Here is a 55,203-nt window from a genome sequence, read left to right as displayed (position 1 = left end):
CTGAAGCCGGTCGGCTCCGGCCCGTACAAGGTTCTGGAAGTCGAGCCGGGCAAGAAGGTCGTCTGGGAAAAATTCGACGGTTACATGAAGGACGGCCCGAAGGGTACGCCGACGATCGGCAAGATCATCCAGCGCACCATTCCGGAACGTAACACCCAGATCGCCGAGCTGCTTGCCGGCCGTGCCGACTGGATGTGGCGTGTTCCCGCCGACCAGGCCGACCGTCTGCAGTCTTCCGGCAAGGTCCAGGTCGTCAACGAGCAGACCTTCCGCATCGGCTATCTGACCATGGACGCGACCGGTGCCGTCGCCGACACGCCGCTGAAAGATGTTCGGGTCCGCCAGGCGATCTCCCACGCGATCGACCGCAAGGCCATCGTCGAGGCTCTCGTGCGCGGGAAGTCCTCCGTCGTCGACTCGGCCTGCTTCCCGTCCCAGGTCGGCTGCACGACGGACGTTCCGAAGTACGAATACGACCCGAAGAAGGCGAAGGCCCTGCTTGCCGAAGCCGGCTATCCGGACGGATTCACGATCGACTTCTACGCCTATCGCAACCGCGATTACGCAGAAGCGATGATCGGCTTCCTGAACCAGGTCGGCATCAAGGCCAACTTCAGCTTCCTGAAATACGCGGCCCTGCGTGACAAGATCCGGGCCAAGGAAGTGCCGTTCGCCTTCATGACCTGGGGCTCCAACTCGGTAAACGACGTTTCCGCGATCACCAGCCACTTCTTCGGCGGCACCAACGACGACCTCGCGAAGGACCCGAAGGTTCAGGAACTGCTGAACAAGGGCGACACGACCGTCGACCTGAAAGCGCGCGAAGCGGCGTACAAGGAAGCCCTGACCATCATCGCGGAAAAGGCCTACTGGCTGCCGCTCTGGTCCTACAACACCAACTACGCGTTCTCTAACGACCTGAATTTCACTCCGACCTCGGATGAAATCCCGCGGTTCTTTAACGCGAGCTGGAAATAAGATCTAATCGCACCGGCCCCTGCAAAAGCGGGGGCCGGATGCCACCCCTCAAAGAACAAACGCGCCGCCGGCAAAACGCGGCGGGCGCGCGGGACGCACGATAATGCTGGTCTACACGCTGAAGCGCCTCTTCATAGCGTTTCTGGTCGCGCTTACAGTTTCTCTGATCACCTTCTCACTGACCTATGTGGCGGGAGATCCCGCGACGGCGATCGCCGGCGAAGCGGCGACGGAAGCCGACATTGAATATATCCGGGAACTCTACGGTTTTGACCGTCCGATCCTGATCCAGTATGCGGAATGGTTCCTGAACGCGATGCAGGGCGATTTCGGTCAGAGCTTCTATTTCAAGCTCCCGGTCGCCGACATCCTGTTCGATCGCCTTCCGATTTCCATGACCCTCGGGGTCTGCGCCATTACCTTCGCCATCGTCCTCTCCATTCCGCTCGGGGTGCTGGCGGCGATGCGGCCGAACAGTATCCTCGACCGGCTCGCGCTGGGTATTTCCGTCGTCGGACAGGCCATGCCGAGTTTCTGGTTCGCGCTGGTGCTGATCGTCGTCTTCGCCGTCGAGTACCAGATCCTGCCGACCACCGGGTCGGACACATGGCAGCATTTCATCCTGCCGACCATCGTGCTCGGCTATTACGCAACGCCGGCCATCATGCGGCTGACGCGGACCGGCATGCTCGAAGTGCTGGGCTCTGACTATATCCGCACCGCACGGGCCAAAGGCCTGCCGCAACATGTCGTGCTGTTCAAGCACGCGCTGCGCAATGCCGTGATCCCCGTCGTCTCGCTGGCGGCGGTCCAGTTCGGCTTCATGCTCGGCGGGTCGATCGTGATCGAAAGCATTTTCGCGCTGCACGGAGCGGGCTATCTCGCCTGGGAATCGATCGGGCGGAACGACCTGCCGGTTGTGCAGGCGGTGGTCCTGATCTTCTCTCTCTTCTACATCGTTTTGACTTTTCTCTCGGATCTGCTGAATGCCTGGCTCGATCCGCGGATCCGGGTGGGCTGAAGCCATGACAACGACCATCGCAAATCGCGGCCTGCCCGCCGCCGAGGACATCGTCGGCCCGACGCCGGGCCAGCAGCTTCGCCGCCGCATCTTCGGGCACCTTGGCCTGATGATCGGCGGAGGCATCCTCCTCGTGATGTTCCTGATGGCGCTCACCGCGCCGTTCCTCGCACCGCACGATCCCTATGCCCAGGAACTGCTCGCCCGTGTGAAGCCCCCGGTCTGGGTCACGGGAAACTGGGACCACATTCTCGGAACCGACCAGCTCGGCCGCGACTACCTGTCCCGCCTCATGTATGGCGCCCAGATCTCCCTGCTGATCGGCTTCGCCGCCGCCTTCATTTCCGGTGTGATCGGCACAGCCATGGGTGTGGCGGCGGGCTATTTCGGCGGCCGGGTCGACATGGTCGTGACCTTCCTCATCACCGTGCGCCTCTCCATGCCGGTTGTGCTCGTCGCCCTTGCCGTCGTGGCTCTGATCGGCGGCTCTCTGACCGTGGTGATCAGCGTGCTCGGCCTGCTTCTCTGGGACCGCTACGCGGTTGTCATGCGCTCCGCCACGCTGCAGATCCGGCAGATGGACTATGTCGCCGCCGCGAAGGCGGTCGGCTGCTCCACCCCGCGCATCCTCCTGACCGAGATCATGCCGAACATCGTCAATAACCTGATCGTGGTCGCGACCCTGGAGATGGCCCATGCGATCCTGCTGGAAGCGGCCCTTTCCTTCCTCGGCATGGGCGTGCAGCCCCCGACCCCGTCCTGGGGCCTGATGGTTTCGGAAGGCAAGGACTACATCCTCTTCGAGTCGTGGATGATCATGATCCCCGGCGTCGCTCTCTTTCTGCTCGTTCTCGCGATCAATCTGGTCGGCGACGGCATCCGCGACGTGACCGCACCGGAGGCAAGAAATTGATGCATCACCCGACGAATTCCGGAACTGGAGCCTAACGTGTCAGCCGTTCTCGAAGTCAAAGGCCTCACAGTCGATATTCCGGTCGCGGCCGGTGACCTGCATGCCGTCCGCGGCATCGATTTCTCCGTCGACAAGGGCGAGACACTCTGCATCGTCGGCGAGTCAGGTTGCGGCAAGTCCCTGACCTCGCTCTCCATCATGGGGCTGCTGCCCAAGCGGGCGAAGATTGCCGCCGACAAGATGGAATTCGCCGGCACGGATCTGCTCCGTATGAAGGAAAAGGAACTGGCGTCGATCCGCGGCAACCGGATGGCGATGATCTTCCAGGAGCCGATGACCTCGCTCAACCCGGCCTACACCATCGGCAATCAGCTGATGGAACCCTATGTCCGGCACAAGAGAGCGAGCGACAAGGAAGCCCGCGAGCGGGCGATCTATCTCCTGGAACGGGTCGGCATCACCGCCGCCGCCAGCCGTCTCTCGCAGTATCCGCACCAGCTTTCGGGCGGTCTGCGCCAGCGCGTCATGATCGCGATGGCGCTGATGTGCGATCCGGAACTGATCATCGCGGACGAGCCGACGACGGCGCTCGACGTCACCATCCAGGCGCAGATTCTCCATCTGCTGGCGGAGCTCCGGAAGGAGTTCAACTCGGCCCTGATCCTGATCACCCACGATCTCGGCGTCGTTGCCCGGGTCGCGGACAAGGTCGCGGTCATGTATGCCGGCAAGATCGTCGAGGCCGGAACCGTCACCGAGATCTTCAACAAGCCGCTGCATCCCTATACCCAGGGCCTGATCAACTGCATCCCGGTACCGGGCAAGACCGCCCGCGGCTCGCGTCTCGGTTCCATTCCGGGGATCGTTCCCACCCTGATCGGCGACATCAAGGGCTGCAGCTTCCGCAACCGCTGTGCCTTTGCGCATGACGCCTGCGACACAACCGATCCGTACCACACCCTCGCGCCGGGGCGCGGCTACCGCTGCACCCTCGACGTCGCGACCTGTGAAGCCAATGCCAAGGAGCTTGTATCCGCATGACCGGAGCGACCGTCCCTCCCGTCCTCGAAATGCGGGACGTCACCAAGACCTTCATGATCCGCCGGGGCATCTTCAGCCCGAAACAGCCGCTGCACGCGGTCAACGGCATTTCGATCAAGATCGAGAAGGGCGACGTGCTCGGCCTCGTCGGCGAATCCGGTTGCGGCAAGTCCACGCTGGCGAAAATGCTGCTCGGTCTCGAGCCGCCGACCTCGGGCGAGATCTTCATCGACGGCGAGCCCGCCTATCAGGGCGGCAGCCGGACCGCGATCGCGCGCCGGATCCAGCCGATCTTCCAGGATCCCTATTCCTCGCTGAACCCGCGCAAGACCATCGGCTCCATCGTCTCCCTGCCGCTGCGCGTGCACAAGGTCGGTGCCCCGTCGAGCTGGCGCAAGTCGGTCGAGGATATCCTCGATATCGTCGGTCTGCCGCGCCGCGTCTATGACAGCTATCCGAATCAGCTTTCCGGCGGCCAGCGCCAGCGCGTCGCCATTGCCCGGGCGCTGATCATGAAGCCGGAAATCGTCATTTGCGACGAGCCGACCTCCGCGCTCGACGTTTCGGTCCAGTCGCAGATCCTGAACCTTCTGATGGATCTCCGCGAGGAACTGGGCCTGACCTACGTGTTGATCAGTCACAACCTGGCAGTGGTCGAGCATATCGCGACCAAGGTGGCGGTGATGTATCTCGGCCGCATCGTCGAGGAAACGGACACCGCGGCCCTGTTCGAAAAGGCGCGGCATCCCTATACCGAGGCCCTGCTCGGCTCCGTGCTGACGCCGGAGCCCGGTCTCGGCGTTCCGGACAGCGGCCTCGGCATCGCCTTCCCGAACCCGATCAACCCGCCGAGCGGCTGCACCTTCCATCCGCGCTGCGTGAAGGCCTTCGGACCGTGCTCCCAGACCAAACCGCCGGTGATCCAGGATGCCGACGGCAAGGTCGAGTGCCACCTATACGCCTGAGCCCGGGACGATGAGCGGAACCGGCACCACAGGCGTCTTATACCGGGCGCTGGTGCCGGAGGACTTCGACGACGCGGTCGCGCTCTATCGCGCGATGTCGAGCAAACGGACGGTCGCCGAAGGCGATTTCGGGAGGGAGCGCTTTTCCCAGATCCTCGGTCTGCCGGGCACGGCGATCTACGGCGCTGAGCTGGATGGCCGGATCGTCTCCATGGCCACGTCCCATTTACTGCCGAACATGACCTATGGTGGGCGCCCCTATGTGCTCGTCGAGAATGTCGTGACACTGGGCGACTACAGAAACCGTGGTCTCGCGCGCGGCGTGCTGGAAGCGATCATTGCCGCGGCCTGGGGAGCCGACGCCTACAAGGTGATGCTGCTCACCGGCCGCTCCGCCGAGGCACGCGGTTTCTACGAGAAGGTCGGCTTCGACGGGGAAGAGAAGCACGGCATGATTGTCCGGAACCGAACCGCAAGTCAGGCACATAACCGGTAGCCTGCAACGTCACCGTTCTGTCACCGGAATCGGATAGCGTGCGCTTCCCTCCATCGCCCAGCTTCCGGGACAGCCATGACACTCACCTTCGCCACCTACAACATCCAGTTCGGCCTCGGTCAGGACGGGAAGTTCGACACATTGCGCATCGCCGACGCGGTCGCCGAAGCCGATATCATCTGTTTCCAGGAGGTCGTGCAGGGCTGGCCGCGCGACGAATTCGAGGACCAGGCGGCGACCCTCGCCGGACGGCTGAACTATTTTTACGTCTTCGGCTCGACCTTCGATGTCGACGGCAGCACGCGGGACGACAGCGGCAAGGTGGTGAACCGCCGCCGCACCTTCGGCAACATGGTGGCGAGCCGGTGGCCGATCTCCGCTTCCCGCACCCTGCATCTGAGGAAGAAGCCGTCTCCCGGCGTGTTCGACCTGCAGCGCTGCGCGGTAGAGGCCATCGTGGAGCTGCCCGGCGGCCCGATCCGGGTCTACAGCACCCATCTCGGCCATCAGGCGCCGTCCCACCGCATGCCGCAGGTCGAGGCGCTGCGCGAGTACATCTTCCGCGCGCCCTACGAAGGCGCCCCGATCGACGCGCCGCACCCGCTGCCGCCGGAATCCGCCTTCGACTGGACCGAAGGCCTCGCCTTCGCGCCCGCTCCGCGGAGCGCGATCCTCGCCGGCGATTTCAACTGCCGCCCGACCTCGGAGGAATACGCCTATCTCTGCGGCGAACCGCACCACAAGCGCGGCCGGACCCGGCACTACGACCAGCTGGTCGATACATGGGTCGCCTCGGGGCACGAAGAGGAAGGTGTCTCGACGCTCTACAACAGGGACGGCGACTTCAAGATCGACCATGTTCTGGTGACAGACGACCTCGCGCCGAAGGTGAAGGGCAGCCGTGTCGGGACCGACATCGACGTCTCGGACCATTACCCCGTCTTCGTCGAATTCGATCTCTGACCTGCGAGGCGGCCTGCGGCGGGGTCCGCCTGCCTGGCCGCCTCCCATTTCCGGCGGAGCGGCGCCCCCTCGCCCGCAAAGCTTTCGCCGGCAGGACGGCATTCGTGTATCCGGTCGGGCCGGAAGTGCCGGAAGTCTCCGCGCAGCCGGCACCAGGCGGCGAGCACGGTGACCTCCGCGTAGTAGATCAGCGCGATCGGCAGGATCGTGCGGCGTGTGAGGCTGCCGTCCATCCCCTCATAGAGGGTCGCCAGTGCCTGCTCGTCCCGGATCGCAGCGCGGATATCCGAAAGCAACGCCTGGTCCGGAACGCCCCAGCTGGTGGTCATCAGCGCGTCGGTGAGCGGTGTCGCCTCGGAAAGCTTGCGGGCGGCACGCACAGCGGCGCTTTGCAGGCCGGCATCCCCGGTCCGCGCAAGCATCGCGAGCCCGACCGAGATCGCCTCCGCCTCCTCAATATCGAAATTAACCGGCGGCAGGTCATAGCCCCGGCGCAATACGTAGCCGATGCCCGCTTCCCCAAGGATCGGAACCCGCATCGCCTGCAAGGCTGCAATGTCCCGATAGATCGTCCTGACGGAGACCTCGAGCGACTCCGCAAGATCTGCCGCCCGATGCGGGCCCGGCCCGCCGCGGAGGATCTGGATGATTTCGAACAATCTGTCAGTAGGCCGCATTGAGTCTTCTCTTCTTATTGAAAATTAACAGCTCGCTGCTGACAGCACGATGTCAGGAGGGTGGGTGTATCTGCAACCGGACATGTTCCCACAGTACCGGCCGCCGCGATGCAATCCGACGCAATTCCATCAACCCCGCATTTGCGCGGCACGATCCTGGTGATCCTTTCCGCTCTCCTGTTCAGTACCGCCGGTCTGTTCGCGAAAGGCATCGCGGAAGAGGCCTGGACCATCGTCTTCTGGCGCGGTCTGACGGCGGCGGCCTTCATCTTCGGCTTCCTCGTCGCGACCGGACGTATCCGCGCCGAGATCGCCGCTTTCACCCGGCCAGCCCTCGCCGTGACCCTTGTCCGCGTCACCGGCTCGGCCTGCTTCATCGCCTCTTTCAAACTGACGAGCGTCGCCAATGTCGCCCTGATCTACGCTGCCGTGCCGTTTCTCGCGGCGGCGATCGCATGGGCGACATTAAGAGAGCGCCCCAGCGGTGCGACACTTGCGGGAAGCTGCGCCAGCCTTGCCGGCGTCGCTCTGATCGTCGGTGGTTCGGTCGGCGGCGGCACGCTCGGCGGCGACCTCCTCGCTTTGTGGATGACCTTCACGCTCGCCATCGAAATGGTGATCTACAGGCGCTGGCCGGACACCGTCGTCGCGACCCCGACGGCGCTTTCCTCGCTGCTGCTGGTTCCGATCGCCCTCGCCTTCGGTGACCCGCTCTCGGCCGATCCTGGCAATATCCTGGCAATGGCGGCGTTCGGGCTGCTCTTCATCCTGGCGGCGATCGCGCTTTCCGCAGGATCGAGGCTCCTGCCGTCGGCCGAAGCGGGATTGCTCAGCGCTCTGGAAACACCGCTCGGACCGATCTGGGCCTACCTCTTCCTTGCAGAGGTTCCGCCCCGGGAAACGGTGATCGGAGGCGCCATCATTCTGTCGGCCATCGTCCTGGCGCAGCAAAGGAACACGCGGACAAGGCTCCGCCGCACCTAGCCAGACGAAATCTCCTGACGCCGCCGCCTCCTGGCCACGGCTTCGCGGTGCGCGATGTAGGACACGCTACCGACGATGATCGCCGCGCCGATCCAGGTGAAAATCTCCGGAATCTCGCCGAAGATCGCGAAGCCGATGATCGCGGACCAGACCAGTTGGACGAACTTGATCGGCTGGATCGCCGACATCTCCGCGACCTTGAAGCCCTGGGTCATCAGCAGGTGCCCGAGGGTCGCGAGGCCGGCCGTCGCGGCCACCAGCAGCAGTTCCTCGAAGGTCGGCGAACGCCAGACATAGATCGCGGGGACCAGCGTAAACAACGTGACGAAGACCGAGAGATAGGCGACCACCGCCGGCCCGCTTTCGGTCAGGGTCAGTTTCTTCGCGACAATGTCGGCGCAGGCGAAGACTGGTGCCGCGATCAGCATCGCGATCGCCCCCGGATCGACCACGGCGTACCCCGGGCGAATGATGATCAACGCGCCCAGCAGGCCGGTCACGATGGCGATGATGCGGCGGATCCGGATCGCCTCGCCGAGAAAGAGGGCGGCGAGAAGCGTCGTGTAGACCGGCGCCGTAAAGCCCATGGCGGTTACTTCCGCGAGCGGCATGCGCGACATGGCGTAGAACCAGAGCAGGACGCCGCCACCGTGCAGGAACCCGCGCAGGGCATGCAACGGAAGCCTCGCGTTGCGCACGTCCGACGGCCTCAGCTTCAGAAAGAACGGCGCCATGAAGAAAAGCGCGAAGGCGTAACGCAGAAAGCCGGTCTGCACCGGATCGAGCGTCGCGCCGACATAGCGCACGATCGCCATGAAACAGGAAAAGACCAGCCCGGAGAGGGCGATCCAGATCATGCCCTGAACGTTGGGCGATATGGCGAGGAAGCGGGACTGAACTTCTCGGAACAGGGCGCGGATCATCTTTGCCTGTTGGAAAGAATAAGGATTTCTTACCCGCCACTATTTCATAATCGGGAAATAAAAACAGCCTTTCGCGCAACCGGAAGTCACTAATACGACCGGCCGACCGGACGGTTCTAATCCACCTCGCTGCTGGCGAGCAGATGCAGACGCGCTTTCTGGGCGCCACGGATATGCTGCCGCATGAGCCGTTCGGCCAACTCCGCATCCTTGGCCGCGATGGCCTCGACGATGGCAGCGTGCTCCTTCTTGGCCTCCTCCGCCCGGCCTTCGACCTCCATGGTCGTTGGCCCGAGAAGCGCCATCGCGTCCTGCAGCACATTCAGGGTCTTCAGCAGGTACCTGTTATGAGCGGCGTGATAGAGAGCGCTGTGGTAGCGGCGATTGTGTCCGGCCACCGAGGATGGCTTGCCCTTGCTCCCGGGATCGAGCGAGACGAGTTCCTGCAGAATCGCGACTTCCGCCTCCGACGCACGGCGCGCGGCAAGCCCCGCCGCCGTGCCTTCCAGCACCTCACGCATGAAATAGAGTTCCATGATCGCCTGGTGATCGAGCTCCGAGATCACCATGCCCCGGTAAGGCGCAAAGCTGAGCAACCCGTCCGCCTCAAGACGCCGGAACGCCTCGCGCACCGGCGTGCGGCTGACGTCCAGCTTTTCCGCCATCTCATTCTCGCGCACCCGCTGACCGGGCTTCAGTTCGCCGGTGCGAATGGCCTCCTTGAGCTTCAGATACGCCGTTTCGCCACGCGGCTCCCCCGCCGGGGAACTGTGACCGTCCTTCGCTAGACGTTTGCGGGTCATGACCATTCCACTCACTGTCCGGCCGCCATGAGGCGCCGGTTTCAAGAACCGGGAAGTCACCATAATGTAACCGCGAGCCAGCTCCCACCACGAAGTCTCTCGCGAAGCATCCATATGGATCTGGCCCGGTTCCGGACTGTCGGTTAGGGTGGCCTCCGCATTTAATCCGAGAGAGCGATCCTGCGATGCCTTACGTCTATCCGATCCCCCACCTGCTGCCGCCGGAGCTTGTCCGGGAAATCAACAACCGCATTGCGGGCTCCCCCGAAACGTGGGTCGACGGCGGCAAGACCGCAGGCCGTGACAAGAAGAAGAAGCGGAACCTGGAGCTGGAGGGCGATAGCGAGCTGCGGGTGCTTATCTCGGATGCGATCACCACGGTCCTGCGCGACTACCAGCGCCGCGAATCTCTGCTCTTCACCTTTCTCGCGGCACCATCGAAGATCGGCAAGTTCCTGGTCTCGAAGACCGAGAATGGTGGTGGCTACGGCGACCACATGGATAACAACATCATGAGCAAGGGGACGACGGAGGAACTGCGCTCCGACCTCTCCATGACGATCTTCCTGTCCGACCCGGAAAGCTACGAGGGGGGAGAACTGGTGATCGACAGCGACATGACTTTCGCGCCGAGTTTCAAGATGCCGGCGGGCGGCGCGATACTCTACGCCACCAACTCGATCCATCGGGTCAACCCGGTCACTTCAGGCTCCCGTGTCGTGGCACTCACCTGGATCGAGAGCGAGATCTCCGATCCATTCATGCGGCAGATGAATGCCGACCTGCTGCAATGCCTCAACGCGGTCTCGCAGAATGCGGATCAGAACCCGCAGCTCTCGACCTTCCTGACGCTGAAGCTGGAGAAGATCCGGGGCAATCTGCAGAAACGGACGCGCTGAGCGCGGCCCTTCAGGCGTTTCGGTCCTTGTTCTTCTGGCCGTAGGTCCCGTCCGGATTCTGAACCAAGTCGACCACGCCGTCCTCGTTCCGAGCTGTACCGGACGAGCCGCCGTTCCGTGCCGTTTCCTTCAGCTTCTGCTTGCGCGCCTGATCGAGCCGGGTCACCAACTTGAAGCCGTACCAGATGGCCGCGAGAACGGCGAAGAGAACGAGAATTTTCTGCAGACTGAACATTTGACCGTTTTAGCTGATCGCGCCGGGAGTTCAAGAGCCTGAAGAGGGCTTGAGCAGATACCTGACAACACCGTGACCGTGCGCCGGCACCTCGCGGCGCTCGACGAGCACCATGCCGAGCTTCTCCAGCACCTTGTGAGAGACCGTGTTGTCGCCGCGCGAAAAGGCGACGAGGTCGGGAAGGCCGAGCACTTTCATGGCCACATCGCGCGCCGCCGTCGCCGCCTCCGTCGCGTAACCCTTGCCGCGGAAGAGCAGAAACAGCCCGTAGGAGATTTCGATCTCCATGCCGCCGTCCACGTAGCGCAGACCACATTCCCCGCAGAAGGCGCCGCTGCCGCGCTCCAGGACGGCATAGAGCCCGAAACCGTGGGTCTCCCAGTGCCGCATCAGAACATCGAAGGCCGCGCTCGCCGCCTCCGGGTCTCTCACTCCGTATTTCCGGATCGCCATGACCTCGGGATCACCGTAGAAGCGGATCATTTCCGCGCGATCCGCCTCCTCGAAGCGGCGCAGGATGAGACGATCCGTTTCCAGCCGCTCAGGCGCACGCCCGGCCACCGTCTTTTCCGTGAGCTTGTCCATGCGGCGAGATTATCAGCCTCCGCTCGCCGAACACAGCATTGCTGAAAGAAACTGTTGAATTGCCGTTGCGTTGGATCATTTCTGAAAGAGCGCGCCGGGAAACCCGCGACGGTGCGCACGCTTGGAGCGAGGGAGAGCCAGAATGAAAGCCGCTGAACTGACACGTGTCGGACCCGCCGAACAGGTCGTCGTCTGCAAGGACGTTCCGGATGCCCCGGCGCCCGGCAAGGGCGAGGCGACGATCGAACTGATCGCCTGCTCCATCAACCCCGCGGACATTCTCGGCATCGAGGGCAATTACGCCAGCATCCCGGAGACGCCCTCTCCCCTCGGGATCGAAGGCGCCGGACGGGTGACCGCGGTCGGCGACGGCGTGAAGGATCTCGCGCCCGGCGATCTGGTGATGAGCCTCTACCGCGCCAACTGGAGCCAGCAACTGACCCTCCCGACGGCGCAACTGGTCAAGCTGCCGGCGAATATCGACCCCGAACAGGCGGCGATGATGAAGGTCAACGCGGCAACCTCCCTGCTCATGCTGCAGGAATACGTGAAGCTGAAGCCCGGCGACTGGGTGATGCAGAACGCCGCCAATTCCGGCGTCGGCACCGATGTCATCAAGCTCGCCCGCAAGCTCGACCTGCACACCGTCAACGTCGTCCGCCGCAAGGACCTGATCAAGCCGCTGCACGACATGGGCGCCAATGTCGTCGTGCTGGAAGGCCCGGACCTCGCCAGACGCGTCGCCTCCGCCACCAACGGCGCCGAGATCAAGCTCGGGCTCGACGCCATTGCCGGCTCTGCCGTTCAGGACATGGCCGAATGTCTCGCACCCGGCGGAACCATCGTAAATTACGGACTCCTGAGCGGTAAGCCCTGCACGCTCGACCCGCACCAGGTCGTCTTCCGCGACATCACCCTGACCGGCTTCTGGCTGGCGAAATTGATGCGCGGAATGTCGGGGAAAAAGATCCGGGACCTCTACACGGAACTTTCCGGCTATTTCCTCGACGGCACACTCAAGGTCGCGGTCGAGGCGCGCTACGGGCTGGAAGACATCCAGAAGGCGATGGCCCATGCCAAGCGCGAGGGCCGGGGCGGCAAGGTCCTGCTGCGCCCGAACGGCTGAGACTCAAAGCCCGAACCTGTTCCAGAGCAGCCGTTCCTCGATCGCCGCGATCAGACCGTGCGCTAGGGACGGCATCTCGCCAACAGCGCTCGAAGACCGGCTCCCGCGCCGCAGCCGCTGCCAGAAGGACAGGCGCGGACCGTAGGTTCGGAAGCGGACGTCCTCGCCAAAGCGCTCCCGCATGACCGTGCGAAGATCGCCGAGCCTGTCGACGATCCCCAGTTCGAGCGCCTTCTCTCCGGTCCAGACCGCGCCGCTGAAGAGCTCCGCGTCCTCGCCCTTGAGTTTTCCGCCGCGACGGCGGCGCACCACCTTCTTGAAACCCTCGTAGAGATCCCGCTGCAGGGCTTCCAGCCGCTCCACATCCTCCGCCTTCTCCGGCTGGAACGGGTCAAGCATGCCTTTCGCCGTCCCCTTGGTGTGTACCCGGCGCTCGATGCCGAGCTTCGCGATCGCCTCCTGCAGGCCGAACCCGGCCGTGATCACGCCGATGGAGCCGACCACGGAGGACGGATGCGCGACGATCTCCTCCGCCGCCTGGGCGATCCAGTAACCGCCCGAGGCGCAGAGGTCCTCGGTGAAGGCGACGACCGGCTTCTCATATTCGCGGGCCAGCGCCTCGATTCGGCTCTTGATCAGGTCCGACTGCACGGGCGAGCCGCCAGGGGAGTTGATCAGCAGGGCCACCGCGCTCGTGCGGCGGGAGGCGAAGGCGGCCTCGAGAATGCCGTCGAAGCGCTCGATATTGAGCCCCTGACGAAAAGACCCGAGATCGCCGATGGGACCTTTCAGACGGATCACCGCGACCTCGGGGTCGCGTGGATGGAAGGGGTTGAGCCACGACCAGCGGCGACGGGGCATCTGCTGCTCCTCTATTCGGACAGGGCCGGCGCCAGCGCGTACCCGGTGTCCAGGGCGGCGGCGACGGCCGGGGAATAACTCCCATCCATATTGTGCAGGACGATCCCGCTTGAAAGGGCAAGCGGCGTGCGTACGCCCTTGCGGGCGATCAGCACCACCCGTTTCGCCGGTCGCCCCGGCTTCGGATAAAGCGGATGCACCTCGATCCCGCCGAAGCGACGGTCGAGCGGCGCCAGAAGGTCGGCCAGCCGGTCCGCCCGCTGGACCATCGCGAACCGCCCCTTGTGGCGGAGTGCCCGATAGGCGGCCTCGATCCAGTCCGCCGCCACGGTATCCGCCTCGACATGCGCCGCCGCCTTCAGCCGGTTCGCCGACGGGTCGGCGGTCTCCGGCGCCTGGTAGGGCGGGTTGGCGAGCACGAGATCGAACGCGCCTTCCTCGTACAGCGGCGGTCGCGCCTCGATCCGGCCCTGGCGGACCTCGAAACGGTCAGTGACGCCGTTCAGCTCGGCGTTCCGGCGAGCGAGGTCGCACATTTCCGGCTCCGCCTCGATCCCGATGATCGTGAGGTCCGGCACACGCGCCAGCAGGCAGAGCAGAACCGCCCCCGCACCGCAGCCGAGATCAAGGACCTGCATGCCCGCCTCCGCAGGCGCCATGGCCGCCAGCAGGACCGGGTCGACCGCGGCGCGGTACCCGGCAGCCGGCTGCAGGAAACGCACCCTGCCGCCGAGCAGGCTGTCCTCGGTGACCTCCACCGGAGACTCAGTCTTCGTCGAGAGGCTCACCCGCATCCTCCAGAACGCGTTTCGCCAGAACGTAATCCTCGTCGCTGACGGCAAGCCGGCGCGGGATCGCATTGGCGCTGCCCTCGAGCACGCTCATGTGATTGTCGAGCACCAGCGGTTCTATCCCGGCATCCCGCAGCAGCGCGCCGAGGAAGGAAAGCCGGACAAGGTCGGTCGTGCGCAGCAGTTCCTTCATGGCGAGTTCCCGGAAACCTGTATCTCTTGCGGACCGTCACGGCGGCATATTTCGCTGTGCGGCACCGGAGCGCGGGCGCGAGACTTGACCGCCCGATTTGCGGACCTATGCTCGCTGCGCGATTGAAGGGCGTCAAGCGACACGGAGTTTGCCTTGGGCGTGGTTGTGGATTTCGGAGACAGCGGGAAGCGCAAGGCTTCCATCGAGGGCCTCTCGAATTTGGTGAAAGCCGATCTCGACCGGGTCAACAAGACCATCATCGAGAATATGCAGAGCCCGGTGGCGCTGATCCCGCAGCTCGCGGGGCACCTGATCGCCGCCGGCGGCAAGCGCCTCCGCCCGATGCTGACCCTCGGTGCGGCCGCACTTTGCGGCTATCAGGGCGAGCGGCACGTGAAGCTCGCGGCCTGCGTCGAGTTCATCCATACCGCCACCCTTCTGCATGACGACGTGGTCGACGAGAGCGAGCTCCGCCGCGGCCGGGAAAGCGCCAACGCGGTCTGGGGCAACCAGGCGAGCGTGCTGGTCGGCGACTTCCTCTTCAGCCGCTCCTTCCAGCTGATGACGTCCGACGGCTCCATCGAGGTGATGCGCATCCTCTCCGAGGCCAGCGCCGTGATCGCCGAGGGCGAGGTGCAGCAGCTCATCACCACGAACGACACCGAGACCGACGAGAGCGCCTATCTCGAGGTGATCCGCGGCAAGACTGCGAAGCTCTTCGCCGCCGCCGCCGAAGTCGGCGCGGTCGTCGCCGAACGCCCGAAGGCGGAACAGCAGGCGCTCGAGAGCTACGGCATGAATCTCGGCATCGCCTTCCAGCTCGTCGACGACGTGCTGGACTACTCGGCGCAGCAGGAAAAGCTCGGCAAGACCGTCGGCGACGATTTCCAGGAGGGCAAGATCACCCTGCCGGTGATCCTCGCCTTCCGCCGCGGCGACGACGAGGAGCGCGCCTTCTGGCGCCGCACGCTGCAGGATCTCGACCAGCAGGAGGGCGATCTCGCCCATGCGCAGGCGCTGATGGCGAAGCACAACACGCTCGCCGACAGTCTCGACCGCGCCCGCCACTACGCCGCCATCGCCCGCGACGCGCTCGGCCTGTTCGAGGACGGAGACGCCAAGCAGGCGCTGATCGACGTGGTCGATTTCTGCGTCGAACGGGCCTATTGAGCCGCGATCCGCAAAAACTTGTAACGGAATGAAAATCACCGCTTGATGCGGTCGGGAGGCCACGCTATATAGCGCCCTCTCGTCGGTCGGGGAGTAGCTCAGCCTGGTAGAGCACTGTCTTCGGGAGGCAGGGGCCGGAGGTTCGAATCCTCTCTCCCCGACCATTTAATCTTTCTGCCTCTTTCCATGAAATACGTATCGGATGCCCGTTTTTATTCGCGGCAAATCCGGTTCCGCGAGGAGTCCGGCCTCCTCCGAGAGGGTCGGGGCTAGATTGTAGCTGAGGCCGCCATCGGCTTTTCCCCTTCGCGCAGAAATCCAGTTCTCGCCCCTGCCGAAAACCGGCATGCTCACGTCCGGACGGCTTTGGGGGAACGGGGCTCACGCAAGAATGAAAAGCAATAAAACCGGTATCCTGGCGGCTCTCGTGGTCGCCTTTCTTGTCGCCTTCTCCGCGGGCCCGGCGAGCGCCGCCATGCCGAGCGAGGAAGAACGCGACATCCTGATCGTCAGCACGCTGCTGCGCTTCAACGACGCCAATCTGAGCGGCAATTACTCGCTGTTCCGCGAGATGGCATCCCTCGACTTCCAGAATAAGAACAGTGAGCAGGACATTGCCCGTGCCTTTGCCTCCTTCCGGCAAGAGGGCGTCAATATCGAGGAAGTCGCCGTTCGGGAAATCCTCCCCGACGAGGACGGCGAGACCGTGCATGACGGCGTTCTCCGGCTCTCCGGCGAGATCGAACTCAGCCGCTTCCGGATGACCTACCTGCTGCGCTTTCAGGCGGAACGCGGGGTGTGGCGGCTTTACTCGATCGATGTCGACTTGCGGCAGTAGATGCAGACAGGCTGGTCGCTGGATCGGACCGCCTCGCCCGTGGCAGAGAAAAGCCCCCTGGAACCGTTAGTTCCCCAGGACCTTGGCGATCATCGCATTGATCATGGAAGCCGGAGCCTCGATCACGCCGCGATCGCCGGGATCGACCAGAAAATTCAGGATATCCGGGGCAAGTTCGGAGACCTGCGCGTCGCTCAGGCCGCAGAAGCGCAGTTTTTCCGCGAGTTCGTCTTCATTCAGCCCCAGATATCCACTGACCCGCGCAGGATCGATCTCTCCGTCAAGAAGACGCAGGCTGAGGACCCGGCCCGCGATCGGGCGCATCTCCGCGTCGCTCAGGGTCACGCCGCTCATCACGCCGGCCAGAATTGCGGCGGGCGCCGGCGGGATCGAATAGGTGAAATTGATCGCCATCTCCGCATCGCTGTCAGCGATCGAAGCGGCCATGTTGCGCCCGACGCGTTGGACCGCGCCCGTCATCCGGAGATCTCCCCAGGGCAGACATTCGAGATAGTCGCATTGGAACCTGCCGTCGGAATCCCGCGAGAGGGTTGTCACTCCGGCGATCAGCGTTCCGGGACGGTGCGGTGACCAGGCGCGGGAAACCGAGAAATAGCTCCCGACGAGATAGGCCGGAAGCGAGCCGCCCGGATCCATTGTCTCCGCGGACGGAGTCTCCGTTTCTCCCGGGCCGATTTCCTCGGAGGGGGACGGCAGAATATCGCCGTAACGCGCGCATACGCGGCTGTAGAATTCCTCGTAACTGCTGTTCCGCAGCCAGTCCCCCGTCGCCTCCATTTCAAGCAGGCGCGCGAGATCATCGTAGACAGCCCGGTTGCGAGGGCTCGACCGGCCCTGAATCCACTTGTAAGCCCGGATCGGATCGTAGGCAGTCTCCGGATTGACCGCTTTGAGACGCGCATAAAGCGCCTTCTGGGTCTCGCATCCGGCAATGCGCATGACCACGCGAAGCTTGTCGGAGAACGGCCGAATCATCAAATTCGCCGGGGCCTTTCCATCAGGACCGAAAGGTTTTTGGAAAAATTGGAAATTCCAAACACACGCCTCTCGCGGAGCTTATGAAACTGCATTTCCACCGCAACGGGAGGAACAACGGAATTTCTACCTCGCTTTGCCACAAAACCATTGAAATACCAAGGAAACATTTCTTTTCAGCAGAAGATAAAATCGAAGTGTATTTCAATTAATTTCGCCGCTTTTCTTAGTTCCCAGCCAGCTTCCGGTTATTGTGGGAAATTCCAATCTTTCCAATCCAACTCCATGTCTTTTCATCCTAACGTATTCTCGGCGCCGTCTTCCGCGGCAGCTTTGGGGCTGCGGACGGGTGCGTTACTGGACCGGCTCTCCATGGCACCATGATGAAATGCAGCGGCGACGGCGTCCAACTCCTACCCCACGATATCGCAGTAGAATTTTGGGACCAGCGATGACATCCGACTTCACCGGCTCTTGCGGACGCATGATCCCTGCGGCCCTCTCCAGGCACGGACACGCAACCCTGGCGGTGATCGATGCTGCGACCCCGTATCGCGGCCTTCTGGTCAGCGGCGCGGATCCGGACATGGCCATTGCCCTGCCGCCGGCGGGGGAGCGGAACCCGGTCGCAGCCGCCCTCGCCTGCATGGACAGCCCGGTCGAGACGCTGCACATCGTCAGCCACGGCGAGGCGGGACACCTGACCCTCGGCGGGAAGTCGCTCGACGGGCCCGAGCTCGCTCGCCAGGGGCTGCTCTGGCGCCGCCATCTGGCGCCGGATGCGACGATCGTGCTCTACGGATGCTCCGCGGGAGACGGTCCGGACGGCAAGGCGCTGGTCCGGGATCTCGCGCGGGCCACCGGCGCCCGCGTCGTCGCCTCCTCCACACCGACCGGCGCCGCCGCGCTCGGCGGCGACTGGCGCTTCGATGTCTCCTCCGCGGGAACGGGCGCTTCAGCGGCCAGCGCCTTTGCCAGCGCGCATCCCCCCTGGCCAGGCCCCCTGGCCGGCCCGGACAGCGCCCCCTCTAATGCCGGCGCAGCCTCCTTCCGCGCCCCCGCCTCCGGCGGCGGCGACATCTCTTTCACCCTGACCGGCACGCAGACCATCAGCCTGTCCACCGGCGCGGTCACCCTCTCCGGCGCCGGCCCAAGCCTTGATTTCGGCAACGCCACCAGCATCACGATCGCCGGCAACGACATCGACTTCGGCCACAGCGGCACCCTTTCGATCTATGGCAGCTCCGGCACGCACACCGTCACCCTCGCCTCCAACCTGACGGGCAGCGGCGCCGTTTTCCTCGGTTCCGCGATCGGCGATCAGACCGTGGTTCTCAGCGGCACCAACACTTTCAACTCGAACTTGACGGTCAGCCATTCCGATACGCTGTCGATCTCGTCCGACTCCAATCTCGGCAGCGGCATCCTCGCCATCAGCCAGGGAACCCTCACCGTCACGGGTGCGACGACGATCGACAATGCGGTCCAGCTGACGAACAGCGCCGCCGCCATAAGCAACACTCCGAACGTGACGATCTCCGGGGTCGTCTCGGGCAGCGGCAGCCTGACCAAGACCGGCGCCGGCACGCTCACCCTGTCCGGCACGAACACCTATACCGGCACGACGACCGTCTCGAACGGTACGCTCTCAGTTGCCGGGGATGGAAATCTCGGCAGCGGCAACGTCGTCCTCAATGGCGGCAACCTGACCGTCACCGGCGCCACGACCATCAACAACGGCGTCACACTCTCGTCGGCCGCGAGCGTCACGAACAGCGCGGACGTCACGCTCTCGGGCGTGATCTCGGGCTCCAACAACCTGACCAAGGCCGGAACCAGCACGCTCACGCTTTCCGGCACGAACACCTATAGCGGCACCACCACCGTCACCGGCGGCACACTCTCCGTCAGCTCCGACGGCAATCTCGGCACCGGCGCGCTGACGCTCAATGGAGGCAATCTCACCGTCACCGGCGCCACGACGATCGACAACGCGATCGCGCTCGGCTCGAACGCCACCGTCACCAACAACGCCGCCGTTACCCTCTCGGGCGTGATCTCCGGCGCCAACAACCTGACCAAGGCCGGGACGAGCACGCTCACGCTTGCCGGCACGAACACCTACAGCGGCACCACCACCGTCTCGGCCGGAACGCTCTCGGTAAACGGATCGCTGACCGGTACCGGCGCCGTCTCCGTCTCATCGGGCGCCACCCTCGCGGGGTCGGGCTCGCTCAACGGCGCCATTACCGTGTCCTCCGGCGCCACCCTCACCCCCGGCAACAGCGCAGGGAAGCTCACCACCAAGGATCTTACCCTTGCCTCGGGCTCTTCCGTCACCTTCGAGGTTGGCGGCAGCACGGCCGGGACCGATTACGACCAGATCGACGTCACCGGGGCTGTCAACGTCTCCGGCTCCACACTCGCGATCTCCGTCATCGGCAGCTCGGCGACGGGCAGCACCTACACGCTCATCGCCAACGATGGCGCGGACGGCGTCACCGGCACCTTCTCAGGCCTCGCCGAGGGCGCCAGCATCAGCGCGAGCGGCCGAACCTTCACGATCAGCTATGCCGGCGGAACGGGCAACGACGTCGTCCTCACCGATACCACTCCCACCGCCTCGTCGGACGCCGACGACGGCATCACGCGCGGCTCTTCCGGCAACGACACGCTCATCGGAGGCAGCTTTGCCGACACCATTTCCGCCGCCGCAGGCGACGATCTGCTGACCGGTGCCGGCGGCAACGACCTGATCCTGAGCGGAGAGGGCGCGGACCGGGTCTATGGCAATCAGGGCAACGATCTGATCTATGGCAATCAGGGCGCCGACACGGTCTACGGCGGGCAGAATTCCGACACAATCTACGGCGGTCAGGACAATGACCTGATCTACGGCAACGCGTCGGCCGACCTGCTCTGCGGCAATATCGGCAACGACACGATCTATGGCGGACAGGACAACGACACGCTTTCCGGCGGCGCGGGCGACGACCTGCTGTTCGGCAATCGCGGCGCCGATCTATTCGTGTTCGCGAACGGAGAGGGTAGCGACACCGTTTCCGGCTACGACAAGGCCGAAGGCGACATCATCCAGTTCGCTGCAGGCGCGACGGTCACCTCCAGCGCGACGGCGAGCGGCCTCACCCTCACGACCGGGGACACCACCGTCACCCTCATCGGCGTCTCCCGGATCGAGGACGTCACCGTCCTGTTCCAGTGACAGCAGTGGCTGGACGGGAGCTTTCGACATGAGCGCATACGGGATCGCAAGCGATTCCAATATTGCCCGGACCACGGGGCCGGACGAAATGCTCGTGCTTGTCGATCACCGCGTCCCCGATGCCGAGTTTCTGCTCGCCGCGCTCGCGGTTCCGAGCATAGCCGGACGCGTCGGGCCCGAGGAGGGCGGCCTGGAGCGGCTCCGGGAGATGATTGAAAAGGCCCCGAGACGGCCGGTCATCGTCATCTGCCACGGAGCTCCGGGAGCGCTGATCCTCGGGATGCGGACGATCACGGCGGACGATCTCCGCGCGCGGCGGGAGACGCTGGCCCGCATCCGCAAGGCACTCTCGGGAGCCCCGGTCTTCCTTTACGCCTGCTCGGTCGGAGAGGGCTTGGTCGGCCGGACCTTCCTCGCCATGCTCGCCGCCGGCTTCGATGCGCCGGTCTCGGCCGCCTCGCGGCCGGTCGGCGATGCAGAGAAAGGCGGGACATGGGTTCTCGACGTCACCGTCTCGACCGATCCCGCCCGCCTCGCACCGTCCGGCGCGCCGCAAGGCTGGCCGTTCGATCCGGTCCTGCTCCCGGCCTACAGGTATCTGCTCGCGCGGTGAACGCGCGCCTCTAACCGAGCAGGTCGATACGCGCCTCGAGCCAGATCAGCGACGGGTAGGACGCGGCCCAGACCCAGACGAAACGGTTGAAGCCGAACAGAACGAAGTTCGCGACATGGAACGACATGGCGAGTACGAGAAAGACCGCGAGCGCGTCCGGTGACAGCAGAGCCAGCGGAAACAGCAGTTCGAGCAGAATCACCGCCCAGCCCGCCGCGCAGAGCAGGCTTGGACGCGAAGCCCAGCGCCTCGTCGCCTTGCTCGCCGGATAGACGGAAAACTCGAACACATCCACCAGCGCCTGCCCGGTGCGCCAGTCCCGGTGGATCACCTTGGACCAGCCGGACTTGAAATAGGAAAAGACCACCTGCAGGCCGACATAGCCGAGGACATATTCCTGCCATCGTCCCTCTGGCACGGAGTGAAACACGGCAAGGCCGGTGATGAGCAGGACGCTCAGGAGGTCGCTGCCGCCGTTATAGGGCCCCTGGAAGCGCCTCAGAAGCAGCAGCGCGTTAGCGAAGAGAAGCAGGGACACCCACTGGGTCTGGACACCTGCGAGCAACAGAACACTCAAACCAAGCCGGCAGAGATAATGCGGTATCTCGTCCCGCAGACCGGACAGATGCTCGAGACTCTGCTGGATAAGCGCGACCGACAGGAGAATTTCCGTCAACCGGATCGCTGTTTCAAGGCTCATGAATCAAGCGGATCGAAGGTTTCGAAAGGCGGCGAGACGAAAGCGACATCGCGCCGGATCACCCCCTCGTGACGGCTGACGAAGACCAGACGGAAGCAGAAGAAGGGAGCCGGAACCGCGCCATCTCCCGCGGCCCGCAGGTCGCCCCGCACACGGCGACGGATCTCCCGGGTGCAATGCTCCGTCTGGCCCTGAATGAAACGTTCGGCGCAATTCGCCAGATGCAGGGTTTCGTTCCAGCGCGGGTTCCAGAAAAACGCCTTCAGACGGTCGATAACAGCAAGACGCTCAGGACGGGAACGAAGGGACCGCCACCCGGTCAGGTCATCGCCCGGATGCTCCAGCAGGCAAATCTCGACCCGCGGAGACGGACCTATCACGTCGAAAAAACGCCACGACGGAAACAGCGCAGGCAGAAGCAACTTCAAAACACCCGGAAAACTCACCACCCACGCCCCGCGCCAGCATCGCACTTCGTGCCGCGTCCGTCGCATGCGACCTGACACGTCCAAGCCAGAGTGTCACGGTGTGCTTACCAAGACGTAAAAAAGACCGGGCGAAACCGCACCGGTATGTGGAGGAGGCGGAAATCCCGGACAATCCAGCGGCAAATCGCCGGCCCCGGTTCAGACCGACTTGTGCAGGCCAACCCCCATCAGACGATCCACGCGCAATGTCGCGTCCCTCATCGCGGTCTCATCGAGCGCGAACCGCGCAAGCGTGACGAAAGCGAAAGTCTCGCCGTCTATCCTGTAGGGGCAGATCAGGCGCTCGATCTCTTTCACGTAGTCGTTCTGGCCGATATAGGGACCGCGTGAAAAGATGGCGCTCCGCTTGAGAACGGTCAGTCCGAACTCCCGGGCCATCACCTTCTTGTTCTTGAGAGGAACGTCGGCCAGAAACCGCTTGGCTGCGGGGAAGCCGTTGTGGCTTTCGATCGCCTCGCCGACCACTTCGTAAAAGAAGCGCCGGGGCGTGCCGATCAGCTTGCAGAGAATCAAATGGCTGATCAGCCGCGGCGGGATATCCAGCACATCGAAGCGGCTGTAACTCGGGAACGCATCCTCTGTCTCGGCTTTATGCTGTTGCCAGATCCGGAGAAGCGGCTCGAAAAAACCGGGAACACCCATATTGGGGTCCGCGAGAAGCCGGCGCTCAATCGTATCGAGGTACTTCACCCACGCCCCTTTGCCTGCCGCAAGGAGTCGAAATGCGAACCGCCTCCGGCAACGTACCCGCCGGGAAGAAGCAGGCGGCTCAAACTATAAAATTGATTGTATCCGAAAAATATCAATCTTAAGTAACAAAGAAAATCCGGTTTATATGGCCATAAATGGCTTACGCCAAAACCGGCCGAAATCCGGAGAAATGATCTCAGGATCGGCATGGGCAAAGAATACCGGGGCGGCCTGACACGTACTCAGTCGCCCGGCCCGAACGCGCCCGTTTTCAGAAATGCTGCGATCAGTCTCAAGACGGCGGGACGCCACGGGATCATGGTGTGCGACGTTGCGACTGTCGTGTGCGCTCGCATTCCCGGCAGTTTGGTGCGCTCCACCGCGACCCGGCCGTCATGCGCACCGCCGAAGAAAGCGCCGGCGGCCGGAAAAATCCAGCCGCTGGTTCCGGCGATGATCCCGAGTTCGTAATGGGGCGGTTGCGGATCGGTTCGCGCCTCCGTCGTCAGCTCCTGTCCGGCGGGCCCGTAGAACCAGCGATAGAGGCCCAGCCGGTGCAGAAGGTCCGCAACCTCGCTGCCGCCATGCGGCGGTGCCAGCATCACCACCCGTCCGAGCCGGTCTTCCGGGATCTCCGCACGAAACTTTTCGAGATAGCACGCGACGACCAGGCCGCCCATGGAATGGGAAACGAAATGAACCTTGCCGTGGTCGTCCCAGACGCCTCTCGCCTGGAGCGCTTTGTTCAGCCAGTCGGCAAGCGCATCCAAACCTTTCGTGGTCGACGGGTAGGAAAGCGGGACCGGGTCGTACCCCTCGCGCCGGAGGAAGAACGTCACCCCCGCCATGTTCCACGCCATCTGCGCGATGCCGTGCAGAATGACGACGCGGTCCTTGGCTGTTTCCGTCATGCAGCGCTGCTGCCTTCCCTAAGATGGTCAAGCAGCGTTTTCCCGGCCTCGAGGATGTGTCGGGAAGTCGCCGCGACCGCTGCATCGGCATCTCGTCGGTAGCAGGCCTCGAGGATCTCCGCATGCTCGTCGGAAGATTTCGCAACGTAATCCAGTTCAACGAGCGTAAGGCGCAGATAGCGCTCCGCGATGTCGTGCAGCCCTGCGATATGAGCCAGCAGACGCGGGCGCGACGACGGGGCATAAAGGGTCAGGTGAAAGGCCTTGTTAAGCCCGCCGAACGCGCCGAGATCGGCACGGGCGATCTCCTCCTGCAGTGCCGCCGCCTTGTCAATCTGCGCGTTCGAGAGATGCGGCAGGGCGACACGCATCGCGAGGGTCTCGGCCGCTTCCCGCATCTCGACATTCTCGCGTAATTCCATCGGATCGATGGGGGAAACGACCGCGCCGCGGTTGGGCAAGAGCTGCACCAGACCTTCAGCCCCTAATGTGCGCAGAGCCTCGCGGATCGGCATTCGGCTCGATCCAAAGCTTTTCGCGAGCTCTTCCTGCCGCAGGGCCGCGCCGGGCTTGAGCGCGCCGGAAATGATGTCCCGTCGGAGCTCCTCGGCCAGGCGCTCGGCCCGGTCTCCTTGTTTCTGCGACACGGTGTTCATCTCCCGTTCGTATCAGCGGATGGGTTGACAGACAAGCCGGCGTTTTGCATTCATATTTACAAATTGGATCCAAAAAGGATTTTTGCATGACAATCTCTCGACTGGCGGAAATTCCCGGTATCGGAGTCGACAGGATGGGCAACGCGGCAGACGCGCTGGGCAATCCGGAAATGCTGCGGCTCGAAAACCTCGACACCGACCTCGCACCGCCCGCGGATGCCGTATCGGCGACCCTCGCCGCCGTCACACGGGATGACGCAAACAGTTACCTGCCGTTTCTCGGCATCCACACATTGCGCGCGGCAGCTGCAGCCCGGGTCTCGGCAACCGCGGGGGTCGAGTACGACCCGGAAACGCAATGCATCGTCTCGGCGGGAGGCCTCTCCGGCGTCCTTAACTGCCTGCTCGCAATCCTGGAGCCCGGGGACGAGGTAATCATCACCGATCCGGCCTATGCCGGGCTGATCAACCGCATCCGGCTTGCGGGGGGCATTCCCAAATTCGTGCCCTTGCGGGTAGAGAAGCGCCGCTGGCGACTTGATCTGGACGCATTGAGGGATGCCGGTTCGGAGCGAACCCGCGCAATCCTGACAATGAGCCCCTCGATGCCGAGCGGCATCGTGCATACGGCGGAGGAATGGCAGCTCATCGCAGAGGTCGCGGAACGCCGTGATGCCTGGATCCTGCACGACGCGGCCATGGAGCGCATCCTTTTCACCGGCGCCCCCATGATCCATCCGGCATCCCTGCCGGGCATGGCGGAACGGGTGATCACCGTCGGGTCCGTGTCGAAGGAATACCGCATGATCGGCTGGCGCGTCGGCTGGATCGTCGGGCCGCGACGGATCATGAACGATATCGGCCTGGTCAGCCTGACGAACGTCGTCTGCCAGGTCGGCATCGGCATGCCGGGCGCCGCCGCAGCCCTCACCAGCACGAATGACGGGGTCGGCGCGGCAACACGGGAATGGGAAGCGAGACGCGACCTGATCCTGAAGGAACTGCACGACATCCCTGTCGTCGCGCCGGACGGCGGCTGGTCGCTGCTCATAGACACCGCAGCCATCGGCATGCCACCGGGCGAGGCCTCGCAGCGCCTGTTCGACCAGGGAGCCATCGCCGCGACGCCGATGGCCGGCTGGGGCGCTCCGGAACGCGCCGGACGCTATCTCCGCTTCGTTTTCGCCAACGAACCGGTCGGACGCCTCCATGACATTCGCGAACGTATCCGCCGGGCATGGTCGCTGTGAACGCCGTCCCTCTCTCTACGACTGCAACAACCTCTGCCCTCGTCGCCCGTTTCCCCTGGCTCGAGGGAAAGGCAGTCTGCGACGGGCTCTGGCCCTGGTCGGCGCCCTATCTGCCGGCGGGGGCCGATCTCGGTGCTCAGACCCGCCGTTATCGCGCGGCTGGCTTCACCCATGTCTCTTTCACCGCGGCAAGCGGGCAGGAAACTGAGGCAGAGGCGATGATCAATCTCGGCATCCTGCAGCGGGAACTCCAGGATGCAGGAATCGTTGTCGCGCATGATGCGCAGACGATCAGGACGGCGCAGGCCGCCGGCCACATGTCCGCATCCTTCCATTTCCAGTCGGCGACCCCGTTCGCGCGCTCCCTCGATACGGTCGAGGCCTTTCTGGGGGCCGGAATTCAGCGGGCCATTCTCGCCTATAACGAGGCCAACATCTTCGCCGACGGCTGCCACGAAACGCGCAATGCCGGCCTTTCCGCAAGAGGCCACGAACTCGTCCGCCGCATGGACGCTACCGGGATGCGGATCGACCTGACCCATTGCAGCGCCCGGACAAGTTTCGAGGTGCTTGAGATGGACCTCAAGGTCCCGCCGCTGTTCTCGCATTCAAATGCCCGCGCAATCTTCGAGCACGAACGGAACATTTCGGACGATCAGATCCGTGCCGCTGCAGCGGCAGGCTGCTATATCGGCGTCAACGGAGTCGGCTTCTTCCTCGGGGCCGGCGGCGACGACATTCCGGGCGAGATGGCCCGCCATGCCGCGCATATCGCGGCCATCGCCGGCGCCGATCATATCGGTATCGGTCTCGACTTCATGTATCTCGAAGGAAGCGACTACGCCTTCTACCATCGGCAGAAAGATCGCTGGCCACGCGGATATCCGACGCCCCCATGGAGCTTCTTCCAGCCGGAACAGCTCAGCGATCTGGTCGAGGCCCTGCTCGCGGTCGGGTTCGACCGCGAGGAAGTCACCGGCATCCTCGGGAAAAACTACCTACGCCTCGCCATGGCAAGCAAAAGGACGGAAGCATGAGCGGCAAGAGTATGAAGCGGGTCGCCGAAGCGGCCTCTGCCATCGGTCTTGAAATCGAGATTCTGGAAATGCCCGAGAGCACGCGCACGGCAGAGGACGCTGCCGCGGCCTGCGGCTGCCGTACCGTGCAGATCGCGAAATCACTGATCTTCGAACGCTCCGACACCGGCACTCTGGTCCTGCTTCTGATCGCCGGAGATCGCCAGGCCGACCTCAAGGCTGCAGCAGGGATTGTCGGCGGACCGCTGGCCCGGGCGGACGCGAAGAAGGTGCGCGCCGAGACCGGGTTCGCCATCGGCGGCGTTGCCCCCATCGGCCATCTTGCGCCGCTTCCGGTCTTCATGGATCCGGCCCTGCTCGAGCACGAGACCATCTGGGCCGCCGCCGGCGCGCCCAACGCGGTCTTCTCCGTCAGACCCGGAAAGTTACGCCAGGCGACTGGCGCAGTCCTGCTCGCCTAGCCGAAACGCGAGACGGCGAACGGCGCGAGGAGCCCCGGCTTCTCGCCCTCCAGCACCCAGTCGCGCACCAGTTCCGCCACTGCCGGCGCGATGGCCCAGCCGTGGCCGGTCCAGCCCGCGGCATAGAGCACATGCTCGTTGCCCGGCAGGCTGTCGATGACGGGGATATGGTCGATGCATTCGGCCTCGAGATGGTCCGTATCGGCGGTCTCGATCCGCAGCCCCTCAAGCGCCGGATAGACAGCGACGGCGTCGGCGACGTTCAGATCGACTTCCCTCTGGATCGGCGTCCCCCTGCGGGTGGTGAAGTCCCAGGTGCCGGGGCGGCCGCCGGAGATCATCAGCCGGCCGTCCGGCTCTCGCTTGAGCGACAGCGTGCGGCTGGCATGACCGACGAGATGACGCACCGGATTGTCGGCGAGCGGCTCGGAGACCGCGACGAGGAAGGTGCGGCTCCAGAGCGGCAGGTCGATCCAGGGGGCGACGAGCTCCTTCACCCCGGCATTGCAGAACAGCATCAGCTTGCCGTCGACGGGGATCTCCTCCCCATCTGTCGTGGCAAGGGCGGTGACTTTTCCGTTCTTCGCGACCAGCCGCGCCGCCTCGACGCCCTCGCGCAGCACCGCACCCGCGTCGCGGGCCTTCTCGGCATAGGCAAGCGTCGTGCTCTTGTGGAAGGCGACACCGTCGCCGGGACAGTAGAGACCGCCGCGGATGAAGGGCGCCACACCCGGCTCGAGCTCGCGTACCTCATCCTGTGAAAGGACCCGGCTCTCGATGCCCAGGCGGTTTTGCAGCGCCGCCCGCGCCTCCGTCGGCGCCAGGTCGATCTCCCGCTCGAAGAGCTGGATCTGGCCCGTGGTCTCGTAGAGCGGTTCGGTGCCAAGCGCCTCGTGAAGGACCGGCCAGATCTCCCGCGCGCGGACCATCAGCGGGATTTCGCGATAGTCGCGTCCGTTGGCGCGCACGCCGCGGCGTCCCGGACCTCCGGAAGCGCCCGAGGCGATGGTCCCGGCCTCGATCAGCTCGACCGACTCGCCGCGGGAGGCAAGATGCCAGGCGACGGCCGCGCCATAGACGCCGCCGCCGACAATGATGTGTTTGGACATGGTTCGCTCCGGAACGGGAATGTATCTCACCTATAGGCGAGGATTCCCGTCCTGTCGAAGCGCGCGGTTGGAAAGGGAGCTATTCGAACTCCATCCGCTCGAACACGCGTCCCGCGTTCTTGGTCGCGAGTTCCTCGTAGGTATCGAGATGCCGGTAGGGCGACTGGTCGACGTAATAGGCGTCGGCCAGGGAGCCGCCCTTGTCCAGATGCTCGCGGATCTTCGCCCTGAGATAGACGAGATAATCCTTCGTGTAGCGCCGCACCTGATCCATGTTCGTCGGATGCCCGTGGCCGGGAATGACGTAGGTCGCCCCGAGCTTCTCGAAGCCCTCGTCCCAGCTCTCCAGCCAGGCCTCGGTGTCCGTCTCCTCGAAGATCGGCAGCATCCGCTCGTGGAAGGCCATATCCCCTGCAATCACAAGGCTCTGCTGCGGCAGCCATACGGAGACGTCGCCCGGCGCATGCGCCGGCCCGAGATTGAGAACCTCGATCGGAAAGCTGCCGAATTCGACGACGTATTTCTCCTCGAAGGTCTCGTCCGGCATGACGACGGTCGTGTTCTCCGCTTTTTCCTTCTGCACCCGCTGCGCCGCCGCAAGACTGGCATGGCCGCTCGCCTCGAATTCCGCGGCAGCCTCCTCGCTGGCGACGATCTTCACGCCCTGGGCATGCCAGTAGCTGTTGCCCAGCATGGCGTGGCCCTGGCCGTTCTCGTTCACGACCAGACGGACCGGCTCGTCCGTCACTTTCCTGATCTCTTGGTGCAGCGCTTCGGCCAGCTTCCATGAGGCGCCGCCATTAACGACCACCACGCCCTCGCCGGTAATGATGAAGGAGAGGTTGTTGTTATGGCCGCTGTTCTCGTAGGTCGGCGGCGCGGTCGCGCCGATGGCCGAGAAGACGTTCGGGATGAATTCGACCGGCTTGGAATAGAGCACCGAGCCCGGATACTGGTCCGGGATGTCCTGGCTCGCATCCGCCGCGCCCAGCGCTGCGAGACAAAACGCGAATGCCGCCATCAGGGCGGTCGAAATCTTCTTGATCATCTGATGGTTCCTCCCCCGGAGGTCTTGAGCGGCGGTTGCTCCGCCTTGATGTGGTTCCGGAAAAAATCCCGGCACGGCGGACCGTGCCGGGAAGGTGGCGAGAGACTCTATTCCGCCGCGACCCTGCTGTCCTTGCCGCCGAGAATCCGGTCCGGCAGGAACCAGGCGATGGCGATGAAAGCGATGCCGATCACGACGCCGATGAGTTCTCCGGACATCCCGAGCAGGGCCGGATACTCTGTGCCGGCGATGGTCCCGAGCGTCGCCTTGCCGCCGAGGATGTGATCGAGCAGGCCGGTCGCCTTCACGTCCTCGTAGGTCAGCATGTAGCCGAACGCACCGGCGAGACCGCCAAGCACGAAGACCATCGCGTCGAAGCGTCCGGAAGCCGCTGCGGCAAGCCCGGTGCCGGGGCAATAACCGGCGACGGCGAAGCCAAGGCCGAGCAGGATGCCGCCGACGAACACGCCCATATAAGCGTCCTTGACGTCGAGATGGCCCGGATCGACCAACCCTGTCAGAAGACCGCCGAAGGTCAGCAGCGCTGCGGTGCCGATCGCCAGCAGGATGGTCCGCATCAGATGCAGGTTGGTCAGGTTCAGCATGCGGATGATGAAGTTCGGATTGGTCGCCCCGACGCGGTCGAGGGTAAAGCCGAAAGCGCCGCCGATGACGATGGCGAGAAGGATGGAGCTCATCTCAGCTCTCCTTTCGGAACAGAACGAGAGCGGTCGGAATCCCCGCCGCGAAGGCGCCGGCAGCGAAGATGAAGCCGGAAACGGCCGTCTGCATCATCCCGCTCATCATGTGCCCGGACGTGCAGCCGCCCGCCATTCTCGCGCCGTAAAGCACGACGAATCCCGCGAGGAAGGCAGCGACATAGCGCTTCCACGGCTCGTCGCCGAAATTCGCCCGCCAGACCGCCGGCATTGTCTTTTCCGCTTTCTCCACGCCACCCCGGAGGCGTGCGGAAAGCGCCGCACCACCGATCAGGGCGAGCACGAAGACGAAGCTGTAATTCAGCGGGTTCTCGACATTCTTTGCATACTTCCCGCCGCTCTTGGCGAGATAGGGATTGGTGCTGGTGTAACCGCTCTTGGCATCCGCCGACTCGGTCACCACCGAAGGTGAGACCGCGTCCCAGAGAATGCCGTCGAAGATCACGAACTGGGTCGAAACGCCGATCGGCTTGACCAGAAGGACCGCGGCAAAGAACACGGCCCCGAGCAAGAGTCCGCCGGCTTTCCAGGAAAGAGGAGCGCGCATGACGTGACGTCCTTTATCTGCTGCGACGATCCGTTCCCCGCCCTTTCCTGCCGGAAAGAACGCAAACGGCATGTATCAAACATATTCGATTTTTTGAATATATCAATCCGATCTTTGCTAACCGGCCGTTTCCGGACGCTTTGTCGCACTCCCCTTTGCTGCAAGCAGAGATTGCGCGGTTTTTTCGCAGGCGGACGGGTTGGGAACGGCTTGCGTTTTGTCGTAAAAAGCAAAACATAAAAAAAATCGACCATGGGAGGAGACGCCATGTTGCGTTGCGTGGTCCCGGATGTTGTTACCAATCAGGATCTTCTGACTCTGCCGGCGACAGCGACGGTGGAAGAGGCTGCCAGGCGGATGACGGAACGCAGGGTCCGTTCCGTTCTCGTGGTCGAGGATGAGAGACTGATCGGGATCTTTACCGGTACCGACCTCATTGAACGGGTCGTCGCCACGGGCGTGAATGCACGGGTGACCTGCATCGGCGAGGTGATGAGTGCGGATCCGCAAACGATCGGCCCAGATGTACCGGCGATCGAGGCGCTGCGAATGATGCAGGCGTGCGGCTTCCGCCATCTGCCGGTGCTGCACGAGGGAAGACTTGTCGCGGTGCTCTCACGACGTGATTTTGCGCGCGAGGAGGAACAGGAGCTCGAACGCGAGGAACGCCTCTGGGAAGAGATGTAGCCGTCGCCCTGTCAGCGATCGCCTTAGGAAAACAGTATTTTTCACTCTGTGAAGATTACGGACTCACGGACGCATGGCGTCTGGACGGGAACAACGGCGCCGTCCAAACTCTGCCCCAGATAAACGGGAGCGAGAGACATGGCTGACGATGAAAAGAATACCAAAGCGCACGGATTTGCCCGCGGCCTGACAAATTACGGCGATTTCGACTTCTCGCTCTATCTCCGCCGCTCCTTCGCCGCATCGATGGGCTATCTCCCGGAAAGCCTGGAGAAGCCGATCGTCGGCATCGCCTATACCGGATCCGGTTTCAACAATTGTCACCGCCATTTCCCGGAATTGCTCGAAGCGGTGAAGCGCGGCGTGCTGGCGGCGGGCGCGCTGCCGATCGACTTCCCGACGATTTCGCTCGGCGAGGTCTATCTCAATCCGACCAGCCTCAAGTTCCGCAACCTGATGAGCATGGACACCGAGGAAATGATCCGCGCCCAGCCGATGGACGCGGTCGTGCTCATGGGGGGCTGCGACAAGACCGTCCCGGCACAGTTGATGGGAGCGGTCTCCGCCGACCTTCCGGCGATCCAGCTGATCGGCGGACCGATGATGACCTCCCGCTACACGACGGCGGCCGGCGACGAGGAACGGCTCGGCGCCTGTACCGACTGCCGTCGCTTCTGGGCGCAATACCGTGCCGGCAAGGTCGACGGCACGGAGATCCGGGAGATCGAGCGGCGGCTCGCCACTACTGCCGGCAGTTGCGCCGTGATGGGCACCGCCTCGACCATGGCCTGCATCGCCGAGGCGCTCGGCATGGCGCTACCCGGCACTGCCGCGATCCCGGCAGTGCATGCCGACCGGCTGCGTGCGGCCGAAGCGACAGGCGCCGCGGCGGTGCGGATGATTTCCAACCCGATCCGGCCGAGCCAGATCGTGACGCGGGGCTCGGTCGAGAATGCACTTCGCGTGCTGCTCGCGCTCGGCGGATCGACCAACGCCGTCATCCATCTGGCCGCGATCGCGGGCCGTGCAGGGATCGATATCCCGCTCGACTGGTTCAACGAGCTTTCCGAGACCACGCCGGTCCTGGTGAACCTGAAACCGGTCGGAAGCCATTACATGGAGGATCTCTTCGCCGCGGGCGGTCTCGGCGCCGTGCTCCGCGAGCTGAAGCCCCTGCTCAATCTCGATTGCATGACGGTCACCGGCGAGACGCTCGGCGAACGGCTGGCCGGAGAGAGCGGCCCGGTGAACCGCGACGTGGTTTCTCCGGCCGACGATCCGATCGAGCCCAAGGGGGGGCTCGTCGCCCTCTTCGGCAGCCTCGCCCCAGGCGGCGCGATCCTGAAGCGCTCGGCGGCCGATCCCTCCCTGTTGGAGAAGGAAGGACGCGCGGTCGTCTTTACCTCGCTCGAGGACCTCTCGGCACGCATAGACGATCCCGACCTCGACGTCGAAGCCGACGATATCCTCGTGCTGCAGAATGCCGGGCCGCGCAGTCCCTCGGGCATGCCGGAAGCGGGATACCTGCCGATCCCGAAGAAGCTCTCCTCAAAAGGCGTGAAGGACATGGTGCGGATTTCCGATGCCCGGATGTCCGGCACCGCCTTCGGCACGATCGTCCTGCACGTCACGCCTGAGGCTGCGATCGGCGGTCCGCTGGCGCTGGTGCGGACCGGAGACAGGATCCGGCTATCGGTCGAAGAAAAGCGGATCGACCTGCTGGTCGACGAGGCGGAACTGGAACGTCGGCGCGCCTCGGCGAGCCTGACTGAGCGCGATACAGCGACGCTTCGCGGCTATGACAAGCTTTATGCGGAACAAGTGCTTCAAGCGGACCAAGGATGCGATTTCAGGATGTTACAGGCGTTGGATAAACACCCGATTTAAGTGAGACATATCTTGTTGCGACAACCCGTGCTACACGCTATTGTACTCAAAATGCTTGGCACGGGGTGGCGCAACTATGGTTCACGATAGTCCGCCGAACTGGAATTTCTTCGGGACGGTCGAGCGCCTGATCAAGGCAACGGAAGCGTTGCTCGATCGGCGAACCGAGAATGACGCGGTCGATTGCGAGCTGGCGCGCAACATGATCATGCGGCTGACGGTCATCATGGAAGATGCCGGCATCTATATGACCGTGGAAGATCAGGAACGCCGCCTCGAGCTCGAATCCCGCCTGAAGAGCATTCGCGAGCGTTTCGATTTCTGCGACACGGGCAAGATGCGGAAGACGAGCCCCGAACGCCTTATGATCGGCGGCCACCGCAACCAGTTCGGCCGCGTCCCCGTCTAAAAATCGGTTCAGAAACGTCCGGGCCCATCCATCCTTAGTCCGGTGGAACGACGGGCCCGCACATTTCTCCGACCGGCTACTCGGCCGCCATCAGCGCACCGTTGAAGCTGTCGACGGTCGACCGCATGTCCATGGCCGGCGCGGTTTCGAGGAACTGTGTCCGCATGCGGACTTCCTCGCGCATTTCCTCGTCAGTGATCCAGACCAGCGCCAGCGACACTTCCCCGGACGTAAAGGGAAAACTGTGCGGGTGCATCATCTGCGAATGGCGGTAGCCATAGAGCCGCGGCGCCAGCTGTGCTGCGGTGATTTTCGGAAATGTGTTGCCGACGGTCGCACTTGCCCCCGCTTCAATCGCGTAGGTATAGGCGAGCGTGGTGATGTACCAGCTGATGCTGTTACCCCGGTCGTAGCTGTGCAGGCCGCCCCGCGAACAGATCTTCCCATCCAGATGCACCTTGTCGCGCAGCCCAGAATGGTGTCGTGCCCAGCCGTGAGCCTCCGGATGATCGTAGAACAAACGACCGGCCTCGAAATGCTCGAGAAAATCGTCCGTTTCGAAGAACCGGAAGGCGATCGTGCACGCCATATCGCCCGACTCGTTCCTTATGTTCACAAAACGGCTGTTCGACTGATCCAGATTTTCCGGCTCGAACTGAGGATTCACGAGATTGGACTGGCGGCGAATTACCTCGCACCAGGCGTTCATATCCGTACCGCTTTCAACCGTGTACCCGAAGTTCTCCAGGTACTGGGAAAAGACGCGCCTGCAATGCGGGACCAATGCCGAACTTGACTGATTCATTATCGAAAACCCCGTCTCAAAATTAACGGCGTTGCCGATATACACAGCCTCGCCGTCCACATATCAGCGGCATTCTGCCGACAGCGTTTCTTTGCGGGTGCCAAGCCAGCCTGGATCAGGATGCCACGCCCCGAAAAACGGGGTACCGCCATTGACTCTTTTTTGGCCGGATTGCACCCGCTTGGTTCTTAACTATACACGGTTTACGGCTAAATCAGACGCGGATTCGTTTAGAGTTTTTTAATAAAAACTGCGAACATGCTTAAGATCGCGATCTTTGAGTGCAAAATCCGAACGCTGAAGCAACTTTTTCAAGTTTCCGCTCCACCGTTCACTGCGATCATCTGACCGCAGACGAAACCGCCCTCATCACTGCAGAGCAGCGCTACCATCGCGGCAATATCGTCCGCCTCTCCGAGACGGCCGACGGGAATGCGGCCGAGCTGCGAGCGGATATGTTCAGCATGCTCGTGATCGGACTCGTCGGGCCGGATCGGGCCGGGGGAAATAACGTTGGCGGTAACACCCTTTGGACCGAACTCCTTCGCGAGGGCTTTTGTCAGGCCCCAGACACCATGCTTGGCGGCGGAGACCGGAGCACGGCCCGCATAGCCGTGAATGGCGTTCATGCCGGCCATGTTGACGATCCGGCCCCAGCCGGCCTCGACCATCCCAGGCAGGAAGGCGCGGGAGAGATAGAAAGCGGCGTTGAGATCAACGGAAATGACCCGGTCCCACTCTTCGTCCGTCATCTCAAGCAGAGGCTTCTGCGGGCGGATCGCAGCGTTGTTCACGACCGCGTCTACGCGCCCGAACCGTTCCAGCGCGGCCGCGGCCATTTTGCGGACATCGGCGCTCTTCCCGACGTCGCCCATTGCGATCAGGGCCTGCCGTCCAGCCGCCTCGACCTCTTTTGCAACGCTTTCGCAGGCGGACCGGTCGTGACTGCCGTTCAGGACGATATCAAACCCGTTCCGCGCGAGCCTGAGCGCTATTGCGCGTCCGATATTCCGTCCCGAGCCGCTGATGAAAACCGTCTTGCCGGTCGCCGACATAGTTAATCCTCCCTGGATTTTCGAAGAGGATAGCGGCACACCGGATCAGATGAAAAGCGGCGACCTCACCGGCGGCATCGCGGTGGCTGATCGTAGATTGTCATATGGGCGCAATCGCGCTCGAAAAACTCGGCCATATAGTCGAATGGCGTCTTGTCCGCGTAAGCTTCGGTAGCAACCCAAGCGGAGCCGGCGACGACGCTCGCCGTACAGCCGGACAGGCCGAAAAGAACGGCCAAGAGGCCGAGAGATCTGATGAACGGACGCATTATGCCTCCTGTATAGCGACGCTTTTGTCACAAATGCCATCTAATTATACCAGCAGATCACGGCAAAAGATACCAGAACAGTGACGGCACGGTTCTTGCTCCGTTTTCTTTGAACGCGGAACAGGTTATGCCTGTCCTCACGCAAGGAAACAGTCAACAGCACGCGGAACGGACATAATGGGATTCAGTTGGACTTCTTCGGATCTTCCGAAACTTGCCGATCCCCACTTCATAGATGCCGTCGGGCACCTCGTTCATGCACGGCAATCGGACGGTTACCGGTTCTCCATGGCGCTGATGGGCTATCAGGCTCTGTTCTACGACCCGGCCTTCGAGGAACTGGTCAAGGCGGAAACCAAGATCGACCGGCTTCAGACCGTGGTGCACGAGATCCGTAGGGGATCGTTCATCAAGGAAGGCACGGACGGGTGGGAAGTCAGTTTCCGCGCCGATATCCTGATCCGCAACGAACTCGACCCGGCGACGAACAAGCCGGTGGGAACGGTCGACTACGCCTCCGACCTCGAATACCGAGACCCGGTGCTCTATGCCACCGACGAGGACGGCTTGCCTCGGTTCCGCGCCTGGTGCAAGGAACTCGGCCTCGAAGCCTGAAGCCTCCGGTGCCGCCTAGTTGCTGAAGATTTTGTCGAACGGAATCGAGTACATCAGCATAAGCGACTCGGTTCCGGGATTCTGATCGTCCAGACTCGCGTTCGAGATATGGTGAAAGGTCAGGCCGAGACGCGAGTAATCGTCGAACCGGTAGGCAAGCTCGAGACCGGAGCGGAATTCGACTGGATAGCCTAGATCCTTGCCGTCTCCGTTGCCGTAGAGACCGACCGCAAAGTTGGGCGTCAGGACCCAGCGCTTGCCGAAGAAGATATCGACCCCGATTCCGCCATAGCCGTAGGTCGCTCCCTCTGCCGTCGCCATCAGCCCGACAAACGGCGTGAACAGCCAGAGCTTATGCTCTTCGGAAAAACGGTACTCCGCACGCGCCTCTGCCGTCGTCTCGTTGTCGAGCAGGTCGTACACACCGGCTCCGAGCGACAGGAATGCCGGCTCCTCGGCCCGAAGGGTCGATCCAGACGCAACGATCACCGACATTGCCGCAATCGCGACTTTCAACAACTTCCGCACGATGCCCCCCCCTCGGCAAATCCGCGCGCATGATAGCCGCCGACGCCGACGCTTCAAGTCCGGATCGTCGTCCGGATCCGTTCCATCGCGGCAACGAGGCTCCGGGCGATCCCTGGCTCCATCGCGGAATGTCCCGCATCCGGGACGATATCGAATTCGGATCCCGGCCAGGCGTGCGCAAGCATCTCCGCCGTCGCGATCGGGCAGATCACGTCGTAACGCCCCTGAACAATGATCGCCGGCAGATGCGCGATTCGCCCGAGGTCCCGGAGCAACTGTCCCGGTTCAAGAAATATCCGGTTGCGGAAATAATGCGCTTCGAGACGTGCCAGCGACAATGCCCGCCCGGGTTCGCCGGCGGCGAGCGCCGGCAAGGGCAAGAGTGCGGAGCAGGCGGCTTCGTAGCCGGCCCAGACTTCGGCAGCCGGCTGATGAATCGCAGGGTCCGCCGCGACCAGCCGCGCGTGATAGCTGCCGAGCAGATCGTCGCGCTCCGTTTCCGGCAGGAACTGCTCGAACCGGCGCTTCGCCTCCGGGAAGAAAGTTCCCATGCCATGGAGGAACCAGTCGATCTCGGGGTCGGTTCCGAGAAAGATCCCGCGCAGCACAAAGCCGAGGCATCGTTCCGGATGCGCCTCTCCATAAGCCAGTGCAAGTGTGCTGCCCCAGGAGCCGCCGAAAACGATCCAGGTCTCTATCCCGAGATGCTCCCTCAGACGCTCGATGTCGGCCACCAGATCCTGCGTGGTATTGCCGTTCAGTTCCGCCACGGGCGTAGAACGTCCTGTCCCGCGCTGGTCGAACAGCAGAACGTTGAACCGGTCGGGGTCGAAAAAGCGGCGGTGCGCCTCTGAAATACCGGAACCCGGGCCTCCATGCAGGAAGACCACCGGAATACCGTCCGGGTTGCCGATCAGCTCCCAATAGATCCGGTGCGGAGGATCGACCTCAAGATTACCGCTGCGCCTCGCAGCGGTGCTTGGGAACAGTACTCTCTCGGACACGGTATCTCCTGCGCCAGCTTTCATCCGGAATTTCCGTCATCCATATCCTCTGGCGGACCCGCCGTCACCCCCGAGCGGAAAGCCGGCGAGAAACATCACTTGAGAGGATCCGGGGCGCCGTGATCCGATAGGGCATGACACCAATCCGCCACGCGCCCTGCCTTATCATGGGTTTTCTGTTTCTTTTGCTCGGGGCTGGACAGAGCTCCGCGGAGCCGGTGCGGCTGCCGGAAAGCGGCCCTCCGGCAAGCCTCGAAGATCAGGAGACGGTCGAGATCGTCGATGGCGACACGCTTGTGCTCGCGACCGGAAATCAGGTTCGCCTCGTCGGCATCCAGGCTCCCAAGCTTCCGCTCGGCCGCCCCGGATTCGAGAAATGGCCGCTCGCGGAAGAGTCGCGGGACGCGCTTCTGCGGCTGGTGCAAGGACAGCGCCTCGCACTGCATTTCGGCGGACAGCGCGAGGATCGCTATCGGCGCTATCTGGCGCATCTGACTTTGCAGGACGGAACCTGGATACAGGGCACGCTACTGGAAGAAGGACTGGCGCGAGTCTACAGCTTCCATGACAATCGCGCGCTGATCCCCGAAATGCTGGCCCTCGAACGTCTGGCCCGGGGCCAGAAGCGCGGTATCTGGGACCTCCCCTATTACAGGATCCGGAACCCGTCGGAGACCTGGAGCGATATCGACAGTTTCCAGATCGTCGAGGGGCGCGTGGTCGATGCGGCCAGGGTGCGCAACATCGTCTATCTCAATTTCGGCCCGAACTGGCGGACCGACTTCACCTTCAAGATCGGAAAGCGGGCTCTGGGGCTCTTTTCCAAAGCCGGCATCGACCCGCTGGCTTTCACCGGCCGCACCGTGCGGGGCCGCGGCTGGGTCAAACCGGAAAACGGTCCCCTGATCGAGGTTACGCACCCCGAACAGCTTGAACTCTTGCCAGAATGACCAACATCGCGCTCTAAGGTCGATGAAATGGCGGGCACTTTCGGGAGAAATATCGTGGCGGCGGCGATCGAGGTCATTCGTGCAAGAATCTCTGGCACCAGGTCCCTCGCGGGTCTGCTTATGGTCGCGCTCGTCAGTGCTCCCCTGCTTTCGGGTTGCAGCACGAACCCGGCTACCGGCGAGCAGAGCTTCACCGCCTTCATGTCGCCGGAAGACGAGCTGCGCGTCGGACGGGAACAGGACCCGAAGATCAAGGAGGAGTTCGGCGGGGCCTATCAGGAGGATGCGGATCTCTCCGCCTATGTGACCCGGATCGGCAAGAAGCTCGCGGCCACGTCGGAGATGCCGAACCTCGATTTCCATTTCACCGTTCTCAATACGCCCGATGTGAACGCCTTTGCCCTGCCCGGCGGCTATGTCTATGTCACCCGCGGACTGATCGCGCTCGCCGAGAACGAGGCCGAGCTTGCCGGCGTGATCGCGCACGAGATCGGGCACGTCACCGCGCGGCATAGCGCGGAACGCTACAGCCGCGCCGTGGCGACGAATATCGGCGCCACCCTGCTCGGGATCCTGGCGGACAGCCGCGCTGTCGCCGACATCGCGAGCCAGGGCGCCAATCTCTACCTCAAGGGTTATTCCCGCGATCAGGAATTCCAGGCCGACATGCTCGGCGTCCGCTATCTCAGCCGCGCCGGGTACGATACCGGCGCGATGGCGAGTTTCCTCGCAAAGATGGGCGATGCGAGCCGTCTGCAGGCGGAAATCGCAGGCTCGGACCGGGACCCCGATGCCATGGACCTGCTCGCGACCCACCCGCGAACGGTCGACCGGGTAAGGCAGGCGCTCGCCGCGGCGAGCGTGCAGCGTATCGCCTCCCCGACCGTCAACAAGGATGCCTTTCTCGACCGCATCGACGGCATGATGTTCGGAAGCGATCCCAAGGAAGGCCTGATCAGAGGCCGGGAGTTCCTGCACAAGGATCTGAATTTCCGCTTCGAGGTCCCGCCGGGTTTCCGCCTCTTCAACAAGCCGACGCAGGTTCTCGCGGCCGATCAGGCCGGAACCCGTTTCGTCTTCGACAAGGCGCAACAGAGCGATGGCCTGCATCCCGCCGACTATCTGAGCTCACGCTGGGCGCAGGGTCATCAGGTGCGGGATCTCGAAACCATCAATGTGAACGGCATGGAAGCGGCGACCGCATGGCTGCCCGTAACAGCGCGGAACAATGAAACCTTCGTCCTCCGTCTCGTCGCGATACGTTACGATCCGAGTACGGTCTACCGGATGCAGTTCCTGATCCCGCGTCAGAAGACCAATGCTCTGAGCGAGGACCTGCGCCGGACCACCTATAGCTTCCGGCCGCTGACGGACGAGGAGCGGGCCTCGGCGCGTCCGCTCGAGATCAAGGTCGTGACGGTGGACCGGGGCGATACCGAACCTTCCCTCGCCTCCGGCGTTCCTCATCGGGGCTACGAAGTCCGCTTCTTCAGGGTCATGAACGGACTGAAGACCGAAGGGCTGCCGCCCCCGGGCGGACGCGTGAAGACGGTTGGGCCGCGGTAACGGACTCAGACGTCGGTATAGAGGTCCGAACTCCGGTCGACGTTCCGGCTGATGTGCTGTTTCAGCTTGAGCATCGCGCGATGCTCGAGCTGGCGGACGCGCTCCTTGCTGACACCGAGCACCACACCGAGCTCTTCCAGCGTCGCACCATCCTCGACCAGGCGCCGGCGCTGGATGATGGTCTGTTCCCGCGGGCTGAGCTCGCAGAGCGCTTCCTTGAGCCATTTGGACCGGGTCTCGGCATCCCGCATTCCTGTCACGATATCTTCCGGCGTCGGACGTTCGTCGGAAAGCAGCTCCAGCCATTCATCCTCGCCGCTCTCGCCGATCGGCGCGTTGAGAGACTGATCGGATGCCGACATCCGCTGCTCCATCGCCTCGACATCCTTGAGGCCGACGCCGAGTTCCTCCGCCACGCGCTGACGCTGCTCGTCGAGGGTCAGTTCGTCCGATGCCTGCTGGATCTTGGCCCTGAGACGCCGGAGGTTAAAGAACAGGGATTTCTGGGCGGCGGTCGTACCGGTCCGGACGATCGACCAGTTGCGCAGCACGTAGTCCTGGATCGCCGACCGGATCCACCAGCTGGCATAGGTGGAGAACCGCACTTCCCGTTCCGGCTCGAACCGCGCGGCGGCCTGCATGAGGCCGACATTGCCTTCCTGGATCAGATCGCCTATCGGCAGACCGTAGTTCCGGTATTTCGAGGCGGAGCTCACCACGAGGCGCGTGTAAGAGCGAACCAGAAGGTGGAGAGATTTTTCACAGCCCTCCTCGCGCCATGCGCGCGCGAGCTCAAGCTCCTCTTCCCGTTCGAGAAGCGGCTCGTTCATGCTGGACTTGATATAGCTGACGTTGGCGCGCCGGGTTTCGGGATCGTCGATATGTGCCATGGCTCCACCTCCACACCGCACCGGTGAGCAAACTCACAATGCTTTACGTTCCCCGGTGGAAATCGGATCACTGCCGCAGTCTTTTGGCGACTCTTATCGGATCACAAACGCGAGAGCGCATACGGTTGTGTGTAACGGACAGCGGGTTCAGACGCCGATCCGGTCGACGATTGCCCCGCCCCGGGTCAGGCAGGCGGCGTTCAGCATGCCGTCGAAGCCGGCTCCTCCGTCGAGGCTGAGCGTCGACGGAGTCTCGACGATGCCCTCATGCGCCGAATCGAAGCCGCGCACGACCTTGGCAAACCCTCCGTAGCCGGTGTCCGAGAGATCCGCAAATCCCTGGCTGTTCCACCAGAACCCGTCTTCCTGATCGGTGAGCGGACGGGCCGGATCCAGACCGGTGCTGACGAACAGCAGACCACCGTCCTCCGTATAGGCGGCCCGGCGGAATCCGGCCATGAACTCGTTGTGCCCGGGATGCGCACGGATGGCCTGACGCAACTGGCCGGTCCAACGGCTGACGGCGAGCAGCCCCTCGGGAATCGCGGCGCGTGCCTGCTGCTCCTGGCCGCCATAGGCCTCGAGGGTCGCCGCGGCGCCGCGCTTCAGCATCCAGTCAAGAATTTCGTCGCAATCGCCGGCGAACTGGAGCTGCAGCATCTTGCGCCACATCTCCTCCTGGCGCCCGCGCAGGAACACGATATCGTCGGGATGGGTGAAGGGCGGCTGGGCCAAAACAAGGCGCCGGAACCGGAGCAGCTCATCGACCGTTTCGATGATCGCCCCGCCGTGGCCGTAATAATTTCCGAGATAGACGATTTTGTCGCCCGGCTCGAAACGCTCGCTCATGGCAGCGTGCAGGGCCGCGAGCCGCTCCGCATCTCCATGGATGGAGGCCACCGCCCAGACACGCGTGCATTTGCGCAGAATGGCGAAGCGGGCATCCGTCGCGAGCGGAAGGCTCGGCTGGCCGGTCTCTGATTTTGCCGCGTCTGACATCGCTTTGCTCCTCTCCTCCAGATAGCAATTCACGCGCCGGACGCCAACGGTCGAAGTTGACCCTAGGTTCCTCGAAACGAAACAGGCGGCGCCGATGGCGCCGCCTGCAAACATGAAATACCCGTTTGGGCAGAATGCCGGGATCAGGCAGCCGCCATGATCTTCTCGAGCCGGTCCGTCGCCGCGTCCTCGTCGATCTTCTCGATCGCGGCAAACTCACGCGCCAGACGGTCGAGCGCGGCCTGATACATCTGCCGTTCGCTGTAGGACTGGTCCGCCTGGCCGGTATTGCGACGCAGGTCGCGGACAACTTCGGCAATGGACACCGGGTCGCCGGAATTGATCTTCGCCTCATATTCCTGGGCACGGCGGGACCACATGGTCCGGCGCACCCGCGCACGGCCTTTCAGCTTGGTGATCGCAGCATCCATCTGCTTGCGGGTGCTGAGGCGGCGCAGACCGGAATTGTTGGCTTTCCCCACCGGAATCCGCAGAGTCATGCGGTCTTGCTCGAAAGTAATCACCAGCAGATCAAGTTCAGTCCCTGCGATTTGCTGGGTTTCGGTGCCAATGATCTTACCGACGCCATGGGTCGGATAGACCACGAAATCCCCAGCCTTGAACTCCACTTTTTTTGTCATTCGTCGGTCTCTCTCACTTGTCTGGACCACGGGCTCGCATCAAGCGCGGAAGGCTATCGGCGGGCGCCAAAAAAGCGGGCCATCGCCCGCCTTCGCGGATACCGCTCGACTATGGTCCGAAACCTTCTCGGATACGGCGGCGAGGCGAGACGTTTTGCCCCACCGAATTCCCGCACATTATCACAAAATTCACCGAATTGGGAGTCCGCGGGCGCATGGCCCGCCCCCGCAGGGCGCATGGCTTACAATTTTATGACAAATGCGCGAAATCCTGAGGTTAATCGCCCTTGCCCGGAGCAGGGGAGAAAAACTTGTCGAATTTGCCTTCGACTTTCTGGAAATCGTCCGCGTCCGGCATGGCGTCGATCTTGCGGGTGATGTTCGGCCATTGCTCGGAATATTGCCGATTGAACTCGATCCACTTTTCCGCTTCCGGCTCGGTATCCGGGAGGATCGCCTCGGCCGGGCATTCCGGCTCGCACACACCGCAGTCGATGCATTCGTCGGGATGAATGACGAGCATGTTCTCGCCTTCATAGAAACAGTCCACTGGGCACACTTCGACGCAGTCGGTGTACTTACACTTAATGCAGAGATCGTTGACGATGTACGTCATCAAAAGACTCCATGCCCGGCAAAACTCGACGGTCTCGTTAATGAAAAACGGGTTATTCGGCAAGCCCGAGTTTCTGCATGACACGTTTGCGCGCAGCACCGCTTTCCTGATCCGAGACATAAATCAGCCCCGTAACACGGCGCATCAGGCTGGCCTCGTGATCGTGCAGGACGCCATCCGCATAACCGACTTCCCAGAGCATTTCCATCAATTCGACGCGTTTGTCATGATCGAACTCGTCCCGAATCACCCGCGTGTAGCTGTAGAAATCGACGCTTTGCTCCATTTCCGCATGGGCGTCTTCGATCAGACGGCGGACTTGCGATTCAGAGAGCGCGAACCGCCGGCTCAGCAGAGCCTCAATCGTCCGGCGCTCGTCGGCGCCGAATTCGCCGTCGAGGGACGCCGCCTTCACCAGAAGGGTGGCGACCGCCTCGGCGACACCGTCGAATTTGGCGGCATCGCCCGCGCCATCGGCGCCGAACTTGTCAAAAAAGAGCTTCAGGGAACCAAGCATGGATATTCCAGGGGAAGAGTGGGATGCCCCCTATCTAAGCCCTCTGGCGGCTTTGACAAGCTTTCGCTTGTGTCCCCTCTGCCCGCGCTACTCGTCGGGCGAACGGAGCTGATCGGTCTTCCGGCGCTCCCGTTTCGTCGGACGGCCGCTTCCGGGCTCCCGCCGCGCGGCCTTCGACACCTCCGGCGGCGCGTCTTCCTTCGGTCCGGAGGGTTGGATCGGCGCCAGATCCTCGTAGAGCAATTGCGCTTCCGGCGCCGGGCCGCGGCGTTCGGCGAGGAAGAGCACCTTCACCACTCGGATATGTGGGCCCTGGGGAAAGGTCAGCACGTCGCCCCCGCGCACCAGCTGGTGCGCCTTGGTGACGGTCTTGCCGGAGAGCCGAAGCCGCCCGGCGCCGAGCAACTTGTTGGCGAGCCCCCGGCTCTTGAAGAACCGGGCGCACCAGAGCCACTTGTCGAGACGCTGGGTCCCGGCTTCCGTCATTTCGCCAGTTTGAGCTGCTGCAGCACCGCGAAGGGCGAATCCTCGGGCCGCATCGCCGGACCGTTCGAGCTGATGACCTTCGGGCCTTTCGGCCCCCTCGGACCGCCGTCCTTGCGCTTCGGCCCGCGCGGACCGTCCTTGGGCCCACCGTTCGGACGCCCCTTGCGCTCGCCCTTCTCGCCGTCGCCGGCCTGCTGCCGCGGCTTGCCGTTCTGCCGATTGCGCTCCGGCCTCTTCTCGCCTTCCGGCCGCTTTTCACCTTCGGGGCGGCGCTTCGGCTCGCGGCGGCGGGCGATGAAGCGGGGCTCGCCCTCGACATCCTCGCCGCGGCGGTAGCCAAGATCGGTCAGGATCTCCGCCATCGCCTCGTGACCGACCCCGGCCAGCGAAAGCATGTCGGCCGAGATCGCGAAGGCCCCCTCGCGGGCGGCCTGACGGACCATCTGGGCGACCCGCTCCAGCATGTCGGCACGCACCGCATGGCCGCCGACGCGCTTGTAGCCGATGGCGAGATAGAACTCGTCGCTCGCATCCTCCGACCGGGTCACCATGACGCGGCCGGCCGGCGGCGGTCCGCCTTCCGGGAACTGGCCGGAATGGACGCTCCAGAGCATGGCGCGGAATTCGACAGCCTTGGGCTTCAGCAGCACCGGCAGGAACACGGTCTCGGTGCCGAAGCGGATGCCGAGGCGGGCGAGCGACTTGCGTTGCTCGTCGTCGAGATCGCGGCGCAGCGAGGACACCTTGTCGGCGGAAACCCCGCCGACGCCTTCCAGAACCTGGTAGGCGATCCCCCGGGCGGCGCCTTCGAGCTCCGCGGCCTTGATCGCCGTCAGTCCCCCCAGCCGCTCCTCGAATTCACCGGACAGCCAGGCACGCAGGCGGGCTTCGATCCGCTTGCGCATCTCTCCGTCTAGCAGTTCCTCGTTCGCAACGCGGATCTGCGGCGAGAGGATGTCGGCGCCGGCCTCGAGCTGGGCGATTTCCGCACCGAGCCAGATCACCGAGCCTTTCGGCCCGATCGAGAAGGCCGCATTGTCCGCCGCCTCGATCTGACCGGTCCGCCGGGCGAGTTCCTCCGGCAGGACTTTGCGCGCCGCCGTCAGAACCGGCTTCGCATTGGCGCTATCAACTACATCAGGCACGAATCTCAATCCTTCCATGTGACCGACAGCATGGCCCTCCACGACCACCGTACTGTCGGATTTCACGGCCGCAGACAAGGTCCCGCCGTCCTTCAACTTGCGCATGAACAATGCCGCGCGCTTGTCGACGAACCGCTGGGTGAGCTTGTCATGCAGAGCATCCGAAAGGCGGTCTTCGACCGCCCGCGTCTGGGCCTGCCAGTGCGCGGGGTCGGACACCCAATCTCCCCGGTGCGTAATATACGTCCAAGTGCGGATATGTGCGATACGGTTTACCAGCGTGTCGATATCGCCGTCCGTACGGTCGTGGCGCTTCACCTGGTTCGCCACCCAGTCGGTCGCCAGCCGCTCCGGCCCGTCGGTCAGATCGAAGAAGATCTTCGAGAGCAGCTGGGCGTGCGACTCGCTCATGGTCTTGCGGAAATCCGGGATCTGGCAGATGTCCCAGAGCAGCCTCACCCGGTCCGGCGAGGTCGCCCGGTCCTGCACCGCCTCGATCCGCGCCATCGCCTCCAGCGCCTGCTGGTCCTCCGCGTCCCGCTTGCGGATCACGTGCGGTTCCTGGCTGTGGGTCTCGAGCGAGCGCCGCAGCAGCCCGAGGCTGCCGAAGGAGAGCCGGCTGTTGCGCCAGTAGACATGGCGCAGCGGATCGAAGCTGTGATTCTCCAGCGCCTCCACCATCTCCTCGTCCAGCGGCGGGCAGTCCGCCGTCACCCCGAAGGTGCCGTCATTCATGTGCCGCCCGGCGCGGCCGGCGATCTGCGCCATCTCCGGCGGCGTCAGGCGGCGCGGCGCGCGGCCGTCGAACTTCATGTCCTCGGCGAAGGCGACATGGTCGACATCCATGTTCAGCCCCATGCCGATGGCGTCGGTCGCGATCAGGTAGTCGACCTCGCCCTCCTGGTACATCGCCACCTGCGCATTGCGGGCACGCGGCGAGAGCGCGCCGAGCACCACGGCGGCGCCGCCGCGCTGGCGCCGGACGATCTCCGCCAGGACATAGACGTCGGCCGCGGAGAAGGCGACGATGGCGGAACGCCGCGGCAGCCGGGTCAGCTTGCGCGGACCGGTATAGGTCAGGCGCGAGAGCCGCGCCCGTCCGACGATCTCCGCCTTCGGCACCAGCTTTTTGATCAGCGGGCGGATGATGTCGGAGCCGAGGAACATGGTCTCCTGCCGGCCGCGCGCGTGCAGCAGCCGGTCGGTGAAGACATGGCCGCGCTCGCGGTCGCCGCAGAGCTGGATCTCGTCCACCGCGAGGAAATCGACGAACCGGTCCGTCGGCATGGATTCCACCGTGCAGACGAAATAGCGCGCCCTCGGCGGCAGGATCTTCTCCTCGCCGGTGATCAGCGCCACCGCCTGCTTGCCCTTCAGCGCGACGATCCGGTCGTAGTTCTCGCGCGCGAGCAGGCGCAGCGGGAAGCCGATCATGCCGGTCGCATGGCCGAGCATCCGCTCGATGGCGAAATAGGTCTTGCCGGTGTTGGTCGGGCCCAGCATCGCGGTGATGCGGCCTTCTTGCGTCGAACTGCTCATGGGAAGGTTTCGGACTGGCCCTCGATCAAAATGGGGGCGGCGCGGGACTTGCGATTAATTCCAACTTCCCACATATGAGGCCTCATCAATCACATTGATCCCAATTTAAGCAAGAGGTGATCGCGAAAATGACTGCGGAAAAGCGGACGTTCCAGGCCGAGGTCAGCAAGCTCCTCAAGATCGTCGCCAATTCGCTCTACAGCGAGCGCGAAGTCTTCCTGCGCGAACTGATCTCCAACGCTTCCGATGCTTGCGACAAGCTGCGCTATCTCGCGCTGACCAAGCCGGATCTGACCACGGGCGACGGCGAATTCAAGATCAAGATCGCCGCCGACAAGGAGGCGAAGACCCTCACCCTCTCCGACAACGGCATCGGCATGAGCGCCGAGGAACTGGCCGACAATCTCGGCACCATCGCGCGCTCCGGCACCGAGGCCTTCGTCTCCAACCTCTCGGGCGACGAGAAGAAGGACGCCAGCCTGATCGGGCAGTTCGGCGTCGGCTTCTATTCCGCCTTCATGATCGCCGACAAGGTCGAGGTGCTGACCCGCCGCGCCGGCGAGGAGAAGGCCCATCTCTGGACCTCCGACGGGCTCGGCGAATACACCATCGCGGATGCCGAGAAGGCCAATCGCGGCACCATCATCACGATGCATCTGAAGGACGACGCCCTCGAGTTCCTCGAGGAGCCGCGCCTGCAGCACATCGTGAAGCGCTATTCCGACCATATCCCGGTGCCGATCCTCTTCATCTCGGGCGAGGAAGAGAAGCCGCTGAACGAGGCCTCCGCGCTCTGGACCCGTTCGAAGAGCGAGATCAGCGACGAGCAGTACAAGGAGTTCTACCACCACGCGGCGCACGCGTTCGACGATCCCTGGCTGACCCTGCACTGGAAGGCCGAGGGCGTGATCGAATACAACGCGCTGCTCTACGTGCCGACCGAGCGGCCGTTCGACCTCTTCCATCCGGACCGCAAGAACCGGGTGAAGCTCTATGTGAAGCGGGTCTTCATCACCGACGATTGCGAGGGACTGGTCCCGGAATACCTGCGCTTCCTGCGCGGCGTGATCGATTGCGAGGATCTGCCGCTCAATGTCAGCCGCGAGCTCCTGCAGCGCAATCCGGTGCTGCAGAAGATCTCCTCCGCCGTCACCAAGCGCGTGCTCTCCGAGCTTCAGAAGAAGGCGGAGAAGGAGCCGGAGGAATACGCGAAGTTCTGGGACGCCTTCGGCCCGGTGATGAAGGAAGGGCTCTATTCCGATAGCGGCGAGCACAAGGAGGCCCTGCTCTCCCTCGTCCGCTTCAGGACCACCGAGAGCGACACGCTCGTCAGCCTCAAGGACTATGCCGAGCGGATGAAGGAGGGCCAGGAGGCCATCTACTACATCATCGGCGAGAGCCCCGAGGCGCTCTTGAACTCGCCGCATCTCGAAGGCTTCAAGGCCAAGGGCGTCGAGGTCCTGCTGCTCTCCGATCCGATCGACGATTTCTGGATCCAGGCGATGTTCGGCGGCTATGAGGGCAAGCCGTTCAAGTCTATAACCAGAGGGGCAGCCGACCTCGAGAAAGTGGCTGGCACCAATGTCGACGACAAGTCCGAGGACGAGCCTGAGGCGGCTGCCGCCAGCGCCGAGATCGCGCCGTTGATCGCCTCCCTGAAGCTCGCGCTCGGCGACACGGTCAAGGACGTCCGGGAGTCCAAGCGCCTGACCGACAGCCCGGTCTGCCTGATCGCGGACGAGGGCGACATGGACATCAATCTCGAGCGCCTCTTGCGCCAGCACAAGCAGCTTGAGAAGGCCACCCCGCGGGTGCTGGAGATCAACGCCAAGCACGCGGTGATCAAGACCCTGGCAAAGCGCGTGAAGGCGGGCAAGACCGGCCAGGAACTGGAAGACGCGGCCTACCTCCTGCTCGACCAGGCCCGCATCATGGAAGGCGAGGCCGTTCCGGACCCGAAGGCGTTCGCCCGGCGGCTGGCGATGGCGATGGAGCGCGGGATGGCGGTTTGAGCCCATAGCTAAAAAGACGAGGATCAACGAACAACGACCGGTCAGTGACCGGTCGTTTTTTACTATGCGCTATATGGCGGATTGCTTGACACAACATTTTTGTTGTGTATCATATCTGGTATCATGAGCGAAAAATGCATACTAAATGAAGTAGATCTACGGGAAGCTAAGGCTCGAATTACCGAGTTGAATCGCTCGCTATCCTCTGAAGCCGCGCTCAAACAAACGCTTGAGGGTTTACCGCCTGAGGTAACTCGACAAGTTGCAGCCGCAATACGAATTGAACGCGATGAATTGAGGGAGTCGATCAACGCTTATTTGACGGCAAAAGAGAACGGAAACTACGAAGGCCTTGCGGCACGTGCAGGCAATGACATCGGACTAACGTTGATAGTTGCTAGAGTTGCGAAGGGGTTGTCGCAAAAAGAACTAGCTTGGCGGTTGGGATTGAAGGCGCAACAGATTCAACGCTACGAGTCGGAGCGATATGCCAGTGCAAGCATTAAGAGATGCCAAACAGTAGCTAGCGTTCTAGGAGTTAACCTCAAGGCTGAAATTAATGCAGTGCTTGGTCGCGACCTCGTAGTCGACGATGTGTCTAAACCATCGATAAAAAAAATTCTAAGTCATGGGAAAAAACACGGTTGGTTTGCTCAGAAAGACGACGTTTCCGTTTGGCGTGAATTTATCGCAGGTAACCGCATAGAGTTTGGGAGCCCTACGCTGCTCCGAACTGGTCTAAATGTTGTCGATATGAGTGACGACATTCTAATGCACGCATGGCGCGCCAGAGTTGTGAACCGAGGTCGCGACGTAGCGAGTAGAAGAAAGCAGAAATACGATCCAGCTAAAATAGATTGGTTAAAGCAGCTTCCATCTCTTAGTCAGCACGAAGATGGCCCGTTGCGTGCAGAGAAACTCCTTGAGGAAAATGGGATTTCGCTGATCGTCGAGCCTCAGATACCTGGACTAAAGATCGACGGAGCTGCCTTTTTGGATGACGGAAATCCAATAATTGGGATGACACTAAGACGAGATTCTATTGATAATTTTTGGTTTACGCTATTGCACGAAGTGGGGCACGTCGTCCTTCATTATCGCTCAGGTCTATCAGTCGGTTTCTTTGACCAATCTGAAGCCGAGTCGATCGACAACATAGAGAAGGAAGCAGACCTATTTGCCTCGAACATACTGATATCGGAGGAAAAATGGAAAAGATCTCCGATTCGCATATCTCAAAATGAGAAAGCTATTGCTCGATTTGCAAATGAAATCGGGATACATCCGGCCATTGTATTTGGACGAATAAGAAAAGAGCGAAATAAGTATAATATTTTCGCGAAGCACATCGGGAGTGGGAAAGTACGCAAACTGTTCAATATGGACAAAGGAGAAACGTGACCATGCTTCCGTATAGCCCGTGCTTAAGATTCAAATTGGGTGAGTGCAATGCCCTGATGAGCTTATCTCAGGTTGTCCGCTCGAAAATTCAACCTCGCTTTGTAATTCCATCCCTGACCGAACATGACCCTGAGCTAGACAGAGCGCCAACTAGCGATGAAATTGCATATATAACAGGCGAACGAGTTGGGCGTTTCTGGCCCAAGGGATCTGCCTTCCTCGATGCTAGATTTTTGGAATCTGATCTTGGTGCCATTGGCATAAAGCGTTTGTTCAGTCTGGCGCAAAAACGAAACAAGCAGATAACCCCAGTTATTGATGCGGAAAAAATTGCGTCTCCTGTATGGAAAGGCATAAGGAGTGATGGCAGCGTTAAATCTTCAATTCGGCTTCAGTTCGACGAAATAGACGAGAACGCGTTAAACCGAGCGATGCTTGAAGCTGAACTTCTTCATTCAGAATGCGTTGTTTTCCTGGATTTTACTGGCGCGCCACTCGAACCTGAACTAGCTACGGAAGCCGTCCAAGGCGCCCTCGACTTGACCAACAGCATCGGCCCTTGGCATCGCATCGTGCTTCAAGGCTCAAATTTCCCCGAGAGAAACCCGGGCGTACCAAATCAAGAGGTCTTTGTTCCGCGACACGAATGGGCGGTGTTTAGCGAAGCTTTTAAAGACTGTGATGTCCCAATTAGTCGAATTGGATACGGCGATTTTGGAGCTGATTGCGCAACCTTGAAGTTTCCGCGAAAAAAAGGCGGTGGGCGGGCGATCCGGCACCTGAGGTACACGACTGCAAGAAACACTGTCGTGGTTTGTGGCGATATCTCGGGCTCTGACAATGAGCTTATGGGCAAGGTCTGCCGGACTATCGTGAATAGCGACTACTTCGATGGACCGACCTTCTCAAAAGCGGACAGCCAAATCGATTGCTTAGCAAGAAGATTGATAGGGCCGGGAAATCCTTCGGTGTGGCGCGAATGGAACATGAACCATCACATTACGAAGGTGGTGAAAGACTTAGGAGAAATTGTGGGCTCGACAGTAATAGATAGCGATTTTGTGGCCGAACCACATCAAGTCGAAATGTTTGATGCCTAACAAATAAAGGCGAAACGGCGTAGGGACCTAATCACTCAATCGGGTCCCTATATCCCCAAAGCTCACCATTGCACCCGCGCGCAAAGCCGCTATCGTGCCGCCGCACACAATTCACCGCACACAGGACCTCGCCCCATGGCGCCGCTACCCGCTTCCTCGCAGCTTCTAGACAATTGCCTCACCGACGCGGAATTTCCCGAACTGCCGGGCTTCGTCCGGGGCAAGGTGCGGGATGCCTACAAGCTGCCGGACGGGCGGCGCCTGCTGATCGCGACCGACCGGCAGTCCGCCTTCGACCAGGTGCTGGCCGCCGTGCCCTATAAGGGCCAGGTGCTGACCCAGACGGCGCGCTACTGGTTCGACCATACGAGCGACATCTGCCCGAACCAGGTGATCTCCTACCCGGACCCGAATGTCGTGCTGGTGAAGGATCTCGACATGGTGCCGATCGAGATCGTGGTCCGCGCCTATCTCACCGGCTCCACCAGCACCAGCGCCTGGACGATGTACAATCGCGGCGAGCGGGTGATCTACGGCCATCCCTTCCCGGACGGCATGCGGAAGAACCAGAAGCTCGCGAAGACCATCATCACGCCGACGACGAAGCCGGTGGATGGCGGGCATGACGCGCCGATCACGGAGGCGGAGATCCTTGCCTCGGACCTCGTGACCAACGACCAGTGGCGCGAATTGGCGGAGAAGAGCCTCGCGCTCTTCGCCCGCGGGCAGGAACTGGCGGCGAAGCGCGGGCTGATCCTCGTCGACACCAAGTACGAGTTCGGCATCGACAGGGACGGCACGATCACCATCGCCGACGAGATCCACACGCCGGATTCCAGCCGCTACTGGATCGCCGAAAGCTACCAGCAGCGGTTCGACGCCGGCGAGGAGCCGGAGAGCCTCGACAAGGAGTTCCTGCGGCTCTGGATCGCCACCAGGTGCGATCCCTACAAGGACCCGATCCCGGAAATCCCGGCCGAGACCCTGCTCGCCTTCAGCGACAAGTATGTCTCGCTCTACGAGAAGGTGACCGGTCTCACCTTCGAGAAGCCGGATCCTGCGGTTCCGGTACGAGAGCGGATCCGCACCGCGCTGGCCGCGGCGCTGCCGGAATATTTCTGACCGGGACCGCGGCGCAATCTCGCGCGCTCCGCCGCTTCTTTCCCCTAGTGTCTTATTCGGAGTCTTTTCGCGTGAAGGTCGCGTATGATCCGGATCTTCCTGAGCGCTCGTAAAGGCCGCCGAGAGCACCGTCTCCGCGAAATTTGAACGATGCCTGAGCCCCATTCTGAAACCGGTCCAGCGTCATGGTATCGCCTTCGATGGTGGCCTGTTCACGCGTCCACCCCCTGGTAATGTTCCACGGGATGTGGTCGGCCCACGCGTAAACGACCTGACCTGTTCCGTCGGCATCCAGTTGCTCGACAATCACGACGCTATCCAACTGGCCGCCCCACTTACCCGCCCACGCGCCATACCATCGCGCTATTTCCGGATTCATAGCCTCCGCGGGCACCCCGACGATGAGATCGCCAGGAAGTGGCACATTGGCAGGCAGTCCGCTCAACTTCGTTGAGGACGCACCTGCTTGGTACTGGCCTGATTTTCCGCCCTCTGGGGTAGTCTGACAGGCTCCGACCATAGTGAGCGCGACCAATGACACTGCAATGACTTTAATACTCATGGTTCCCTCCAATATTTTCGCCGCCGGCAGACAAACCGACGGGCACAGCACGAATAAAACAGCAGGATTTTTGATTAAATTTTTATCACGCAGCTGATATTCCCTCAATCGACGTCATTTTCTTATTTTTCTAAGCCCGTGATTTTCTTGCGCGATCTTGAACCGTCAACGCGCGAACCGTTCCGGTCATCCCAGGCCTGACCCGGGACATTTGGAACGAGTGCCCCTTCTATAAGGTCCCGGCTCTGCGGCCGGGTTGACGTAACTTATCGCCGCCCGATTGCGGACTAGCTGTACAGGCCGCTGCGGTGGCGCTCCAGAAGCCGGGCGAGTTCGTTTTCCAGCAGTTCGAGCTCTTTCTCCAGAACGCGCTTTTCCCCGTTCAGGCGTTCCGACTGGACGCCGAGGGTCAGGAGCTCGTTGCGGACCGCCTCGCCGTCCGCGGCCGAGGCGATCTTGCGGCTGCGCGCCAGATCGAGGGCCTTGTCCACCTCCTCGACTTCGCGCCGCTTCTTGCGGATCTGGTATTCCAGATCGTCGATCTTGTCCTTCACCTCATGGACCGCGAGGCCGGCATTGTAGGCGGCGAGGAATGCCGCCTCGTCCCGTGCCCGGCAGACGCCGTCGTAATCGTCGTCCCGCAATCCCGCCTGGTACCCGTTGGAGGGGGCGCAATAGTGATCCAGACCGCGCTCCCGGCCCGCAAGATAGGCATCCAGGTTCGGACTGATCCCGTACTCGGCGCAGGATTTGCGGTGATCTGCGATCCTCTTGCTGCCCTTGCCTTTCGAACCATCGGCGAACCCGATGGCATTCCAGTCGCCAAGGCGGCATTCCTCTTTGGAAAGAGAGCTGCAGCCAGCGAGGATGAGGCCACAGAACATAAGGACAATGGTTTTCGCTGAACGCATGCTGAAAAATCCATAAGTTGAAATCGCACTGCCGACGCGCCTTCCGATCGCGCCCTGACCGACTGCCGCTCCGGGGACAGGCCGCAGCAACCGTTTCGAGAGAAGCCAAGCATATCGGCGCGGAAAATGACACGCCTAAGTCCCTAGTTTCAGTGACACATATTGCGCCCGGAGGCTCCCGCCCCCTCACCCTTCCGGCATCGGCCGGCGGCTCAAGGACACGAATTAGGAGAATAGACGGCATAGCCGCCTCTCTCCGAAGCTCCGCATCTCAAAAGCACTCGGTGAACCTTTCGCCGGAACCATCCGCGCCGTCGCGCGTTGTCATGGCAGGAGGTGCGATATGGCAGACAAGGATCTGTACATCCAGAAAGCCCGCGCGCGGATCGCGCAGTGGGATGCCGAAATCGAACAGATGAAGGCCAGGGCCGAGGAGGCCGAGGCCGACGCGAAGATTAATTACCGGCGCCAGGTCGACGCAATGCGCCGAGAGCGCGACAAGGCCGAAACCCGGCTGAAGGAACTGCGCGATGCGAGCGACCGGGCCTGGGAGGACGTGAGGTCCGGCTTCGAGAAG

General features: G+C 62.7%; 59 protein-coding genes and 1 tRNA gene (2 of these 60 running past the window's edge). 29 read left to right on the top strand and 31 right to left on the bottom strand.

Translation table 11 applies throughout. From position 1 onward, the window contains the following. From IG122_RS18500 to IG122_RS18470, 7 genes are all read left to right on the top strand, one after another. Positions 1 to 978 carry the 3' portion of an ABC transporter substrate-binding protein gene (locus IG122_RS18500; RefSeq protein ID WP_193187212.1) on the top strand. The gene continues 540 nt to the left of window position 1, outside the view, so the window shows 978 of its 1,518 coding nt (coding positions 541-1,518); its start codon lies off the left edge, out of view; it ends in the stop codon at positions 976 to 978. Between the two features lie 103 nt (positions 979 to 1,081). Further along, positions 1,082 to 1,999 (top strand): ABC transporter permease, encoded by a 918-nt coding sequence (locus IG122_RS18495; RefSeq protein ID WP_193187209.1) that lies wholly within the window; start codon positions 1,082 to 1,084, stop codon positions 1,997 to 1,999. Between the two features lie 4 nt (positions 2,000 to 2,003). Further along, complete coding sequence (locus tag IG122_RS18490) at positions 2,004 to 2,912, top strand: ABC transporter permease (protein ID WP_226893735.1); 909 nt, start codon at positions 2,004 to 2,006, stop codon at positions 2,910 to 2,912. Between the two features lie 36 nt (positions 2,913 to 2,948). Continuing rightward, complete coding sequence (locus IG122_RS18485) at positions 2,949 to 3,953, top strand: ABC transporter ATP-binding protein (protein WP_193187203.1); 1,005 nt, start codon at positions 2,949 to 2,951, stop codon at positions 3,951 to 3,953. Continuing rightward, a complete protein-coding gene (locus IG122_RS18480; RefSeq protein ID WP_193187199.1) occupies positions 3,950 to 4,918 on the top strand; it encodes an ABC transporter ATP-binding protein in 969 nt (322 codons plus the stop codon). The genes IG122_RS18485 and IG122_RS18480 overlap by 4 nt, the downstream gene beginning before the upstream one ends. A 10-nt stretch (positions 4,919 to 4,928) precedes the next feature. Then, positions 4,929 to 5,414: a GNAT family N-acetyltransferase gene (locus IG122_RS18475; RefSeq protein ID WP_193187197.1), complete on the top strand. Its 486-nt coding sequence runs from the start codon at positions 4,929 to 4,931 to the stop codon at positions 5,412 to 5,414. Between the two features lie 75 nt (positions 5,415 to 5,489). Then, entirely contained in the window at positions 5,490 to 6,377 is an 888-nt protein-coding gene (locus IG122_RS18470) for an endonuclease/exonuclease/phosphatase family protein (RefSeq protein WP_193187194.1), read from the top strand. On the opposite strand, the gene IG122_RS18465 is transcribed toward IG122_RS18470, so the two are convergent. Further along, positions 6,347 to 7,054: a helix-turn-helix transcriptional regulator gene (locus tag IG122_RS18465; RefSeq protein ID WP_193187191.1), complete on the bottom strand. Its 708-nt coding sequence runs from the start codon at positions 7,052 to 7,054 to the stop codon at positions 6,347 to 6,349. The genes IG122_RS18470 and IG122_RS18465 overlap by 31 nt on opposite strands. 108 nt (positions 7,055 to 7,162) lie before the next feature. Here IG122_RS18465 and IG122_RS18460 point away from each other — a divergent pair, with 108 nt between their 5' ends. Further along, complete coding sequence (locus tag IG122_RS18460; protein WP_193187188.1) at positions 7,163 to 8,038, top strand: DMT family transporter; 876 nt, start codon at positions 7,163 to 7,165, stop codon at positions 8,036 to 8,038. Here the strand turns inward: IG122_RS18460 and IG122_RS18455 are convergent. Beyond that, positions 8,035 to 8,961 carry a DMT family transporter gene (locus IG122_RS18455; protein WP_226893734.1) on the bottom strand — a complete coding sequence of 309 codons (927 nt, stop codon included), beginning with the start codon at positions 8,959 to 8,961 and terminating at the stop codon, positions 8,035 to 8,037. The two genes, IG122_RS18460 and IG122_RS18455, sit on opposite strands and share 4 nt — an antisense overlap. A 116-nt stretch (positions 8,962 to 9,077) precedes the next feature. Beyond that, the gene (locus tag IG122_RS18450; RefSeq protein WP_193187185.1) at positions 9,078 to 9,764 is read right to left on the bottom strand and encodes a GntR family transcriptional regulator; all 687 of its coding nucleotides are present in this window, start codon (positions 9,762 to 9,764) and stop codon (positions 9,078 to 9,080) included. A 185-nt stretch (positions 9,765 to 9,949) separates the two neighbouring features. Between IG122_RS18450 and IG122_RS18445 the strand changes: the two genes are divergently transcribed. After that, positions 9,950 to 10,663 (top strand): Fe2+-dependent dioxygenase, encoded by a 714-nt coding sequence (locus tag IG122_RS18445; protein WP_193187182.1) that lies wholly within the window; start codon positions 9,950 to 9,952, stop codon positions 10,661 to 10,663. A gap of 10 nt (positions 10,664 to 10,673) precedes the next feature. Here IG122_RS18445 and IG122_RS18440 read toward each other — a convergent pair whose 3' ends face one another. Both IG122_RS18440 and IG122_RS18435 read right to left on the bottom strand, forming a co-directional pair. Then, positions 10,674 to 10,898, bottom strand: a complete 225-nt coding sequence (locus tag IG122_RS18440; protein WP_193187179.1) for a hypothetical protein — start codon at positions 10,896 to 10,898, stop codon at positions 10,674 to 10,676. Between the two features lie 30 nt (positions 10,899 to 10,928). Beyond that, positions 10,929 to 11,483 (bottom strand): GNAT family N-acetyltransferase, encoded by a 555-nt coding sequence (locus tag IG122_RS18435; RefSeq protein ID WP_193187176.1) that lies wholly within the window; start codon positions 11,481 to 11,483, stop codon positions 10,929 to 10,931. A 142-nt stretch (positions 11,484 to 11,625) separates the two neighbouring features. Between IG122_RS18435 and IG122_RS18430 the strand changes: the two genes are divergently transcribed. Further along, on the top strand, positions 11,626 to 12,609 hold the full coding sequence (locus IG122_RS18430; protein WP_193187173.1) for a zinc-dependent alcohol dehydrogenase family protein: 984 nt from the start codon (positions 11,626 to 11,628) through the stop codon (positions 12,607 to 12,609). Between the two features lie 3 nt (positions 12,610 to 12,612). Here IG122_RS18430 and IG122_RS18425 read toward each other — a convergent pair whose 3' ends face one another. From IG122_RS18425 to IG122_RS18415, 3 genes are read right to left on the bottom strand one after another with little or no spacing between them, the layout of a single operon-like run. Continuing rightward, complete coding sequence (locus IG122_RS18425) at positions 12,613 to 13,470, bottom strand: S49 family peptidase (RefSeq protein ID WP_193187170.1); 858 nt, start codon at positions 13,468 to 13,470, stop codon at positions 12,613 to 12,615. Between the two features lie 11 nt (positions 13,471 to 13,481). After that, on the bottom strand, positions 13,482 to 14,258 hold the full coding sequence (locus tag IG122_RS18420) for a tRNA1(Val) (adenine(37)-N6)-methyltransferase (protein ID WP_319024928.1): 777 nt from the start codon (positions 14,256 to 14,258) through the stop codon (positions 13,482 to 13,484). Continuing rightward, positions 14,236 to 14,454 carry a putative signal transducing protein gene (locus tag IG122_RS18415; RefSeq protein WP_193187163.1) on the bottom strand — a complete coding sequence of 73 codons (219 nt, stop codon included), beginning with the start codon at positions 14,452 to 14,454 and terminating at the stop codon, positions 14,236 to 14,238. Before IG122_RS18415 ends, IG122_RS18420 begins: the two co-directional genes overlap by 23 nt. Before the next feature lie 153 nt (positions 14,455 to 14,607). Between IG122_RS18415 and IG122_RS18410 the strand changes: the two genes are divergently transcribed. The 3 genes from IG122_RS18410 (at position 14,608) to IG122_RS18400 (ending at position 16,462) form a co-directional block, all read left to right on the top strand. Further along, a complete protein-coding gene (locus tag IG122_RS18410) occupies positions 14,608 to 15,624 on the top strand; it encodes a polyprenyl synthetase family protein (protein WP_226893733.1) in 1,017 nt (338 codons plus the stop codon). Positions 15,625 to 15,711: 87 nt separating this feature from the next. Then, a tRNA-Pro gene (locus IG122_RS18405) sits at positions 15,712 to 15,788 on the top strand. A 227-nt stretch (positions 15,789 to 16,015) separates the two neighbouring features. Continuing rightward, the gene (locus IG122_RS18400; protein ID WP_193187160.1) at positions 16,016 to 16,462 is read left to right on the top strand and encodes a hypothetical protein; all 447 of its coding nucleotides are present in this window, start codon (positions 16,016 to 16,018) and stop codon (positions 16,460 to 16,462) included. A 66-nt stretch (positions 16,463 to 16,528) separates the two neighbouring features. Here the strand turns inward: IG122_RS18400 and IG122_RS18395 are convergent, their stop codons facing one another. Continuing rightward, positions 16,529 to 17,458 carry a hypothetical protein gene (locus tag IG122_RS18395; protein ID WP_193187157.1) on the bottom strand — a complete coding sequence of 310 codons (930 nt, stop codon included), beginning with the start codon at positions 17,456 to 17,458 and terminating at the stop codon, positions 16,529 to 16,531. 451 nt (positions 17,459 to 17,909) lie between these two features. Between IG122_RS18395 and IG122_RS18390 the strand changes: the two genes are divergently transcribed. Beyond that, a complete protein-coding gene (locus IG122_RS18390; RefSeq protein ID WP_193187154.1) occupies positions 17,910 to 20,681 on the top strand; it encodes a DUF4347 domain-containing protein in 2,772 nt (923 codons plus the stop codon). Between the two features lie 28 nt (positions 20,682 to 20,709). After that, a complete protein-coding gene (locus IG122_RS18385; protein WP_193187151.1) occupies positions 20,710 to 21,294 on the top strand; it encodes a DUF4347 domain-containing protein in 585 nt (194 codons plus the stop codon). A 10-nt stretch (positions 21,295 to 21,304) separates the two neighbouring features. On the opposite strand, the gene IG122_RS18380 is transcribed toward IG122_RS18385, so the two are convergent. From IG122_RS18380 to IG122_RS18360, 5 genes are all read right to left on the bottom strand, one after another. After that, positions 21,305 to 21,994 (bottom strand): HTTM domain-containing protein, encoded by a 690-nt coding sequence (locus tag IG122_RS18380; RefSeq protein WP_193187149.1) that lies wholly within the window; start codon positions 21,992 to 21,994, stop codon positions 21,305 to 21,307. After that, positions 21,991 to 22,374 carry a hypothetical protein gene (locus IG122_RS18375; protein WP_193187146.1) on the bottom strand — a complete coding sequence of 128 codons (384 nt, stop codon included), beginning with the start codon at positions 22,372 to 22,374 and terminating at the stop codon, positions 21,991 to 21,993. The genes IG122_RS18380 and IG122_RS18375 overlap by 4 nt, the downstream gene beginning before the upstream one ends. A 246-nt stretch (positions 22,375 to 22,620) precedes the next feature. Continuing rightward, the gene (locus IG122_RS18370) at positions 22,621 to 23,172 is read right to left on the bottom strand and encodes a hypothetical protein (protein ID WP_193187143.1); all 552 of its coding nucleotides are present in this window, start codon (positions 23,170 to 23,172) and stop codon (positions 22,621 to 22,623) included. A gap of 242 nt (positions 23,173 to 23,414) precedes the next feature. Then, positions 23,415 to 24,083 carry an alpha/beta fold hydrolase gene (locus IG122_RS18365; protein WP_193187140.1) on the bottom strand — a complete coding sequence of 223 codons (669 nt, stop codon included), beginning with the start codon at positions 24,081 to 24,083 and terminating at the stop codon, positions 23,415 to 23,417. Further along, complete coding sequence (locus IG122_RS18360) at positions 24,080 to 24,730, bottom strand: GntR family transcriptional regulator (protein WP_193187137.1); 651 nt, start codon at positions 24,728 to 24,730, stop codon at positions 24,080 to 24,082. The genes IG122_RS18365 and IG122_RS18360 overlap by 4 nt, the downstream gene beginning before the upstream one ends. Before the next feature lie 95 nt (positions 24,731 to 24,825). On the opposite strand from IG122_RS18360, the gene IG122_RS18355 reads away from it, so the two are divergent. Genes IG122_RS18355 through IG122_RS18345 form a run of 3 tightly spaced genes read left to right on the top strand, consistent with a single transcriptional unit; the run spans position 24,826 to position 27,487 of the window. Beyond that, positions 24,826 to 25,989 (top strand): pyridoxal phosphate-dependent aminotransferase, encoded by a 1,164-nt coding sequence (locus IG122_RS18355; RefSeq protein ID WP_193187134.1) that lies wholly within the window; start codon positions 24,826 to 24,828, stop codon positions 25,987 to 25,989. After that, positions 25,986 to 27,026: a dipeptidase gene (locus tag IG122_RS18350; protein WP_193187131.1), complete on the top strand. Its 1,041-nt coding sequence runs from the start codon at positions 25,986 to 25,988 to the stop codon at positions 27,024 to 27,026. Before IG122_RS18355 ends, IG122_RS18350 begins: the two co-directional genes overlap by 4 nt. Further along, positions 27,023 to 27,487 (top strand): YbaK/EbsC family protein, encoded by a 465-nt coding sequence (locus tag IG122_RS18345; RefSeq protein ID WP_193187128.1) that lies wholly within the window; start codon positions 27,023 to 27,025, stop codon positions 27,485 to 27,487. Before IG122_RS18350 ends, IG122_RS18345 begins: the two co-directional genes overlap by 4 nt. On the opposite strand, the gene IG122_RS18340 is transcribed toward IG122_RS18345, so the two are convergent. From IG122_RS18340 to IG122_RS18325, 4 genes are all read right to left on the bottom strand, one after another. Continuing rightward, positions 27,484 to 28,596, bottom strand: a complete 1,113-nt coding sequence (locus IG122_RS18340) for an NAD(P)/FAD-dependent oxidoreductase (protein ID WP_193187125.1) — start codon at positions 28,594 to 28,596, stop codon at positions 27,484 to 27,486. The genes IG122_RS18345 and IG122_RS18340 overlap by 4 nt on opposite strands. A gap of 79 nt (positions 28,597 to 28,675) precedes the next feature. Further along, complete coding sequence (locus IG122_RS18335) at positions 28,676 to 29,644, bottom strand: MBL fold metallo-hydrolase (protein WP_193187122.1); 969 nt, start codon at positions 29,642 to 29,644, stop codon at positions 28,676 to 28,678. A gap of 107 nt (positions 29,645 to 29,751) precedes the next feature. After that, positions 29,752 to 30,342 (bottom strand): YeeE/YedE thiosulfate transporter family protein, encoded by a 591-nt coding sequence (locus tag IG122_RS18330; RefSeq protein ID WP_193187119.1) that lies wholly within the window; start codon positions 30,340 to 30,342, stop codon positions 29,752 to 29,754. Between the two features lies 1 nt (position 30,343). Further along, entirely contained in the window at positions 30,344 to 30,910 is a 567-nt protein-coding gene (locus tag IG122_RS18325) for a YeeE/YedE thiosulfate transporter family protein (RefSeq protein ID WP_193187115.1), read from the bottom strand. Between the two features lie 267 nt (positions 30,911 to 31,177). On the opposite strand from IG122_RS18325, the gene IG122_RS18320 reads away from it, so the two are divergent. From IG122_RS18320 to IG122_RS18310, 3 genes are all read left to right on the top strand, one after another. Continuing rightward, positions 31,178 to 31,597: a CBS domain-containing protein gene (locus tag IG122_RS18320; protein WP_193187112.1), complete on the top strand. Its 420-nt coding sequence runs from the start codon at positions 31,178 to 31,180 to the stop codon at positions 31,595 to 31,597. Between the two features lie 138 nt (positions 31,598 to 31,735). Then, positions 31,736 to 33,484, top strand: coding sequence for a dihydroxy-acid dehydratase (locus IG122_RS18315; RefSeq protein WP_193187109.1), 1,749 nt, complete (start codon positions 31,736 to 31,738; stop codon positions 33,482 to 33,484). A gap of 76 nt (positions 33,485 to 33,560) precedes the next feature. Beyond that, complete coding sequence (locus IG122_RS18310) at positions 33,561 to 33,893, top strand: hypothetical protein (RefSeq protein WP_193187107.1); 333 nt, start codon at positions 33,561 to 33,563, stop codon at positions 33,891 to 33,893. A 76-nt stretch (positions 33,894 to 33,969) separates the two neighbouring features. On the opposite strand, the gene IG122_RS18305 is transcribed toward IG122_RS18310, so the two are convergent. Beyond that, complete coding sequence (locus IG122_RS18305) at positions 33,970 to 34,698, bottom strand: hypothetical protein (RefSeq protein ID WP_193187104.1); 729 nt, start codon at positions 34,696 to 34,698, stop codon at positions 33,970 to 33,972. A gap of 311 nt (positions 34,699 to 35,009) precedes the next feature. After that, on the bottom strand, positions 35,010 to 35,753 hold the full coding sequence (locus tag IG122_RS18300; protein ID WP_193187101.1) for an SDR family NAD(P)-dependent oxidoreductase: 744 nt from the start codon (positions 35,751 to 35,753) through the stop codon (positions 35,010 to 35,012). A gap of 446 nt (positions 35,754 to 36,199) precedes the next feature. Between IG122_RS18300 and IG122_RS18290 the strand changes: the two genes are divergently transcribed. Beyond that, a complete protein-coding gene (locus tag IG122_RS18290; RefSeq protein ID WP_193187095.1) occupies positions 36,200 to 36,637 on the top strand; it encodes a hypothetical protein in 438 nt (145 codons plus the stop codon). 15 nt (positions 36,638 to 36,652) lie between these two features. On the opposite strand, the gene IG122_RS18285 is transcribed toward IG122_RS18290, so the two are convergent. Continuing rightward, a complete protein-coding gene (locus tag IG122_RS18285; protein ID WP_319024927.1) occupies positions 36,653 to 37,165 on the bottom strand; it encodes an acyloxyacyl hydrolase in 513 nt (170 codons plus the stop codon). A 53-nt stretch (positions 37,166 to 37,218) separates the two neighbouring features. Beyond that, positions 37,219 to 38,193 (bottom strand): prolyl aminopeptidase, encoded by a 975-nt coding sequence (gene pip, locus IG122_RS18280; RefSeq protein WP_193187092.1) that lies wholly within the window; start codon positions 38,191 to 38,193, stop codon positions 37,219 to 37,221. A 110-nt stretch (positions 38,194 to 38,303) separates the two neighbouring features. Here pip and IG122_RS18275 point away from each other — a divergent pair, with 110 nt between their 5' ends. Both IG122_RS18275 and IG122_RS18270 read left to right on the top strand, forming a co-directional pair. Continuing rightward, positions 38,304 to 39,119, top strand: coding sequence for a thermonuclease family protein (locus IG122_RS18275; protein ID WP_193187090.1), 816 nt, complete (start codon positions 38,304 to 38,306; stop codon positions 39,117 to 39,119). A 54-nt stretch (positions 39,120 to 39,173) separates the two neighbouring features. After that, on the top strand, positions 39,174 to 40,685 hold the full coding sequence (locus tag IG122_RS18270) for a M48 family metalloprotease (protein WP_319024925.1): 1,512 nt from the start codon (positions 39,174 to 39,176) through the stop codon (positions 40,683 to 40,685). A 5-nt stretch (positions 40,686 to 40,690) separates the two neighbouring features. Here IG122_RS18270 and IG122_RS18265 read toward each other — a convergent pair whose 3' ends face one another. From IG122_RS18265 to IG122_RS18235, 7 genes are all read right to left on the bottom strand, one after another. Further along, on the bottom strand, positions 40,691 to 41,575 hold the full coding sequence (locus IG122_RS18265) for an RNA polymerase factor sigma-32 (protein WP_193187083.1): 885 nt from the start codon (positions 41,573 to 41,575) through the stop codon (positions 40,691 to 40,693). A 147-nt stretch (positions 41,576 to 41,722) separates the two neighbouring features. Then, positions 41,723 to 42,574, bottom strand: a complete 852-nt coding sequence (locus tag IG122_RS18260) for a hypothetical protein (protein ID WP_226893730.1) — start codon at positions 42,572 to 42,574, stop codon at positions 41,723 to 41,725. Between the two features lie 143 nt (positions 42,575 to 42,717). Then, positions 42,718 to 43,215: a CarD family transcriptional regulator gene (locus IG122_RS18255; RefSeq protein WP_193187080.1), complete on the bottom strand. Its 498-nt coding sequence runs from the start codon at positions 43,213 to 43,215 to the stop codon at positions 42,718 to 42,720. Between the two features lie 277 nt (positions 43,216 to 43,492). After that, complete coding sequence (fdxA, locus tag IG122_RS18250; RefSeq protein WP_193187078.1) at positions 43,493 to 43,831, bottom strand: ferredoxin FdxA; 339 nt, start codon at positions 43,829 to 43,831, stop codon at positions 43,493 to 43,495. Between the two features lie 52 nt (positions 43,832 to 43,883). Then, entirely contained in the window at positions 43,884 to 44,348 is a 465-nt protein-coding gene (locus IG122_RS18245; protein WP_193187075.1) for a tellurite resistance TerB family protein, read from the bottom strand. Positions 44,349 to 44,435: 87 nt separating this feature from the next. Then, positions 44,436 to 44,834: an RNA-binding S4 domain-containing protein gene (locus IG122_RS18240; protein ID WP_193187071.1), complete on the bottom strand. Its 399-nt coding sequence runs from the start codon at positions 44,832 to 44,834 to the stop codon at positions 44,436 to 44,438. Then, entirely contained in the window at positions 44,831 to 47,518 is a 2,688-nt protein-coding gene (locus IG122_RS18235) for a helicase-related protein (RefSeq protein WP_193187068.1), read from the bottom strand. The genes IG122_RS18240 and IG122_RS18235 overlap by 4 nt, the downstream gene beginning before the upstream one ends. A gap of 128 nt (positions 47,519 to 47,646) precedes the next feature. Between IG122_RS18235 and htpG the strand changes: the two genes are divergently transcribed. The 4 genes from htpG to IG122_RS18215 all read left to right on the top strand — a co-directional run bounded on the left by htpG (position 47,647) and on the right by IG122_RS18215 (position 53,153). After that, complete coding sequence (htpG, locus tag IG122_RS18230) at positions 47,647 to 49,530, top strand: molecular chaperone HtpG (RefSeq protein WP_193187066.1); 1,884 nt, start codon at positions 47,647 to 47,649, stop codon at positions 49,528 to 49,530. 123 nt (positions 49,531 to 49,653) lie between these two features. Further along, entirely contained in the window at positions 49,654 to 50,931 is a 1,278-nt protein-coding gene (locus IG122_RS18225; protein ID WP_193187063.1) for an XRE family transcriptional regulator, read from the top strand. Between the two features lie 2 nt (positions 50,932 to 50,933). Further along, complete coding sequence (locus IG122_RS18220) at positions 50,934 to 52,031, top strand: beta family protein (protein WP_193187060.1); 1,098 nt, start codon at positions 50,934 to 50,936, stop codon at positions 52,029 to 52,031. 135 nt (positions 52,032 to 52,166) lie between these two features. Next, positions 52,167 to 53,153 carry a phosphoribosylaminoimidazolesuccinocarboxamide synthase gene (locus tag IG122_RS18215; RefSeq protein WP_193187057.1) on the top strand — a complete coding sequence of 329 codons (987 nt, stop codon included), beginning with the start codon at positions 52,167 to 52,169 and terminating at the stop codon, positions 53,151 to 53,153. A 52-nt stretch (positions 53,154 to 53,205) separates the two neighbouring features. On the opposite strand, the gene IG122_RS18210 is transcribed toward IG122_RS18215, so the two are convergent. Continuing rightward, positions 53,206 to 53,823, bottom strand: a complete 618-nt coding sequence (locus IG122_RS18210) for a hypothetical protein (RefSeq protein WP_193187054.1) — start codon at positions 53,821 to 53,823, stop codon at positions 53,206 to 53,208. A gap of 179 nt (positions 53,824 to 54,002) precedes the next feature. Beyond that, positions 54,003 to 54,626: a DUF2799 domain-containing protein gene (locus IG122_RS18205; RefSeq protein WP_193187051.1), complete on the bottom strand. Its 624-nt coding sequence runs from the start codon at positions 54,624 to 54,626 to the stop codon at positions 54,003 to 54,005. Between the two features lie 343 nt (positions 54,627 to 54,969). On the opposite strand from IG122_RS18205, the gene IG122_RS18200 reads away from it, so the two are divergent. After that, positions 54,970 to 55,203 carry the 5' portion of a sll1863 family stress response protein gene (locus IG122_RS18200; protein WP_193187048.1) on the top strand. 54 nt of this gene lie beyond the right edge of the window, so only the first 234 of its 288 coding nucleotides appear in the window; its start codon is at positions 54,970 to 54,972; its stop codon lies off the right edge, out of view.

Source organism: Nisaea sediminum (genome assembly GCF_014904705.1).
In the GTDB taxonomy this organism is placed as follows: Bacteria; Pseudomonadota; Alphaproteobacteria; order Thalassobaculales; family Thalassobaculaceae; genus Nisaea; species Nisaea sediminum.
The sequence above is the reverse complement of the archived record's forward strand: the minus strand, read 5'-3'. Positions and strand labels throughout refer to the sequence as shown.

Excerpts from the sequence above, each read along its gene's own strand:
- IG122_RS18495 (WP_193187209.1), top strand. The coding sequence starts at position 1,082 with ATGCTGGTCTACACGCTGAAGCGCCTCTTCATAGCGTTTCTGGTCGCG.
- IG122_RS18490 (WP_226893735.1), top strand. The coding sequence starts at position 2,004 with ATGACAACGACCATCGCAAATCGCGGCCTGCCCGCCGCCGAGGACATC.
- IG122_RS18480 (WP_193187199.1), top strand. The coding sequence starts at position 3,950 with ATGACCGGAGCGACCGTCCCTCCCGTCCTCGAAATGCGGGACGTCACC.
- IG122_RS18475 (WP_193187197.1), top strand. The coding sequence starts at position 4,929 with ATGAGCGGAACCGGCACCACAGGCGTCTTATACCGGGCGCTGGTGCCG.
- IG122_RS18470 (WP_193187194.1), top strand. The coding sequence starts at position 5,490 with ATGACACTCACCTTCGCCACCTACAACATCCAGTTCGGCCTCGGTCAG.
- IG122_RS18465 (WP_193187191.1), bottom strand. The coding sequence starts at position 7,054 with ATGCGGCCTACTGACAGATTGTTCGAAATCATCCAGATCCTCCGCGGC.
- IG122_RS18460 (WP_193187188.1), top strand. The coding sequence starts at position 7,163 with ATGCAATCCGACGCAATTCCATCAACCCCGCATTTGCGCGGCACGATC.
- IG122_RS18455 (WP_226893734.1), bottom strand. The coding sequence starts at position 8,961 with ATGATCCGCGCCCTGTTCCGAGAAGTTCAGTCCCGCTTCCTCGCCATA.
- IG122_RS18450 (WP_193187185.1), bottom strand. The coding sequence starts at position 9,764 with ATGACCCGCAAACGTCTAGCGAAGGACGGTCACAGTTCCCCGGCGGGG.
- IG122_RS18445 (WP_193187182.1), top strand. The coding sequence starts at position 9,950 with ATGCCTTACGTCTATCCGATCCCCCACCTGCTGCCGCCGGAGCTTGTC.
- IG122_RS18440 (WP_193187179.1), bottom strand. The coding sequence starts at position 10,898 with ATGTTCAGTCTGCAGAAAATTCTCGTTCTCTTCGCCGTTCTCGCGGCC.
- IG122_RS18435 (WP_193187176.1), bottom strand. The coding sequence starts at position 11,483 with ATGGACAAGCTCACGGAAAAGACGGTGGCCGGGCGTGCGCCTGAGCGG.
- IG122_RS18430 (WP_193187173.1), top strand. The coding sequence starts at position 11,626 with ATGAAAGCCGCTGAACTGACACGTGTCGGACCCGCCGAACAGGTCGTC.
- IG122_RS18425 (WP_193187170.1), bottom strand. The coding sequence starts at position 13,470 with ATGCCCCGTCGCCGCTGGTCGTGGCTCAACCCCTTCCATCCACGCGAC.
- IG122_RS18415 (WP_193187163.1), bottom strand. The coding sequence starts at position 14,454 with ATGAAGGAACTGCTGCGCACGACCGACCTTGTCCGGCTTTCCTTCCTC.
- IG122_RS18400 (WP_193187160.1), top strand. The coding sequence starts at position 16,016 with ATGAAAAGCAATAAAACCGGTATCCTGGCGGCTCTCGTGGTCGCCTTT.
- IG122_RS18395 (WP_193187157.1), bottom strand. The coding sequence starts at position 17,458 with ATGATTCGGCCGTTCTCCGACAAGCTTCGCGTGGTCATGCGCATTGCC.
- IG122_RS18390 (WP_193187154.1), top strand. The coding sequence starts at position 17,910 with ATGACATCCGACTTCACCGGCTCTTGCGGACGCATGATCCCTGCGGCC.
- IG122_RS18385 (WP_193187151.1), top strand. The coding sequence starts at position 20,710 with ATGAGCGCATACGGGATCGCAAGCGATTCCAATATTGCCCGGACCACG.
- IG122_RS18380 (WP_193187149.1), bottom strand. The coding sequence starts at position 21,994 with ATGAGCCTTGAAACAGCGATCCGGTTGACGGAAATTCTCCTGTCGGTC.
- IG122_RS18365 (WP_193187140.1), bottom strand. The coding sequence starts at position 24,083 with ATGACGGAAACAGCCAAGGACCGCGTCGTCATTCTGCACGGCATCGCG.
- IG122_RS18355 (WP_193187134.1), top strand. The coding sequence starts at position 24,826 with ATGACAATCTCTCGACTGGCGGAAATTCCCGGTATCGGAGTCGACAGG.
- IG122_RS18345 (WP_193187128.1), top strand. The coding sequence starts at position 27,023 with ATGAGCGGCAAGAGTATGAAGCGGGTCGCCGAAGCGGCCTCTGCCATC.
- IG122_RS18340 (WP_193187125.1), bottom strand. The coding sequence starts at position 28,596 with ATGTCCAAACACATCATTGTCGGCGGCGGCGTCTATGGCGCGGCCGTC.
- IG122_RS18335 (WP_193187122.1), bottom strand. The coding sequence starts at position 29,644 with ATGATCAAGAAGATTTCGACCGCCCTGATGGCGGCATTCGCGTTTTGT.
- IG122_RS18330 (WP_193187119.1), bottom strand. The coding sequence starts at position 30,342 with ATGAGCTCCATCCTTCTCGCCATCGTCATCGGCGGCGCTTTCGGCTTT.
- IG122_RS18325 (WP_193187115.1), bottom strand. The coding sequence starts at position 30,910 with ATGCGCGCTCCTCTTTCCTGGAAAGCCGGCGGACTCTTGCTCGGGGCC.
- IG122_RS18320 (WP_193187112.1), top strand. The coding sequence starts at position 31,178 with ATGTTGCGTTGCGTGGTCCCGGATGTTGTTACCAATCAGGATCTTCTG.
- IG122_RS18315 (WP_193187109.1), top strand. The coding sequence starts at position 31,736 with ATGGCTGACGATGAAAAGAATACCAAAGCGCACGGATTTGCCCGCGGC.
- IG122_RS18310 (WP_193187107.1), top strand. The coding sequence starts at position 33,561 with ATGGTTCACGATAGTCCGCCGAACTGGAATTTCTTCGGGACGGTCGAG.
- IG122_RS18305 (WP_193187104.1), bottom strand. The coding sequence starts at position 34,698 with ATGAATCAGTCAAGTTCGGCATTGGTCCCGCATTGCAGGCGCGTCTTT.
- IG122_RS18300 (WP_193187101.1), bottom strand. The coding sequence starts at position 35,753 with ATGTCGGCGACCGGCAAGACGGTTTTCATCAGCGGCTCGGGACGGAAT.
- IG122_RS18290 (WP_193187095.1), top strand. The coding sequence starts at position 36,200 with ATGGGATTCAGTTGGACTTCTTCGGATCTTCCGAAACTTGCCGATCCC.
- pip (WP_193187092.1), bottom strand. The coding sequence starts at position 38,193 with ATGAAAGCTGGCGCAGGAGATACCGTGTCCGAGAGAGTACTGTTCCCA.
- IG122_RS18275 (WP_193187090.1), top strand. The coding sequence starts at position 38,304 with ATGACACCAATCCGCCACGCGCCCTGCCTTATCATGGGTTTTCTGTTT.
- IG122_RS18265 (WP_193187083.1), bottom strand. The coding sequence starts at position 41,575 with ATGGCACATATCGACGATCCCGAAACCCGGCGCGCCAACGTCAGCTAT.
- IG122_RS18260 (WP_226893730.1), bottom strand. The coding sequence starts at position 42,574 with ATGTCAGACGCGGCAAAATCAGAGACCGGCCAGCCGAGCCTTCCGCTC.
- IG122_RS18255 (WP_193187080.1), bottom strand. The coding sequence starts at position 43,215 with ATGACAAAAAAAGTGGAGTTCAAGGCTGGGGATTTCGTGGTCTATCCG.
- fdxA (WP_193187078.1), bottom strand. The coding sequence starts at position 43,831 with ATGACGTACATCGTCAACGATCTCTGCATTAAGTGTAAGTACACCGAC.
- IG122_RS18245 (WP_193187075.1), bottom strand. The coding sequence starts at position 44,348 with ATGCTTGGTTCCCTGAAGCTCTTTTTTGACAAGTTCGGCGCCGATGGC.
- IG122_RS18240 (WP_193187071.1), bottom strand. The coding sequence starts at position 44,834 with ATGACGGAAGCCGGGACCCAGCGTCTCGACAAGTGGCTCTGGTGCGCC.
- IG122_RS18235 (WP_193187068.1), bottom strand. The coding sequence starts at position 47,518 with ATGAGCAGTTCGACGCAAGAAGGCCGCATCACCGCGATGCTGGGCCCG.
- htpG (WP_193187066.1), top strand. The coding sequence starts at position 47,647 with ATGACTGCGGAAAAGCGGACGTTCCAGGCCGAGGTCAGCAAGCTCCTC.
- IG122_RS18225 (WP_193187063.1), top strand. The coding sequence starts at position 49,654 with ATGAGCGAAAAATGCATACTAAATGAAGTAGATCTACGGGAAGCTAAG.
- IG122_RS18220 (WP_193187060.1), top strand. The coding sequence starts at position 50,934 with ATGCTTCCGTATAGCCCGTGCTTAAGATTCAAATTGGGTGAGTGCAAT.
- IG122_RS18215 (WP_193187057.1), top strand. The coding sequence starts at position 52,167 with ATGGCGCCGCTACCCGCTTCCTCGCAGCTTCTAGACAATTGCCTCACC.
- IG122_RS18205 (WP_193187051.1), bottom strand. The coding sequence starts at position 54,626 with ATGCGTTCAGCGAAAACCATTGTCCTTATGTTCTGTGGCCTCATCCTC.